The organism is Streptosporangiales bacterium, from assembly GCA_009379825.1.
In the GTDB taxonomy this organism is placed as follows: Bacteria; Actinomycetota; Actinomycetes; order Streptosporangiales; family WHST01; genus WHST01.
Map to the genome: position 1 here is coordinate 1 of WHTA01000020.1, position 57,538 is coordinate 57,538.

The following is a 57,538-nucleotide window of genomic DNA, read 5'->3' on the forward strand; positions in this document are numbered from 1 at the left end:
ACGAAGACTCATACCTACCCACCGGCTCCATGGGCGGTACCGCCGAGGAGGCCCTCGACACAGCCTGCGGTCTCTACCTCGCCGACCCGACCGCCTGGACCTGAGCCCCCGACGAACTTCCGGAGATGCCCACTAGCCGGCCGGGTCGGTCACCAGTCGGCAGACACGAGCACCGAGTCGAGGTACAGGAAGTTCCGCACCGGGGTGTGGGTACGTACGGAGATGTAGAAGTTCAGCAGGCTCTCCAGCGCGTCGTAGCGCTCGTCGTACGCCGGCACGGGCACGTCGCGCATGTCGTAGACGCGGTCGTTGACCTGCAGCTCGACGTTCGACCGGGTGGCGGTGTCGATCTGCCAGCGCAGGTAGTGCCAGTTCACCTTGGTCGGCACCTCGTTGTAGCACAGCTCCTGCGGCTCGCCGAACGGCTGCCAGTCCTCCGGGCGGGGCGCGGTGAAGTCGGCCAGCCGGTCGAGCTTGATCTTGCCTTCCAGGTGCTCCCGCGGGGTCGGCTCGGGGACCGTGGGGTACATCCACTGCCGGCGGAAGTTGTTGTCCATGTCGGTGTTCAGGTACCGCGCGACGCAGTGGTAGCGCACGCCGTCGCACAGGTCGCTGCCCAGCGTCAGGGCGCCGAACTGCCGCTCGGACGGGTGCGTGTTGCCGTCCCAGCTCTCGGCGAACGCAGCGGTGCCCGCGGCGTTCGCCGGTGACGCGGCCTCGGCCTTGTAGGTGAAGTACGTCTCGAACTGCACCCTGCCGCGGCCGGCCATCGTCAGCCGGCGGATCGCCACGCTGGTGTGGCCCTTCTCCGGCCGGGTGGCCAGCTTCAGCGCGTAGGTGCCGGACATCGCACCGTGCGTGCCGACGTCGAAGAACGTGCACGAGCTCAGCTGCGGCGGCCGGAAGTCGCTCATGTGCACGTCGACCTTGTCCAGGTCGCCGTGGTTGTCATGGTTGCCGATCAGCTCGACCCAGCCGTGCGTACCGGTGTTGAAGTCGTCGTGCACGAGCAGCCTCGGCAACGGATTGAACCGCGACAACGCGGGATTGGCGCCGACCAACGCCTCCCGGAACCCCACCTGCGCCGACATCCCGTCACCACGCCTTCACTAGCCAATGAACGTTACCGTGAACGTTCACGAAGCCTACCGGACCGGGCTGCGCCAGCCAAGACATGCACCGGCCGAACCCGAAGGGGCGTCCGGCGATGACTCTGACACCGAGGTATCGTGGGTGCCGGCGGGGTGCCACGACTGGGGAGCGATGGCGGAGAAGGTCGACATCCGGACGATGCTCACGGCCGTCTACCTGCCGTGCCTCGTCTACGCGATCGGCCAGGGTGCCGTGATACCCGTGATCGCGCTCACCGCGCGCGACCTCGGTGCGTCGGTGGCCGTGGCCGGGTTCGTGGCCGCGCTCGTCGGGGTCGGCCAGATCGTCGGCGACATCCCTGCCGGTGCGCTCGCGTCCAGGGTCGGCGAGCGGAACGCGATGATCGTCGCGACCGCCGTGGCGGCGCTCGGCCTGACCGGCTGCCTGCTTGCGCCATCGGTCTGGTTGCTGGCGATCGGCATCTTCGGCATCGGGCTGGCCACCTCGGTGTGGCAGCTGGCACGGCTGTCGTTCGTCGCCGAGGTGGTGCCGTACCAGTACCGCGGCCGCGCGCTGTCCACGCTCGGCGGGGTGCAGCGGGTCGGCATGTTCCTCGGCCCGTTCGTCGGCGCCGGTGCCATGCACGTGCTCGGCGGCAAGGGCGCGTACTGGGTGTACCTCGCCGCGGCGCTCGCGGCCGGCGGCCTGCTGCTGCTCGTCACGGACGTCACCAAGCACCAGGTGCCTACCGAGCCGGTGCCTACGCTGAGCGTGCTCAAGCAGCACTGGCCGATCCTGCGCACGCTCGGCTTCACTGCCCTGCTGTTCGGCGCGGTGCGGTCGTCGCGGCAGGTGGTGATCCCGCTGTGGGCGGACAGCATCGGACTGAGCCCGACCACCACGAGCCTCGTCTACGGCATCTCAGGCGCCGTCGACATGCTGCTGTTCTACCCCGCGGGCAAGGTGATGGACAGGTACGGCCGGATGTGGGTGGCGGTGCCTTCGATGGTGCTGCTCGGTGTCGCACACCTGTTGCTGCCGCTGACGCACCAGGCGAGCACGCTGCTCCTGGTCGGGATCGTGATGGGGATCGGCAACGGCATCGGCTCCGGCCTGGTGATGACGATGGGCGCGGACGCCGCGCCGGCCACCGGACGCGCCACGTTCCTCGGTGCGTGGCGGCTCGCGCCGGACGTCGGCATGGCCACCGGCCCGCTGACGGTCAGCGCCGTCAGCGCGGCGATCGCGCTCGGCCCTGCCGTACTCACCATGGGCGGGATCGCGCTGGCCGCGGTGGTGGCGCTGCACCGCTGGGTGCCCCGCACCACCGGTGAGGCGCCCGCGCCGGCTGAACCCGGCTGACGCGTCAGGAGTCGGCGGACCGGTCGTCGCGGGAGCGGACGTAGTCGCGCACCTTGTCGACCACCCGACCCCCGAGGTCGACGGCGCCGCCGCCGATGTCCTTCAGCGTCTTCACCAACGCGTCCTCGGACTGGTCCCAAGAATCCTTGTACGACCCGGCGGCGCGCTTGATCTCCTCGGCGAACGAGGCCTCCTCGTCGTCCTCGCGACGGGGGTAGTCGCCGCCCCTGATCGCCTCGTACTCGCGCGAGCCGACCCACTTGCCCAGCTCCACCGCACGTTCGGAGGCGAACGGGTGCGTCCGCGTCAACATGTTCATCAGCCGCGCGACGCCGTCGCGGGCGTCGCCGGTGCTCGCGTACTCCTCGCCCTGCCGGACGAACGAGCCGAAGTCCATGTCGCCGATCTGGATGCCGCCGGCCATCTTCATGTGCGCACGGGTCGCGGCGCCGACGTCCTGCACGACCAGCAGGCCGGCGCGGTCGCACGACAGCTCCGACTTGCGCGACCACTCCTTCAGCGCGTTGACGATCCCGGCGAGCACCAGGCCGGTCAGCGGGATCCTGGTGCCGATGCCGGAGATCCGCATCAGGGTGAACAGCACGGAGTTGTACAGCGCGTGCCCGGACAGCACGTGCCCCATCTCGTGCCCGAGGACGAACAGCAGCTCCTCGTCGTCGAACAGCTCGACCAGCTCGCTGTTGAGGACGAGGAACGGGTGGTCGACGCCGAGGGTGTGCGCGTTCACCGTGGCGTCGGCGGTGACGTAGAGCTCGGGTATCTCCGGCAGGTCGAGCCGCTTCGCCGCCTCCAGCCGCAGCTCGTGCAGCCGGGGCAGCTGGTTCTCGTCCACCCGCACCGCGGACGCCAGGAAGAGCAGCCGCAGCCGGCGTTCGCTGAACATGCCGACGAGCGCCTTCAGCAGGGTGTCCGCGTACGGCACCTTGCGCAGCGCGGTGAGCGCCGAGCGGTCCGCCGGGTGCTCGTAGGCGCGGGAGCTGATGCCGGGGAAGTCGACCAGGTGCCGAGGCACCACGTCGCCGCCGTGGGTTCCGTTCGACGTGCTCACGAGGCCCTCCCGGAGTTCATCGGAGGTTCGACCCTACCCACACCGCGGCGTCCGTGGGGCGGTCGACCGCCCCACGGCCCCGGTTGGCTAGTGGTCGACCTCGCCGCGGATGAACTGCTCGACCAGGCCGCGCGCCACGTCGTCGTGGTACTGCACGGGCGGCGACTTCATCAGGTACGAGGACGCGGAGAGCACCGGGCCGGCGACGCCGCGGTCCTTGGCCATCTTCGCCGCTCGGATCGCGTCGATGATGATGCCGGCCGAGTTCGGCGAGTCCCACACCTCGAGCTTGTACTCCAGGTTCAGCGGCACGTCACCGAACGCCTTGCCCTCCAGCCGCACGTACGCCCACTTGCGGTCGTCGAGCCACTCGACGTAGTCGGACGGGCCGATGTGCACATTGCGGCCGCCGAGGTCGCGGTCGACCTGCGAGGTCACGGACTGGGTCTTGGAGATCTTCTTCGACTCCAGCCGGTCGCGCTCCAACATGTTCTTGAAGTCCATGTTGCCGCCGACGTTCAGCTGCATGGTGCGCTGCACCTCGACGCCGCGGTCCTCGAACAGCCTGGTCAGCACGCGGTGGGTGATGGTCGCGCCCACCTGGCTCTTGATGTCGTCGCCGATGATCGGCAGCCCCGCGTCCTCGAACTTCTTCGCCCATACCGGGTCGGAAGCAATGAATACCGGCAATGCGTTGACGAACGCCACGCCGGCGTCGATGGCGCACTGGGCGTAGAACTTGCCCGCGTTCTCCGAACCCACCGGGAGGTACGAGACGAGGACGTCCACCTGCGCGTCCTTCAACGCCTGGACGACGTCCACCGGCTCCGCGTCGGCCTCCGTGATGGTCTCTCGGTAGTACCGTCCGAGACCGTCGTGCGTGTGCCCACGCTGTACGGTGACGCCGGTCGGCGGCACGTCGCACAGCTTGATCGTGTTGTTCTCGCTCGCGGTGATGGCATGCGCGAGGTCCTGGCCGACCTTCTTCGCGTCCACGTCGAACGCGGCGACGAACTCGAGGTCGCCGACGTGGTAGGACCCGAACCGCACATGCATCAGCCCCGGGACGGTCGCCGTGGGGTCGGCATCCTTGTAGTACTGGACGCCCTGCACCAACGAGGCGGCGCAGTTACCGACACCGACAATAGCTACCCGAACCGTGCCCATCTGGTCGTGCTCCTGTCTCTCGATCAACGGTTACGCGGACGTCGCCGGCCGGTTGGCCGGCCCGAACGTCCGCCGAGCTCTTCGCGCTCGGTTTCGATGAGGTCGGTGAGCCAGCGCACCTCGCGTTCGACCGCCTCCAGGCCGTGCTCCTGCAGGGCGAGCGTGTAGCGGTCGAGCCGTTCCCTGCGGCGGGCCATCGACTCGCGCAGTTCGGCCATCCGCTCCTGCATCCGGGTGCGCCGGCCTTCGAGGATGCGCAGCCGCACGTCCGCCGGGGTCTGGCCGAAGAGGGCGAAGTGGACGCCGAACGACTCGTCCTCCCAGCTCGTGGGCCCGGACTCGTCCCGCATCTCGGTGAGCCGTTCCTTGCCGGCCGCGGTCAGCTCGTAGACGATGCGCGCCCTGCGGCCGGCAAGCACGCCGGGATCGGGTTCGTCGTCACTGGCCTCGATCCAGCCCCGCTCGACGAGCCTGCGCAGGCAGGGGTACAGCGAGCCGTAGGAGATCGCGCGGAGGTGACCGAGCACGGCGGCCAGTCGCTTACGGAGCTCGTAGCCGTGCAGAGGTGCGTCGGCGAGCAGGCCGAGCACCGCCAGCTCGAGTACCTCGGCGCGCCTGACCACGGTCCCTCACTCTCGACGCGATGTATCGAGTCGATACATCGAGATGATTTGAAGCTACCTCGGTTACCACCCGCATGCAAGGTCACGACAGGTCGCCTATCGCGCCGATGCCACGTACCCTTGGGTGCCATGTGGTCCAAGCGCTCAGTAGTCGACTACTCGCTCCAGCGGCGAGCGACGCTGACGGCGCTCTTCCAGGGCAACACGTTCGGCGACGACGTCTGTGACGCGCATCCCTACCTGCTCAGGGCCGCCAAGTTCCACGGCGAGCCGACCGAGGAGAAATGTCCGGTCTGCCGGAAAGAACGACTGACCCACGTGACGTACGTCTACGGCGACGAGCTCGGGCAATACGCTGGACGCGTCAGGCAGAGCCGCGAGCTGCCTGCGATGGCCCAACAGTACGGCGAGTTCCGGGTCTATGTCGTGGAGGTGTGCCAGGGCTGCGGTTGGAACCATCTGACGCGTTCATACGTGTTGGGTACGGGTAAACCACCCGCGCCGAGGAAACGTCGTACAGCCGAACGATAGACACGAACGGGCAGCCAGACCGTGGCCGCGAGCAGCCGCCATGAACCGGTCAGTCAGACTGGTGCCAGTCCGTACCCGCGGTCGTGCACCGCGAGCCCCCGCCCCGATGGACGAGATGAATGGCATACCAACCGACTACGCGTAGACAGAACGGCGAGCCCCTGCGCCGCTCCAGGTCAACCGCAGCCGGCTCGCGCAGGCGGCGGAAGAAGCCGCAGCGACGTTGGTGGCGGACCCTCCTGAAGGTGTCGCTCGGTTGCTTCCTCTTCTTCCTCCTCCTCGGCATCGGCATCTTCGTCGTCGCTTACCAGGCGACCGATATCCCGGACGCCAACAAGGTCGCGACCTCGCAGTCCTCGGTGATCCAGTACTCCAACGGCAAGGAGATGGGCCGGATCGCGTCGGAGAACCGCGAGAACGTCAAGCTGGAGCAGGTGCCGAAGCACGTCCGCTACGCCGTGCTCGCCGCGGAGAACCGCGACTTCGAGTCCGAACCTGGCTTTTCGATCTCCGGTTACATGCGCGCCGCCTGGGCGTTGATCCGCGGTGAACAGCTCCAGGGTGGCTCCACCATCACGCAGCAACTGGTCAAGAAGACCTACCTGACCGACGACAGGACGTTCACCAGGAAGTTCAAGGAACTGATCCTCGCCATCAAGATCGAGCGCAAGCTCTCCAAGGACGAGATCCTCGAGCGCTACCTGAACACCGTCTACTACGGCCGGGGCGCGTACGGCATCCAGACCGCCTCCAAGGCGTACTTCGACAAGGATGTGAGATCGGTCACGGTCCGCGAGGCCGCGGTCCTCGCGTCGGTCATCAGGAACCCGTCGCTGTACGACCCGAACCAGAACCCGGAGAACCTGAAGAACAGGTACTCCTACGTGCTCAACGGCATGGAGAGCAAGGGCTGGCTCGACTCGGCGGCGAAGTATCCCGCCAAGCCACCCAAAGTGGCGCAATCAACCACCAGGAACCAGTACAAGGGCCAGAACGGCTACCTCATCCAGATGGTGAAGGAGGAGCTGGAGCGACGCGGCATCAGTGAGGACGAGCTGCTGACCGGTGGCTATCGCGTGCGCACCACGTTCCAACCGAAACGGATGAAACAGGCCGTCAAGGCGGTACGGCAGCAGTTCCCGAACTACCTCAAGAAGGACGGCGTCGACGTCGGCATGGCCTCGGTCGACCCACGCACCGGCCGGGTCGTGGCCATCTACGGCGGACCCAACTACCTCAAGGAACAGCTGAACCACGCCACGACGGGTGGTCTCACCCAGCCGGGGTCGTCGTTCAAGCCGATCGTGCTGGCGTCGGCGCTCAAGCAGGGCATCGGCCTGCGCACCACGTACGACGGCAACTCGCCGCAGACCATCAACGGGCACGAGTTCAGCAACTCCGGCGGCTCCAGCTACGGCCCCGTCGACATACCCAAGGCGACCCAGAAGTCGATCAACACCGCGTACCTCCAGATGGGCCAGGAAGTCGGTCTGGAGAATGTGGCGGAGAACGCCAAGCAGCTCGGCTACGAGACCAGCGAGTGGTGCCAGCCCGGCCAGCACGGCACCCACATGAAGACCGTGACGTCGATGCCGCTCGGACCGATGGACATCTGTCCGCTCGCGCAGGCCGGGGCTATCGCGACCTTCGCCAACCAGGGCACGTTCATCGAGCCCACCACCATCGAGTCGGTGCGGAAGCCGAACGGCGAGCCGATCGACCTCGGCAAGCCGAGGGAGCGGAAGGTCTTCTCCAAGGGCGTCGCGGCGGACACGCTGCACGCGATGTCGCGGGTCGCGCAGTCCGGCGGCACGGCGCCGGGCGCCGCGCTCCCCGACCGGCCGATGGCCGGCAAGACCGGTACCTCCACGCAGAACCGGTCGGCGTGGTTCGTCGGCACCGTCCCGCAGCTCACCACTACCGTGGCGACCTATCGCGCGGAGGGCGGCACCATCCCCGGCGTACAGGGCGAGGTGCAAGGCGGCACCGTGCCGGCGAGCATCTGGCAGGACTACATGGCCAGGGCTACCAAGAACATGCCGCCGAGGGAGCTGCCCGAACCCGCGTACGTCGGCAACGTGGAGCGACGGGAGACGGTCGCGCCGACGCCGGACGAGACGGAGACCAGCGAGCCGAGCGAGACGCAGACCGGCGAGCCGAGCACGTCCGAACCGAGCCAGCCGACCGAGGAGCCGACCCAGCCGAGCTCCCCACCCCCGACGACCGAGGAACCGACGGAGACGCAGTGTCCACCGCTCGACCCGTCGTGCAACAACGGGCAAGGCGGCGGCAATACGGAGGAATCCGCCCGAGAACCCGACGGCTGAGCTGCCGCGACTCCTCCGCTATGGGCATCCGGGCCGCAGTCGGCCTGGTGCCAACCGGTAGCCTCGGTCACACGCCACGTAAGACGGCGCGCCAGCGCCGGGAGGACACACAGGCGGGGAGCTGGTGGCTGACAATTCTGCGCAGTCGGATGCCGCGGACGACGACGCCTCGGCGGTCACCGGGTCTCCAGCCGAGGCCGACGGCAACCAGACGGGCCGGGTGACGCTCGCCGCTCACCAGTCGGCGCCGAGCCGCGAGGACCCGGTCGTGCACGCGGCCAGCAACATCGTCGGCGGACCGCTCGGCCGGCGGGCCGCGATCGGCGGCTCGTGGTGGACGCCGCTGATGATCGTGCTGGCGCTCACCACGTTCGCCCTGATCCTCGCCTACCTGCAGAAGTACCCGTGCAGCTCCGGTGGCTGGAACAAGGAGAACTTCCACTACACGCACGTCTGCTACACCGACATCTACCCGCTCTACTTCGGTGAGCGGCTCTCCGACGGGCTCGTGCCGTTCTTCGAGTACCCGGTGGAGTACCCGGTGGTCATCGGCGGCGTGATGCAGGTCATCGCCACCCTGGTCCGTCCGCTCAGCGACGACCCTGGCACCCGCGGCTACCTGTTCTACCTGCTGAACGTGCTACTCATGGCCGGGGCCGCGATCGGCACCGCCTGGGCGCTTGTACGCACCCTCGGCCGCCACCGACCGTACGACGCGGTGCTGTTCGCCGCGGCGCCCGGGCTGGTGGTCGCCGCGTTCATCAACTGGGACCTGCTCGCGGTCTTCCTGACGGCCGCCACCATGCTCGCCTGGGCGCGCCAGCGACCCGGCTGGGCGGGGGTGCTGCTCGGCCTCGCCGTCGCCACAAAGTTCTACCCGTTCATCCTGCTCGGGCCGCTGTTCGTGCTGTGCCTGCGCGCCGGCAAGCTGCGGGCGTTCTTCAGCACGCTGGTCGCGGCGGTGGGCACCTGGCTGGCGCTGAACGTGCCGATAGCGCTGGCCGCACCCGCCGGCTGGGGCAGGTTCTACGAGTTCAGCCAGACCCGGCCGGCGGACTGGGGCTCCACCTGGTACCTCGTGCAGAACCTGATGCCTGGGTTCTTCGGCTCGGCGCCGGCCGACGGCGAGCCACCGCCGCTGCTCAACCCGGTCGGCACGATCAGCTTCGGCCTGCTCTGTACGGGCATCGCGCTGCTGATCCTGCTCGCGCCTGAACGGCCCCGCTGGCCACAGGTCGCGTTCCTCACCCTCGCCGCGTTCCTCGTCACGAACAAGGTGTGGTCGCCGCAGTACGTGCTCTGGCTGCTGCCGTTCCTGGTGCTCGCCCGCCCCAGGTGGCGTTCGTTCCTCGTCTGGCAGGCCGCGGAGATCCTCTACTTCCTCGGCATCTGGTGGTACCTCTACGACCTGGCGGAACCGGACAAGGGACTGCCGCCCGCCCTCTACTTCATCACGCTGCTCGCCCGCCTGGGCGCCGTCGCCGGGCTGTGCGGGCTGATCGTCCGCGACATCTTGCGTCCAGAGCACGACACCGTGCGCTGGTGGGGTGACGACGACCCCGTGGGCGGCGTGCTCGACGGCGCCCCCGACCACTTCGACCTACGCCCGCTCGTCGGGTCTTCCTCGACTCGCGCCGCGCCGTCGTGATGCGCCGCGCCGCCGCCGTCGAGTGGCCGGCGCTGGGTGCGTGGGGGGCCTCCAGGCTGCTCGTGCTCGGCGTCACGGTCGTCGCCTTCGGCGGGCTGGCGGCTGCGCTCAACTCGCTCGACCGGTGGCAGCAGTGGGACGCCGCGCTGCTCGCGGAGATCGCCGAGTACGGCTACGACGGCAACCCGAACGACAACCCCGACCCGGGGTTGCGCGGCTTCCTGCCCGGCCTGCCGCTGTTGATGCGGCTGCTGCACGTCGTCGTCCCGCACTGGACGCTGGTCGGCCTGCTCATCTCGCTCGTCGCATCCGCGGTGGCGGCGATCGCCATGGTCCGCCTCGGCGAGGCGGAAGGCCCGCCGACCACCGGCGTACGGGCCACCGCCTTCCTGTTCTTCTCACCGTTCGCAGTGTTCCTCGTGGCCGGCTACACCGAGGCCACCTTCCTGGCGTTCGCCGTGCCGGCGTGGCTGAACGCGCGACGCGGCCGCTGGATCTGGGCGGGCGTGCTCGGCGCACTCGCCGCGTCGGTACGGATCACCGGCCTGTTCCTCGCGCTCGCGATGATCGTCATGTTCGCGATGCAGGTGGCCGAGATCCACAACCGGCGCAGGTCCAGGCGCCGGCGCGGCCGGCACACCGCACGCCGCGCAAACGCGCGCGGCTATGCACTGCTGCCCGACCAGCCTGGCGGGCCGGAACGGATGGACACCAGGCGCCACCGCCCGGTGCACGTACTCGCGCTGCTGCTGCCGTTCCTGCCGCTGCTGCTGTACGCGACGTACCTGTGGCAGACGACCGGCGACTGGTTCGCCTGGCTCACCGCGCAAGAGCGTGGCTGGGGCCGGCAGTTCACCTGGCCGTGGGAGGCGTTCCTCACGACCTGGGACGGCGCGGTCTCCGGACCGTTCGTCGCGGCATTCCGCGCGGAGCTGCTCGCCGCGGCGCTCGGCATCGCACTGTGCGTGTGGCTGCTGGTGAAGAAGCGCTTCGACGAGCTGGTGTACGTCGGGCTGCAGATGGGTGCGCTGATCACCAGCACGTACTACCTGTCGATCACCAGGTCGACGCTGCTGTGGTGGCCGCTGTGGCTGCTGCTCGCTCGGGTGATCAGGCGGCGGCTGTGGTTCTGGTTGTTCCTGGCCGCGAACACCCCGATGATGGGCTGGTTCACCGCCCGCTTCCTCAACGGCGACTGGGCCGGCTGACGCCGGTCAGGCCGGCACCAGGCGCAGCGTCCGCGCCGCCAGCTCGTCGACGCGTACCCGGTCGAAGTCCCTGACGGCACTGCGGACGTGCACGTGGGTGGTGCCCACCAGCTCGGCGGGGATGCCGGCCCGGCCGTGCAGTGCGCCGAACACACTGCCCGCGGTCGCGCCGTTGGAGTCGGTGTCGCGGCCGCCGGCGATGGTGCCGCCGACCGCCGCGAGGAACGTGTCGCCCCACAGCAGGCCGACGGCGATGAGCGCCGCGTTGTTGATGGTGTGCACCCAGGGGTACTGCCCGAGCTCCCGGTCGACCCAGTCGAGTGCGTCGGTGTGGGTCGCGCCCGACCCGTGCAGGTCCTGCACACCGCGCAGCGCCTCCGCCAGCCTGGACCGCGACGGCAGCACCTGCTGTGCCACCCGTAGCGCCTCGGCCGCGGAGTCGACGCACAGGGCCGCGGCGGTCAGCGCCGCCGTCCACATCTCCCCGTAGGCGCCGTTCGCGACGTGCGAGAGCCGAGCGTCCACGAGGGCGAGTCGCGCGGCCTCCGCCGGGTCGCCGGGGGAGACGTAGCCGTAGGCGTCACCGCGGATGAGCGCGCCGATCCACTCCCGGTACGGGTTGTCGTGCGTCGCGGTCCGCGGCGGCCGCAGGCCGTGCACGAGGTTGCGGTACGCCGCACGCTCGGCCGTGTACGTCTGGGTGAACGGCACGCGGTCCAGCCACTCGGCCGCGACCTGTTCCGTGGTCAGGTCGCGGCCGTACCGTTCGAGCAGGTGCAGGGCGAGGATCGTCCAGTCGATGTCGTCGTCGCGCGGCACGTCGGTGAAGCGGCCGGCGCAGGCGACCGGTGCCGACGGGTGCAGCGCGGGCACGCCTTCCGGCAGCGGGTCGAGCAGCGGCAGGTAGCCGGTCTGCGGCCACTGGCCGGCGGCGCGCAGGTACGTCGCCAGCTGCGCTCTGGTGAGCCCCTCGACCGGCTTGCCGAGGGTGTTCCCCACGGTGCGGCCGAGCCAGGCGCCGCCGATGCGGTCGGCCAGCTGGTCCGTGGGCACGTCGAGCCTGGCGAGCCCGGTGCGATCGGCAAGCAGCGACGCGGCGTCCGCCGGCTCGTCGTAGCCCCAGCCGGGGTCGCGGTCGAGCGCGGCGAGCTCGTCGCGGATCGCGGCGAGCCGGTCGAGGTCGCCGGCCGCCGCCGCCTGCCGTGCCCTGTCTCCAGCGTCCCAACCTGGTAGCCGGCCAGCCTGCGCTGCTCGGCCTCGTCGGGGACCAGGTCGGGGGGATCCAGTACGTCGTGCACGGCGACTCCTAACCCTTGACGGCACCGGAAAGGAAGCCCTGGGTCACCCGCCACTGCAGGGCGAGGAACAGCACGATGATCGGGAGGATGGTGATCAACGTACCCGCGGCGAGCGGCCCGACGTCGGTCGACCGGCCGCCGAGGAACAGGTAGAGACCGGTGGTCAGCGGCTGGTAGTCGCCGCCGGGGAGGTAGAGCAGGGGCACGAGGAAGTTGTTCCAGTTCTGCAGGAAGGTGAAGACGGCCAGCGCACCCATGCCCGAGGTCACAAGCGGCAGCATCACGCGGACGAAGATCTGCGACTCCGAGGCACCGTCGATCCTCGCCGCCTGCTCGATCTCGACCGGCAGGTCGGCGAAGAAGGCCCGCATGAAGAAGGTGCCGAACGACAGTCCCGTGCTCGCCAGCACCAGGTTAACGCCGACCAGGTTGTCGAGCAGTCTCATCGACCGCAGCTGGAAGTACAGCGGAATCATGTACGTGAAGAACGGGACGAGCAGGCCGACGACCACCAGGTAGAAGAGCAACGTCCGGCCGCGGAAGGGCAACCGCGCGAACGTGTAACCACCCATCGTCGACAGGACCACGACCAGCAGCGTGCTCGGGACGGACAGCAGGAAACTGTTCAGGACGTACTCGTCGAAGTTGCCGACCGTCCATGCAGTGACGATGTTCTCCAGCGAGAACGAGGTGAAGAACCCGAACGGGTTGACCTTCACGTCCGCCGAGGTCTTCAGCGCCGTCGACACCGTGAGCACGAGCGGGAACAGCATCAGCAGGGAGAGCGCGACGAGCAGCGTGTGCTTCCCCGCGACCGTGCCGAACCTGCCGTCGGCGGGTTTGCGCCGGCTCATGCCGTGGTCCCCTGCAGCGAGAGCCTGCGTTGCAGCCGGTTCAGCCCGACCGCGAACGGGATCGCCATCACCGTGATGACCAGTGCCAGTGTGGTGCCGTAGCTGATCCGGTTCAGCTGGAACGCATTGCTGTACGCATACGTGCCGAGCACCTCGGTCGCACCCGCGGGGCCACCGCCGGTCATCACGAAGACGATGTCGAACACCGAGAAGCCGCCGATCAGCGTGATCGTAGTGACCATCAGGAACACCGGCATGATCTGCGGCAGGATGACGTGGCGCAGCCGCTGCAACGAGTTCGCCCCGTCCAGCAGGGCGGCGTCGACGAGGTCCATGTCGACGTTCTTCAACGCCGCGAGGAAGACCACGAAGACGAAGCCGACCGTAGCCCAGACGGCCGTCGCGAGCACCGCGTACAGGGCGGTGTCCGGGTTGCCGAGCCAACCAGTGGTCAGCGAGCCCAGCCCCACCGACTCCAGCACCTTGTTCAGCCAGCCGCGGGCCGGGTCGTAGATCCAGCCCCACACCACACCGATCGCAACTTGCGGGAGGACGTACGGCAGGAAGAACGCGGTGCGGTAGAACGCCTTGGCCCGTTGCACACTCCACACCAGCAGCGCGAGGCCGAGCCCGATGACCAGTGGCGCGGCGGTGCCGATCAGGATCCAGACGACGTTGTTCCAGAACGCCGCCCACACCGCCCGGTCCTGGGCCAGCTCGGCGAAGTTGCCCAGCCCCACCCACGGCGGGTTCAGGTCGATGCCGTTGAAGTCGACGAAGACGTAGTAGATGGCGTTGGCCATCGGGAAGAGCAGGAAGACGGCCACCATCAGGATCAACGGTGCGACGAGCAGGACGCCAAGCCGGGCCTGCGCCCTGGCGGTGAAGTCCGGGACGTTCGTCCGGCGCCTCGGCTGTTCCTTCCGCGCCGGCGGCGCCGGCGGCGCATCGACCGTCATGCCGGGCGGCTCACTTCCTGGCTGCCGCTTGCAGGTCCGCGGCCACCTGCTTCGGCGTCGACTGGCCGGTGAAGGCCGCCGCCTGCATCCCGTCGTACATGGTCTCGTTGAACTTGTCGCTGCTCATCACGTCGATGTTGTAGCCGAGGTCGCCGCCGTCGGAGAGCGCGGAGACGTCGTCGAGCACCTGGGCGAACAGCGGCGAGACGTCGAGGTCGTCGGTGTCGATGGGCGTCGGTGGGATCGTATGCAGGTGCTTCACCGTCCACCGGGCATGCTCGGGCGAGGCGAGGAAGTCGAGGAACTCGATCGCCGCCTTCTTCTTCGTGCTGGCGGCCGAGACGAACGGACCGGAGCCGAGACCACCGGCGAACGAGCCTGGCCCGTCCGAACCGGGGAACGGCACGTAGCCGACCTCGAAGTCGGTGTTGTCGTCGATCTCACCGACCATCCAGCTGCCGGTGGGCAGCATCGCGGCTTCCCCGGAGAAGAACGACGAGTTCGCGCTGTCGTAGTTCACCGACGTCGGCGACTTGCTGAGGTAGCCGGAGTCGTGGAAGGCCTTCCAGACCTGCAGTGCCCGCACCACCTCGGGTGAGTCCCACGACCGCTTGCCGCTGAACAGCTCCTGCATGCCGTCGGAACCGAGCTCGCTGGACAGCGCCATGCTCAGGTAGTGGCCGCCCTGCCAGCCTTCCTTGTCGCTGACGGCCATCGGAGTCTTGCCGGACTTCTTGATCGTCGCCGCGGCCGAGCGGAGGTCGGCGAGGTTCTCCGGCGGCTCGAGGCCGAGCTTGTCGAAGACGTCCTTGTTGTAGAACAGCCCGAGGGTCTCCATCTCGCCCGGAATGCCGTAAACCCTGCCGTCCTGGGTGACCCGTTCCTTGGCGAAGTCGTAGACCTGCCAGTCGTGCTTCTCGTACGCACTGGTGAGGTCGTGGACCAGACCGGCCTCGGCGAGCGCGCCGCCGAAGCCGGGACCCGAGCCCCAGTTGAAGACGTCCGGGCCCTTGCCGGAGCGCAGCTGGGTCTGCAGGACGGTGCGCATGTTGTCCGACGGCATGGTCTTCAGGTCGACCTCGATGCCGGACTCCTGCTCGAAGTCCTTGATGTGCTTCTCCAGCGCGCGCAGCGCCTTGGCGTCCTCGGGCGACTCGATCAACCACGTGACCGACTTCTGATCGCCCTGGCCTGCCTCGTCACCGCCGGACAGCGTGCCTCCGGTGCACGCTGTCCGGCGGTGCGCAGGCGAGGACGGCGGCCGACAGTCTCAACGGTGAGAAGCGCATGGCGGGGCCCTTCACTACGTCGCGGTTCCTCGCGGGGGCGTGCGTGGAACGGCGATATGTTTTCACCGCGAAAATATATCTGTCAAGGCACTGTGCTCGATGCGCGCGGAAACTCCTGCTGCACGGCGATCACCGCGGCGCCGCGCGCCCACTCGGTGAAGTCCATCGGGCGGATCACCGGGTCCAGACCGCACGCGGCGACGTACGCCGTACGCCCGGCACGCATTGCCTCCTGGCCCAGCTTGGCCAGCCGCACCCCCTCACCGGAGAGGATGATCCGGTCCACGCCGGTCAGGCAGGTGACGGCGGCGGTGGCCCGGCCGAGCGCGTACGCGGCCTCGTCCACGACGCGCACCGCAAGCGGGTCCCCGGCTTCGGCCTGCTGCAACAGCTCGTCGTACGTCACCTCGTGCCCGCTCCCCTGGGCCACCGCGGCGGTCATCGCCGCGGACGTGACGTAGGCGGTCAGGCAGCCGCGGTGGCCGGCGGCGCAGAGGGGGCCGTGCGGGTCGATCGGGAAGTGGCTGACCGGCGTGACCAGGGTGGGGACGACCTCGTCGTTGATCACCAGCCCGTAGCCGACGCCGGCGCCGACGGTGAGCAGTGCGAAGTCGGCCCAGGTGCGGCCGTGGCCGAACCACTGCTGTGCCTTGGTCAGGCCGACGACGTCGTTGGCCAGGTAGACGGGCACGTCGATGTCGCGCGCCAGCAACCCACGGAACGGCACCTCGTGCCAGTGCAGGAACGGCGAGTCGGCCACGGTCTCGCCCTTGTCGACGCTGCCGCCCACCGTGACGCCGACCGCGTTCACCGGGCGGCTGGCGCGGGCACGCAGCCGTCCGACGAGGGCGAGGACGGCGGCTACCACGTCCGGCACGTCGAACGACGGCACCGCGACCACCTCACCGTCGAGGATCTGTGCGCGCAGGTCGGTGACCACGGCGTAGATCGACTCGGTGGTCAGCTTGACCCCGACGAACCGGTAGTCGTCGGGCACCACGTCGAGCGGCAGCGACGACCGGCCACGGCCGGACAGCCGTACGGCCGCCTCCTCCACCAGGACCCCCGCCTCGACCAGCGGTTTCACGATGCGGGTCATGGTGGCGGGCGACAGCCCCAGCTTCTTGCCCAGCTGCGCCCGCGACTGGGGGCCATGGACCAGCACCTCCACCGCGACATTGCGCGCGAGGGTAGGCAGCTCGGTCGACATGGCACCTCCTGACGCGGGGCGAGCCCATTCTCCGGGCCCGGTTGCCCGCGTGTGGCATTGTAGGTGCCGATATTTTCTCAGCGGAACTATTTGGCCGAGGTCGGCAGGGTGACGACGAACGACAGCGACACACCGTTGGTGCTCCGGGCCGGCGGCACCTGCGCCGTGGTGGACGTACGCGGCGCGATCCCCCGCGTACTGCACTGGGGCGCTGCCGGCGGCACGGGCGACGAAGCGTTCCTCGCCACGCTGGCGACGTCGCAGGAGGGCACCGACCAGCTGACGGGGGCGAGCCGCATCCCCGCCGTGCTGCCCGAGCAGTCGGCCGGCTGGTTCGGCACGCCCGGCCTGGACGGGCACCGCGACGGCACCGCGTTCAGCATCCGCTTCCGGCGCTCCCGCTGGCACCTCGACGCCGACGGGCCGGGCCAGTCGCTGTTGGTCGAGGGCACCGACGAGGCGGCGCAGCTCGCGGTGAGCACGACGATCGAGCTCTCCGCCGCGGGGGTACTGCGGCTGCGCGCCGCGTTCACCAACACCGCTCCCGCCGGCGACTACACGGTCAACGCCGTGCGGCTGGCGCTGCCGGTGCCGGCCGAGGCGCAGGAGCTGCTCGACTTCGCCGGCCGGCACCTGCGCGAGCGCTCCCCGCAGCGACACCCGTTCCGGGTCGGCACCCACCTGCGCGAGGGCCGGCGCGGCCGCACCGGCTCCGACGCCAGCCCACTACTCGCCGCCGGGGAGGCTGGCTTCGGCTTCCGACACGGCCAGGTGTGGGCGGTGCACACCGCCTGGAGCGGGAACCACGCGACCTTCGCCGAGCTCGGCCTGTCCGGCGTCAAGGTGCTCGGCGGCGGCGAGCTGCTACTGCCGGGCGAGGTGGCGCTCGGTCCCGGCGAGACGTACACCACCCCGTGGCTCTACGGCGCGTACGGCGAGGGGCTGGACGCCGTGGCCGCGGCGTTCCACACGCACCTCAGGACCCGTACGACGCACCCCTCCTCGCCGCGGCCGGTGGTACTGAACACCTGGGAGGCCGTGTACTTCCAGCACGACCTCGACACGCTGGTCGGTCTGGCCGAGCTCAGCGCGAAGGTCGGCGTCGAGCGGTTCGTCCTGGACGACGGCTGGTTCCTCGGCCGCAGGGACGACAGCGCGGGGCTCGGCGACTGGCGCGTCGACCCGGCTGTGTGGGCGCAGGGGCTCGGTCCCCTGGTCGAGGCGGTACGCGGCCTGGGCATGCAGTTCGGACTCTGGTTCGAACCCGAGATGGTGAACGAGGAATCCGACGTCGCGCGGGCCCACCCGGAGTGGATCCTCGCGCCAGGCGAACGCCTGCCGCTGCCCGGCCGGAACCAGCAGGTGCTCAACCTGACCATCCCCGAGGCGTTCGACCACGTGCTGGCGTCGATGAGCGCGGTGATCACCGAACACTCCGTGGACTACGTGAAGTGGGACCACAACCGTGACCTACTCGAGGCGGGTGACCGTATGACGGGTGAACCCCGCGTCCATGCGCAGACACGCGCCGTCTACGCGCTCATGGACGAGCTCGTGCGCCGCCACCCAGGACTCGAGATCGAGTCGTGCTCCTCCGGTGGCGGCCGCGTCGACCTGGAGGTGCTGCAGCGCACCGATCGGGTGTGGGCAAGCGACTGCATCGACGCGCTGGAGCGGCAGCGGATCCAGCGGTGGACCGGCCTGCTGCTGCCGCCCGAGCTGGTCGGCTCGCACGTGGGCGCGCCGACGGCGCACACGACCGGCCGTACCCACACGCTGGCGTTCCGGGCGGCCACCGCGCTGTTCGGCCACTTCGGCATCGAGTGGGACCTGCGCGCGGCGTCGCCGGAGGAGCTGGACGAGCTCGCGGCATGGGTGGCGCTGTACAAGAAGGAACGCGCGCTGCTGCACAACGGCACGACGGTCAACTGCGACTACCCCGACGAGACGTACCTCGGTCACGGCGTCGTCGCCCGGGACCGGCGGCGGGCGCTGTTCGCCCTGGTCGCCATGGACACCATGCCGGCGGCCCAGCCTGGCCGGGTGCGGTTGCCCGGCCTCGATTCCGGTCTGGCGTACCGGATCGAACCCGTACAGCTGTCCGCCGGCGCTCTGGTCCGCACCCGCGGCGGCCCCCCGGACTGGTGGGCGGAACCGATGACCGTCTCCGGCGCCACGCTCGCGACCGTGGGGCTGCCTGGACCGATGCTCTACCCCGAGCAGGCGCTCCTGTTCCGCCTCGTCGCGGAGCAGCCGGAGTAGGGGAGCAACGCGATGGTTCTCGACGACGCAGTCGCCCCCACGTCCGACGGCACCGTGCGCTGGGGCATCCTCGCCACCGGCGGCATCGCCAGGATCTTCACCCGCGACCTGCTCGTGCACGGGCACCGGGTCACGGCCGTGGGCTCGCGGTCCTACGCGACCGCGCGGGCCTTCGCCGACGAGTTCGGCATCGAGCGGGCGCACGGCTCGTACGACGAGCTCGTCGCGGACCCGCAGGTCGACGTCGTCTACGTCGCGACGCCGCACAACCTGCACCTCGCCAACGCCACCGCCGCGCTCGAGCAGGCGAAGCACGTGCTCGTGGAGAAGTCGTTCACCGTCAACGCCGCCGAGGCACGGCAGCTGGCCGCGCTCGCGCGCAGCAAGCGGCTGCTCGTGCTCGAGGCCATGTGGACCCGGTTCCTGCCGCACATGCACTTCGTCAGGGACGTCGTCGGCAGCGGCCGGATCGGCGAGGTGCGTACCCTGCACGCGGACCACGCACAACAGCTGCCGGCGGATCCGGCGCACCGGCTCAACGACCCCGACCTCGCCGGCGGCGCGCTGCTCGAGCTCGGCGTCTACCCGCTGTCGTTCGCGCACGACCTGGCCGGCCCGCCCACCGAGGTCCTGGCCCGCGGCACGTTGCGGACCACGGGCGTGGACGCGTCGGTGGCGACCGTACTGACGCACGCGAACGGCGTGGTCTCCACGTCGTTCTCGTCGAGCGAGGTGCGCGGCCCGAACAACGCCACCGTGGTGGGCACCAAGGGCAGGATCGAGATCGCGCCGTTCTGGTACACGCCGACGCGGGTCACCGTCTACGACAACCACGACGAGGTCACGGCCACCTTCGACGAGCCGTTCAGCGGACGCGGCATGCAGTACCAGGCCGCAGAGGTCGAGCGGCTACTCGCCACGGGCGAGACGGAGAGCCCCCTGCTCGCCCTGGACGACTCGATCGCCGTACTCACCACGATGGACGCGGCGCGCCGCGCCCTCGGCGTCCACTACGGCGCCGACCACCTCGACCCGCTCCCGTAGCTAGCGCGCTTTCGGACGAGGGGGCCGACCACTGGGACCGACCGACTCTCGCCGCTGCCCCTCCCGAGTCGAAGCCGTCGACGAAGCCCCACGCCACACGAGGACGGTGGTCGACGTACCCACAGCGAACGACCTGACGCCGGCCGACCACCGTTACCCGTTGCTGCCGTACCCCCGCAGAAGCCGTCCACCCGCGCCGGCTCGCTCCCCCGCCGGCACCAGACTCTGGGGCCCTGCCGCAGCGGCGGGACCCCAAGGTTTGTCGCACCCCCGTCATGCCGGCGCCGGCGGAGGCGGCGGCGCCGCAGTCGGAGCCGCAGTCGGAGGTGGCGGCGCCGCAGTCGGAGCCGCAGGCGGAGGTGGCGGCGCCGCAGTCGGAGCCGCAGGCGGAGGTGGCGGCGCCGCAGTCGGAGCCGCAGTCGGAGCCGCGGGCGAACTCGCCGATGCTGCGTGCCGGTATCCGGTGCAGAGCCGAACCGTAGACGCCCGAGGCCGCGCCGCCGCTGCTGGCCGGCAGGTAGATCGTCCGCGCTACCGCGGGCACCTGGCGAGCGGTGGTCGCCACCAACGCGGCCGACTCCAGGGGCGTACCGGTGGCCTGATACGACCACCACCGCCTCAGCGTCGGCTGCAGCCGCGCGGCGAAGAACTCCCGGCCGCGCACCGGCGGCACGAAGACCCTCGCGTGGCTGCCCGCCGCGGCCAGACAGCGCCGCAGCTCGCCCGCGACCGCCGTGGCCTGGTCATTGTCGCCGACCAGCACCACGTACGCCTGCGGCGAGCCGCGCAAGGCCCTGGAGTCGCTGCCAAACATCGCGGCGACGTTAGGTACGACCGCTGAAATCCCGCTGAAATCGCGATCGAACGGCGTTGAACGCGTCGTCGCGCCGGCTCGGTGCCAGGAATCCCGCCGCCGCCACGAGCATGGCGACCGCCACCGCCCAACCGGTGAACGCGAACACGAACACGACCGCCACGGCGACGAACGCGACCGCCGCCGCGATCCGTACCGGGCCGTCGAGCACGCGGACGGCTGCCGCCGTGCAACCGAGGTAGACGGCGAGGAACAGGGCGGTCGGCAGCGTCACGAAGTCCGCGGTCCCGACCAGCCGGAACGCGACGGCAGCGAACAACACGACACCCGTGACGACGATGCCGAGCTGCAGCAGACGCGTGTCGACAGGTCCACGACGCCGGTCACGAGTCAGCTCGGTGGCGAGCGCGGCGGCGCCGGTCAGGTACGCATTGGTGGCCGCGAGCGTCAAGGCGACGGCGGCCACCGTGGCGAGGCCCCGCCCGACGGCGCCGACCGCGGCCTGCAGCAGGTCGGCAAGTGGCACCGTGCTGCCGGCCGCCGGTCCGAGCACACCGATCGCGGTCACCGCGAGCGCGAGGTAGACGGTCGCCGTCACGGCGAACGCTGCGCCGATGACACACGGCAGCTGCCGACGGGGGTCGCGCAGATGCGACGTCAACGGCGCGATCGCCTCCCACCCGACGAACGACAGCATCAGGACGGCACTCGCGCTGCCGATCGACGTCCAGCCGTGCGGCAGGAACGGCGTCCAGTTGGCGGCGCGCGCCGACGGCGTACCGCCGACGACCGCCACCGCGACCAGCGCCACGAGCACCGCGACCAGGACGAGCTGCACCGTCGTACTGGCACGTGCGCCGCCGAGCGTCAGGCCCACGACGGCGGCGAGCAACACGACCGCAGCGACGACGGTCGTAAGGCGTCCGCCGCCGACGAGGTCCGCGACGTACGCACCGCCGATCAGGCACACCACGGGTGCGCCGAGCACCACGCCGGCGAGGAACGACCACCCGGTCGCGCGCCCGGCGCGGGTACCCAGGCCGGCCCGGACGTATCCCACCACGCCGCCGCTGCCGCCGAAGCGGACGCCGAGCGCCGCGAAGACCCACGCCAGGAGGGCGGACACCACGAGCATGCCGGCCCAGGCGAGCACCGACGCGGGACCGGCGAGGTGTGCGGCCAAGCCGGGCAGCAGGAGCAGGCTCGGCCCGAGCAGTGCGCCGACGTACATCGCGGCGCCGCGGGTGTTCGACAGACCAGTGTTCGTCACGCGGACAGCATCGCTCGAATCCCCCGGCATCGGCGTGCAAACATTGCTTATAGAAGACCCAGCTACGCAATTCTGCGTCACGATCATCGAGAACGGACGAACATCATGCCAACTGCTCAGTTCGACCACGTCGACCGCAAGATCCTGCAGCGGTTGCAGGTCGACGGTCGCATCGCCAACGTCGAGCTCGCCGACTCCATCGCGCTGTCCCCGTCGTCGTGCCTACGCCGCACCAAGGCGCTGGAGTCCGCCGGCGTGATCAGCGGGTACCGCGCCGAGCTCGACCGACAGCGGTTGGGCCTCGGCCTGACCGTGTTCGTGTCGCTCAAGGTGGAGCAGCACTCGCGCGAGACGTCCCGCCGGATCGAGGAGGCGCTCACGTCCATCCCCGCGGTCGTCGCGTGCCACGTCGTGTCGGGCGGGGCGGACTTCCTGGTCGAGGCGGTGGTGCCCGACCTGGGCTCGTACGAACAACTGCTGCTCGACCAGATCCTCGCGATCGAGCCGGTGACCGACGCGCGCAGCACGTTCGCGATCCGGACGGTGCTGAGCCGCGGCCCGCTGCCGGTGGCCTGAACCGCCGACCGGGTCAGCCGGCGAGCTGCTCCCGCAGGTAGGCGATGTCGTCCTCCTGGCCCTCGGCCGGGGTCTCCACGAGCGCCGGGGCGTCCGCCGCCTTGATCACCGCAGCGATCGCCTGCGGGTCGATCTCGCCGGACGCGATGTTCGCGTGCCGGTCGGCGCCGGAACCGAACGTGTCGCGGCTGTTGTTCGCGTGCACCAGGTCGATGCGGCCGGTGATCGCCCGCACCCGGTCGACGATGCCGTCGAGGTCCTCCCCCGCCGCGTGCGCGTGGCAGGTGTCCAGGCAGAAGCCGACGTCGAAACCGTCCAGGGCCTCCCACAGCCGGGCGAGCGAGTCGAACGTACGCGCCATGGCGTTGTCGCCGCCGGCGGTGTTCTCGATCAGGATGGGCAGCTCGAACTCGCCGCGCTCGAAGACCTTGCGCCAGTTCTCGTACCCGACGGCCGGGTCGTCGTTCTTCAGCACGTGGCCGCCGTGCACGATCAGCCCCTTCGCGCCCAGCTTCGCGGCCGCCGCGGCGTGCTGGGTGAGCAGCTTGCGGCTGGGGATGCGGATGCGGTTGTTCGTGGTGGCGACGTTCACCAGGTACGGCGAGTGGATGTACAGGTCGATGCCCGCCGGCGCGAGCTCCTCGATCCCTTCGGGGACCTTCGGCCCCTTGTAGCCCTGCGGGTCACCGAGGAAGGTCTGCGCGATCTCCGCCCCGCGGGCCTTCACCTGGGTGAGTGCTTCGGTCTGGTCGACATGCGCTCCGATACGTGGCACGCAGCTGAGCCTACGTGCCGGCGCCGACACCACGGCCGCCACCCGCGGTTGCCCGTAGCATGCTGCGGGTACGCCACGGCACGGATGGAGGACCGGTCACGTGATCATGACGGAGGAGAGCGCGCTCACCAACCCCGACAACGTGCTACTGGTGTCGGACACCGTCTCGCGCCCGACCGAGGCGATGAAGGCCGCGATGACCGCAGCCACCATCGCCGACGAGCAGTACCACGCGGACCCCACGGTCACGGAGCTCGAGCGGCGCTGCGCGCAGCTGCTCGGCCAGCCGGCGGCGCTGTTCCTGCCCACCGGCACGATGTGCAACGTGATCGCGTCGCTCCTGCACGTGCGGCGCGGCGGCGACGAGGTGCTCGCGCACCGGCTGTGCCATCTGTTCAACGCCGAGGCCGGCGGTCTCGCCCGGCTGGCCGGCGGCATCTCGACACCGCTCGACAGCACGCCGGACGTGCCCGAGGGCACCTTCACCGTCGAGACGCTGCAAGTGGCGATCCGTCCGGCCAGCCGCTACGGCCCGCGCACCCGGATGGTCTCGTTCGAGCAGACGGTGAACCAGGCCGGTGGCCGGGTGTGGCCGCTCGAGTAGCTGCAGGCCGTTACCGCGGCCGCGCGGGAGCAGGGCCTGCGGACGCACCTGGACGGCGCCAGGCTGTGGAACGCCGCCGTCGCCACCGGCACGGAACCGGCGTCGTACGGCGCGCTGTTCGACACCGTCTGGGTGGACTTCTCCAAGGGGCTCGGCTGCCCTGCAGGCGCGGTGCTTGCCGGCAGCGAGGAGCTGATGGCGGAGGCGTGGCGGCGGTGCGTCCAGGCAGGGCGCGGGCATGCTCGCCGCCGCGGCGCTCTACGCGCTCGACCACCACGTCGACCGGCTGGCCGACGACCACCGGCGGGCCGCCAGGCTCGCCGCGGAGCTCACCGCGCTGCCCGGCATCGAGCCCGTCGCGCGCCGGCAGGAGACGAACATCGTGCTGCTCGACCTGCCCGACGCGTACGGCATCGCGAAGGAGGTGGCCGAGGCCGGCGTCGTCCTGGACGTCCGCGGCGCCACCCGGGTGCGCTGCGTGACCCACCTCGACGTCGATGACGACGGCATCGACCGGGCGGTCACCGCGGTCGCGGCGGCGGGCTGACCGTCAGGCCGACTCCCGGCACGGCGCCACTGCGACCGGAGTCGCCACTCGCCGGGGACGTGCCCGGCCGTAGCCGAGCACCACGGCGAGGCCGCAGGCGAGCATGCCGAGCACGGCGAGCACGGCGAGCAGCCCGACCGGCTCGCCGAACATGCCGAGCGCCCACAGCGCGGTGGTCGGCGGTGTGAGGTAGAGCAGTACGTTCAGCCGCACCACGCCCGCGCGCCTGGCCGTCAGCCAGTACGTGCCGTAGCCGCCGAAGCCGGACAGCACCACCGTCCAGGCCACCGCGACCCAGAACAGCGGGCTGGCCGGCGGCAGCAACGTCCCGGTGCCTGCGGCCACGGCGACGAACACCGCGGCACTGGCGGCGGTCTGCACGAGCAGGCCGTCGACCACGCCGGTGGTCGCGCCCCACCGGCGCTCGACCATCGTCGCGGCGACCAGGGCGGCCATCCCCGCGAACGGCAGCGCGTACGCCCACGGCGGTGTGCCCTGCGGGACGGCGAGGTCGCCTGCGACGACCAGCGTCACCCCGCCGAGCCCGATGGCGAGGCCGAGCCACTGCCACCTGTCCACCCGCTCGCCGAGCAACGGACCGCTCAGCACCCCGGTCACCAGCGGCTGCAGGGCGGCGATCAGCGCCGCCGTCCCCGGCGGCACGCCCAGCTGGATGCCGTACACCACGCCGGCCAGGTAGCCGGCCTGGCCGAGCAGGCCGACGACGGCCTGCACCCGTACCGCGCGGCGGGTCAGCCGCGGCGACGCCGCGGGCCGGCGAGCAACACCGCGGAGACGACGAACCGCCAGGTCAGCGCGGTCGTGATGACGGCGACCCGGCTGCTCAGCTCGGCCCCGACGAAGCCGGAGCTCCACAGCACGACGAAGCCGACGGCCAGCGCCGCGTCCACTCCACGGCCACCGGCGACCGCACGAAACACGCTCATGCCTGGCAGGTAACCATACCGGTCAGTATACTGTCAGTGTAGTCTTCCGATGAAAAGGAGCGCCGATGAGCACACTGCCCGCCGCCCACCTCACCCCCGCAGGCGAGCGCATCCTGGCGGTCGCCAGCGAGCTCTTCTACACCCGCGGCATCGGCGCGGTCGGGGTGGAGCTGGTCGCGGCCGAGGCCGGGGTCACGAAGAAGACCCTGTACGACCGGTTCGGCTCGAAGGCAGCGCTGGTCAGCGCGTACCTACGGGTGCGCGACGAGCGCTGGCGCGCCTTCCTCACCGGGTACGTGGACGAGCACGGCGCCGGCGACCCCGCGCGGCGGCTGCTGGCCGCGTTCGACGGGCTGGGCGCGTGGATGCGGCAGGAGAACCACACCCCGCGCGGCTGCGGCTTCGTGAACGCGTCCGCCGAGCTCACCGACCCGCACCACCCGGGAAGGGAGGCGGTGCTTGCCCAGAAGCACTGGGTGCAGGAGTACCTCGCAGAGCTGGCCACGGCCACAGGAGTCGCCGCCCCTGGCCCGCTGGCCGCACAGCTACTGTTGCTGTTCGAAGGTGCCTGCGTGGCGCACGGCCTCGGCACCGACCCCGACCCGACGACCACCGCCCGTACCGCCGCCGCCACCCTGCTCGCCGCCGCACGGGGCTCTGGGTGACCAGGCTGTGGACAGCTGCCTGGGCTGTCCGTCGGCGCTGGTAGGCTGGCGTACGCCACGTCGGTGAACGTGGCGCTTCGGCTACGAGGCATCGTCGATCTTCCCCTGAGCTGCCGTCGGCGTGGTGCTGCGTGGCCGAACGACGTACGACCTCCTGCCACGGAAGGACCGTGGCCGCCGAGTCCGAAGGAGGCACCAGTTGTCCGCACGTCACTACGAGGTGATGGTCATCCTCGACCCGGATGTCGAGGAGCGCACCGTTGCCCCGTCGCTCGACCAGTTCCTGACCGTCGTGAAGAACAGCGGCGGCAGCGTGGAGAAGGTCGACGTCTGGGGTAGGCGCAAGCTCGCCTACGAGATCAAGAAGAAGTCCGAGGGCATCTACGCGGTGCTCGACCTGACCGCGGAACCAGAGGCGGTCAAGGAGCTCGACCGGCAGCTCGGCCTGCAGGAGTCCGTGCTCCGCACGAAGGTGATCCGACCGGAGCTCCGCTGAGCAGGAGGTAGCCCGATGGCAGCAGGCGACACCCCGATCACGATCGTCGGCAACCTGGTCGACGACCCCAATCTTCGCTTCACCCAGTCCGGCCAGGCGGTCGCCAACTTCCGCGTCGCGTCCACGCCGCGGTACCGCGACAACCAAACCGGCGAGTGGAAGGACGGCGAAGCGCTCTTCCTCACCTGCAACATCTGGCGGCAGGCGGCGGAGAACGTCGCCGAGTCCCTGCAGCGAGGCATGCGCGTGATCGTCAACGGCCGGCTCAGGCAGCGGTCGTTCGAGACCCAGCAGGGCGAGAAGCGCACCGTGTACGAGGTCGAGGTCGACGAGGTCGGCCCGTCGCTGCGGTACGCGTCGGCCAAGGTCACCAAGACCAGCCGCTCAGGCGGCGGGTTCGGCGGTGACAGCGGTGGCCAGCCGGGCGGCGGCGCTCCGGCCGACGACCCCTGGGCGACCCCGGCACCGGCCGGTGGCGGCGCACCGGGCGGCTCGTACGACGAGCCGCCGTTCTGACGCCGCATCGATCGAGCACCACCAAGTAGTTCTGTCCACACCACGGCCAATCCCGCCGCGAGGCGGACTCGAAGAAGGAGTTCCATGATGGCCAAGAACATCGTGCGCAAGCCGCGCAAGAAAGTCTGTATGTTCTGCCAAGACAAGCTCACGTACGTCGACTACAAGGACACCGCGCTGCTGCGCAAGTTCATCTCGGACCGCGGCAAGATCCGCGCCAGGCGCGTCTCCGGCAACTGCCGGCAGCACCAGCGCGACGTCGCGACGGCAGTGAAGAACGCCCGCGAGGTCGCACTGCTGCCGTACACCATGCAGGCACGCTGAGTCGAGGGGAAGAGAAGATGATGAAGCTCGTCCTCGTGCAAGAGGTCTCCGGACTCGGTGAGCCGGGAGACGTGGTCGACGTCAAGGATGGCTACGGGCGCAACTACCTGGTGCCCCGCGGGTACGCCATGGTGGCGACCAAGGGCCAGGAGAAGCAGATCGCGCAGATCAAGCGGGCCCGCTCGGCGCGCGAGATCCGCGACCTCGACCAGGCCAAGGAGATCGCCGACAAGCTCGGCAGCATGATCGTCAAGGTCGGCGCCCGCGCCGGCGACGGCGGCCGGCTGTTCGGATCGATCACCGCGGCCGACGTCGCAACCGCGGTGAAGGAGTCCGGCGGCCCCGAGCTCGACCGCAGGCGCATCGAACTACGCGCACCGGTGAAGACCGTCGGCAAGCACTCCGTGTCGATCCGGCTGCACCCGGAGGTCAGCGCCACCATCGACATCGACGTGGTGCCGAACAACTAACGCACGACACTTCCAGCGAACGGGCCCCTGCACCATGCAGGGGCCCGTTTCGCAGGTCCGCAGCCACCCCGTTTGGGGCGTGCACTTCGGTTAGGCTGCTGCGCGGATGTGGAACGGCGTTCGCAGCCGCGGCAGGGGCCGGATTCCACCAACGTCAGCCCGTGGGTCTTCGTGCTCCTCGGCGGCGTCGGGGTGGCCGTGATCGTCCTCGCGGCGGCAATGCGCCGCGGCGCTAGTAGCTGGGTGCGCATGACCTTGACCGTCGTCGGCTGCCTGTTCGCCTTCGGGCTGTGGCCGATGCTTCTCGTCATTCCGGCCATCGTCTTGCAGTTCAAGGCGCCGAGCAACGCTTGGTTCACCGCGCTCGCCGGCAACGCGGCCGAAGCACGCACCGGACCGGCCCAACACGCTCAGCACCCAGGGCAGCACAACCGACCACCAGAGGGCTGGCACCAGCCAGACGAGCGGTACTGGCAGGGTCGGTGAGCGCCGGCTACGGGTTGGCGTAGCTGCGGCGTGGTGCGATCAGCACGGCGGCCCGTCGTTGTTCGGCCATGACGCGGTCGTAGGTGTCCCAGTCGTCGTGGGTTCCGCCTGCGGCTCGGAAGACGTCGCGCAACAGGGCTCGCAGCGCCGAGTCGTCGACGTCCGGATGTCGGTCGTCCGGGCCGATGATCTCCGCGTCCCCCTCGACGGTGGCCCACTGTCAGCCGGCCCGGGCCACGATCGTCGCGCGCGGGGCGGCGCGCAGGTGCTGCAGCTTGCGGGACCCGCCGATTGCCACCAGCCCGACGACCTGCACACCGGTGACGGGATGCGGCAGCACGCCGGCGTTGACCACGGACGCCTGCACGCTGCCGTCAGCGCGCGAGGTGCTCAACGCAGAGCCCGTGATCCTTGGGGATCAGCTCAGCGAACGCAGAGATATCAGTCATGAAGGACTACCTTCCACGGCTACACCGCCGCCGTCCAGTCCTTACTGCCGAAAGACCAGGTCGGTCGCCGCCGATCGACCGCTGTGAGCACTGCCCGGCCGTTCGTACGTTCGAGGGCATGCCGAGCCCACACCCGCCCGAGATCAGCGTGCAGCTCTACCGCGCGGCCACCGAGCTGGCCGCCGCGAGCCCGCCGTGGCTGCAGCAGCTCGTCGAGATCGGTACCGAGGCCGGCCTCGCCGTGTTCGCGCTGTTCTTCCTCGCCGCCTGGTGGCGTTCCCGCCGACTGCCCGACGGCAGCCAGGCGTTGGCGCTGCTCGCTCCGGTGGCCACCGTCGTCGCGTACCTGGCCAGCGAGGCGGTCAAGCTGGGCGTACGTGCGGACCGGCCGTGCCGGACGGTGCCCGACGTGCAACCGATCGCCGCCTGCCCGGGCGTCGGGGACTGGTCGCTGCCCAGCAACCACGCCGCCATCGCAGGCGCCGCGGTCGTCACCGTCGCCGTGGCCTGGCGGGTGCTCACGGTCGCGGTGCTGGCCCGCCCGGCCGGCCGTGCGGTCACCCTGCTGCGTGGCTACCGACTCACCCGGCCGCTCGTCGCCAGTGGCCGGACGCGATGAGCCAGGCGATCCTGGACGCCGTGCACGGCGTCGTCACCTCGCCGTGGATCTACCTGATCCTGGTCGCGCTCGCCTGGGTGGACGGCTTCCTGCCCGCGTTCCCCAGCGAGAGCGTGGTGATCACCGCGGGCGTCTTCGCCGCCGCCGGCAACCCGAACCTGTACGCGGCCATCGCGGTGGCGGCCGCCGGAGCGTTCGCCGGCGACCACACCGCGTACCTCATCGGCCGGCTGGCCGGCGCACGGCTGCTGGCACGGGCCCGACCGGGCACCCGGCGCAGGCGTGCACTCGACCGGGCGGCAGGCGCGCTCGCCGTACGCGGCGGGCTCGTGCTCGTCGTCGCGCGCTACATCCCCGGCGGCCGGACGGCCGTGACGCTCACCATGGGCACCGTTGCGTACCCGCTGCCTCGGTTCACCCTGTTCGCCGCGCTCGCAGCCGGCACCTGGGGGACGTACGGCGGGCTGATCGGCTACCTCAGTGGTCTCGCGAGGCCGACCCGGTGCGCGGGCTGCTGTTCGGCCTCGGCCTCGCCGCCGGCATCACCGTCGTGGCGGAGGCCGTCAGGTACGTTCGCCGACGTAGAGCACGTTGCCGTCCGGGTCGCGGAAGTCGAACATCGGCGGCACGCCCGCCCAGCGCAGTAGCTCGTCGACGGCCACGCCGCGACTGGACAGGTGGGCGTGCAGCGCTGCCGCATCGTCGGTCGTGAAGCGGATCCCGGTGTCCACGCCAGCCTCGTGTGCGGGGGTCAGCGCGACGCTGACGGCCGACCCTGGCGGGCGCACCTCGATCCAGCGCCCGCCGAGCTGCTCGACCGGCGCGTCTATGAGCGTCTCGAACCCGAGCGTCTCGGCGTAGAACGCCAGCGCCCGGTCCTGGTCACTGACCGGGATGCCCACCGTGCGCACCCCGTCGATACGTGCGGTCATGATCGTTCCTCCGGTTCCGTGTCGCCCTCGAGCGCGGCCTTGAGCACGGTCAGGCGGTCGCGCCAGAAGGCCTTGGTCTGCTGCGCGGTCTCCGCGTCGGGCAACCGCTCGTGCTCCACGGCGAGCTGGCTCTTGGCTGCTCCCTTGGCCTCGAACGTGATGGCGACCCTGGTGCCGTCGTCGGGTCGCTCGAAGCGGGCCGACCGGCATGCGTGCGAGGTGCGTTCGCGCAGCACGACTCCGGGCAGCCAGCGCTCCCGCTCCGCCGGGTCGACGACGGCGGCGTATAGGCATTCGACGGCCACGTTCACCGTCTTGCTGGCGCCGGCGGCGAACGTGCCGCCGGGCCGTACGCCCGGTTCGCGCAGCCCGCGCGCCTGCTCGTACTCGACGATCAGCTTCTGCGCCCACCAACTGCTTAGCCCCTGCTCCTGTTCGAGCCAGTCGGCGATCTCCCGGTACGGGCGGCCAGGCGCACCCCACTCGTCGAGCAGGGCGAACCACTCGTCGTAGGTCCGGCCGGCCGCCCGGCGTTCGCGCTTGGTCGCATTCATGGTGTTCTCCTCTCTTCGCAACCTGGTAGAAGCTGCGGTGCCGGTTTCGACATCCCTGGCGGAGAATCGTGGAAAATTCTGGAGGTACCGATGAAGTACCTGGTTCTGATCTACACCAACCCGCAGGCGCGGCAGCTCTGGGAGCAGCTGCCCGAGGCCGAGCGGGCCGCGGGGCTGCGGGCGTATGCCGCGCTGAACGAGGAGCTCGCCGCGTCGGGAGAGATGATCGTGTCGGAGTCCCTCGCCGACTCGTCGCTCGCCAAGCACCTGACCGTTCGCGGCGGGGAGGCGATGACCACCGACGGGCCGTACGCGGAGGTGAAGGAACAGCTGGCCGGCTTCTACCTGGTCGAGTGCGGCGACATCGACCGGGCCTGCGAGATCGCGGCGCGCATTCCGGAAGCCGAGGCCGGGGTGGTCGAGGTACGGCCGGTGCGTACCTTCGGCGGGGTGGAGATGTGACGGCGGCGGTCGAAGTCGAGGGCCTGCTACGAGCGCTCGCGCCGCAGGTCGTCGGGCGGCTCGTCCGGCGGTACGGCGACTTCGACAGCTGCGAGGACGCCGTACAGGAGGCCCTGCTCTCGGCCGCGCAGCAATGGCCGGTCGACGGTGTGCCCGACAACCCGCGGGGCTGGCTGGTCACGGTCGCGTCCCGCCGGCTGGTCGAGGCGGTGCGCAGCGACACCGCGCGCCGGCGGCGGGAGGCGACCGCCGCGCAGCTCGAACCACCGCACGGCGACGTGGCGCCGGCCGAGGACGACGCGCTGACGCTGCTGTTGCTCTGCTGCCATCCGTCGCTCACGCTCCCGTCGCAGGTGGCGCTGACGCTGCGGGCCGTAGGCGGCCTGACCACGGCGGAGATCGCGCGCGCGTTGCTGGTGCCAGAGTCGACCGTCGGCCCGCGCATCAGCCGGGCGAAGCAACGGATCAGGGCCAGCGGGGCGGAGTTCCGGCTGCCGCCGCCGGCGGAACGGTCGCAGCGGGTCGCCGCGGTGCTGAAGGTGCTGTACCTGATCTTCAACGAGGGTTACGCCGCGAGCTCCGGCCCGGCACTGCTGCGGGTCGAGCTCACGGCCGAGGCGATCCGGCTCACCAGGAAGCTCCAGGCACTACTGCCGGACGACGGCGAGGTGGCCGGTCTGCTCGCCCTCATGCTGCTCACCGACGCGCGGCGGCCGGCCCGCACCCGTCCCGACGGTGCGCTCGTACCGCTCGCCGAGCAGGACCGCAGCCGGTGGGACCGGCCGGCCATCGACGAAGGGGCCGCGCTCGTCACGCGCACGCTCGCGGCCGGGCCCGTCGGCCCGTACCAGCTGCAGGCTGCCATCGCCGCCGTGCACGCCGACGCCGAACGAGCCGAGAACACCGACTGGCCGCAGATCCTCGGGCTGTACGACCTGCTCCGCGCCGCCGCGCCCGGGCCGATGGTCACCCTGAACCGCATCGTCGCCGTGGCGATGGTCCACGGCGCGGCGGCGGCCCTGGGTGAGCTGACCACCGCCTCGACCGACGACGCGCTCGCCGGGCACTACCGGGTGGATGCGGTGCGCGCATACCTGCTCGAGCTGGTCGGCGACCGCGACGCCGCGAGGGACGCCTACCTCACCGCCGCCCGCCGCACGCTGAGCGTCCCTGAGCAGCGGTACCTCAGGTCGCGCGCGGCGGCGCTGTCCGCCGTGCCCGGTCAGTCCTCGACCGGCACCAGCCCCGCCTCGTAGGCGACGATCGCCGCCTGCACCCGGTTCTTCGCCTCCAGCCTGGTGAGGATGCTGCTCACGTACGCCTTCACGGTGCCCTCGACGAGGTAGAGCCGGCGTCCGATCTCGGCGTTCGACAGGCCCGCGCCGATCAGGCCGAGCACGTCCCGCTCCCTGTTGGTCAACGACGCCACCTGTTGTTTGGCCGCGGCACTGCGCGACATCCGGCCGCCGGAGCCGCCGGTGGCCAGCTCGGCGATCACCCGCTTCGCCACCCGCGGCGAGAGGTACGCGGCGCCACCGGCCACCGCGTGCACGGCGGTGAGCAGCTCCCGCGGGTCACCGGACTTGAGCAGGAAACCGCTCGCCCCGTCACCCAGCGCCCTGGCGATGTACTCGTCCTCGGAGAACGTGGTGAGCACGACGACCGCCACGTCGGGTACGGACGCCTTGATCTCCGCGCCCGCGGCGAGCCCGTCCACCTCGGGCATCCTGATGTCGAGCAGCGCGACGTCCGGCCGGTGCCGCTGCGCCAGGTCGATGGCCGCGCGACCGTCGTCGGCCTCGGCCACCACCTCGAGCTCCGCGTCCGTCTCGAGGATCGCGCGCACACCTGCGCGCACCATGCCCTCGTCGTCGGCGAGCAGTACCCGGATCATCGCGTTCTCCCTTCCTTCACGGGCGGACCACGACGATGCGGTGCTTGTCCGCCAACCGCCCGTCGACGAAGCACAGCCGGTACACGTCGGAGGGCAGGTTGAACATGTTGCGCTCGACCCGGTAGTACTCGCAGCGTGCCCGTTGCGGCTTGGCCGGCTCGGCCACCCGCGCCCGCTCGGTGTACTCCCGGCTGGGCAACGACCCGGCCATCGCGGGTCCGCTCCTGCCCGACCCGTAGCTCCCGGTACGTCTGCGGCGACATCGTCGACGCGTACGCCTTGTACGCGTACTGGGTGGCCATCACGACGACGAGCAACCCGCCGATCGCGCCGGGGATCACCAGCGACGCCACCAGACTGCGGCGGACCCGGCGGCTCGCGTGCGCCAGTCGCCGAGCCGACTCCGTGATGCCGGCGTCGGCCGCAGCGGGCTCGGTCGGTTGCGCCTGCGCGCCGCCGTCGGCCGTATGCGGCAGGCTCGCGACCAGCTCGAAGCCGCCGCCGGTGGCGTGCGTGCGCAGCGTGCCGCCCACCAGCCGCACCCGTTCGTCCAGCCCGACCAGACCGCGTCCGCCCGACGGCGCCGGCCGAGCGTCGGGCGACTGGTCGTTGCGTACCCGCACGACGGTCTCCGCGGTGGTGCGCCGTACCTGGACGGTGACCGCGGTGCCGGGTGCGTGCTTCGCGGCGTTCGTCAGCGCCTCCTGCACCACCCGGTACGCGGCCCGGTCGACCATGGCCGGCGGGGGCGGCCCTTCGGTCGCCTCGTCCACGTCGAGACGTGCCTCCATCCCGGACGCGTTGGCGCGCTGCACGAGGGCCGTGATGCTCTCGCGTACCGGTCCGGTCGGGGCGTGCTCGGTGTCTTCGCGCAGCACGCCGATGATGTCGCGCAGGTGCTCGGTCGCGTCCGCGGCACCGGCCCTGAGCTCGCGCACGGCGGCGCGGTGCTCGTCGGTCAGCCCTGGTGCCAGCTCGAGTGCGCCTGCGCGGACGCCGAGCAGGCTCAGCTCGTGCCCGAGCGAGTCGTGCATGTCGGACGCGATCCGTGCGCGCTCACGCAGCCGCGCCTCCGCTGAGACGATCTCCTGCTCGCGTTCGAGTTGGTCGGCGCGCTGCCAGCCGGCCCGTACGAGGTCCTGGTACTGCCGCCAGCTGCGTCCGACCAGCCACGGGAAGACCATGGTGAGCAGCAGGATCACCATGCCGCTCACCCACTCGTTGAGCGGGATGCCGAGCAGCGGCGTGGCGACGCTGCCGACCGTGACCACCGCGGCGAAGACCACGAGCGCGGGGCGAGCCGTGGGCATCCGCCGACCGGCGAGGAGGGCGAGGACCGGCGCCATGAAGATGACGTTGGCGTCGAGCAACGCGCCGAGGAGGACTGCGGCGAGCGACGCGAGCGGGTACAGGCGCGCGCCTGCGATGAGGGCGGTGACGACGAGCACCCGGAGGGGGAACGTCCACCACGGCGTCCCGATGGCGCCGACCACGACCGGCACGCTGCACGCCAGGCTCAGCACACCGTCGACGAGGATCGTCCTGCGGTCACGCCACAGCCACCGCGGCCGCGCGATCCGTGCCCATGCGGGCAACCCCCTGCTCACCGAGGCACGGTACCCCGGTGGATTGTGCAGCCGGTACTGCCGAAGGTAAGCATCGACCGGCCCTGTGGCGCGTCGGGCGCCGGTATGGTGAGAGCCTCCGCCGGAAAGGGGCTGCTATGACCGACCCAGGATCCGAACCGGCAGACGACGGCCGCGGACGGGAGCGCAACACCACCCCACGCACGCGTGAAGCCACGGACGAACGCGACGAACAGGACGAGACCGCAGTGCAACGCACCCAACAGGCCGACGACCAGTTGACCAGCCAACGCGCCGCCGCAGCCGCCCACCGCCAACAACGCCGCGACGACCGCGAGCCAGGCACAGACGCCCCCGCCCGCTAACCTCGCCCGGCCGGGGGACCCTGCACCGCCAGCTCGCCCAGGGTGCGTGCCCGACCCGGTCGTGCGCGCGCCCGGACCCCGGCAACTCGGCCCCGGCCACGCGTGTCCGGCCCGAGCATGTACCCAAGCCGCGGCGGGTAGGAACGTGTGTCCGCTCGTCGGCTCGCCTGGAAGCGCGGCCTGGGCCCGGCCATGGCCGCCAAAGCTCGGGCCCGCCGGGCGTCACGTCGGCAAGCGCCCGGTGGTGAATGCTTACCCGGCCTCGTGGCTGGTGGCCGGCCGTGGGTGCATGGGATCCCGCGGCCGTTGCCGGCGGCCGCGCCGTAGTGCTCGTGTGGCTGACGTCAGCTCGGGCCGGGGGTGTGTCCCGGTCCGTTGGGGCCTGGCCGTTCGGTCTTGTCGCGGTCGTTGGTGCGTCGGTCCGCATTGGGGCCACGCCGGCCGGTCTGGCTGTATCCGACGGAGTGCCGGCCGTCGCGGAACTGGTCGGCGAACTTCCCCGGCTTGCCGCCGGTCGGTTGCTGTGTCGGAGCGGCCGGTCGCTCGGTCGGGGCCTGCTCGCCGCCACGGTGTGTCGGCTGGGGAGCGACGAAGGCACCGGGCTGGGGCGGCTGCTGCGGCGCGCCCGTCGGCACCGGGCCGGCCGGCTCCTCGGACTGCTCACGACCAGGCGGCGTGGGCTGCGGTTGACCGGGCGTGCCTTGCTGAACCTGCCCCTGCACCAAGTGGGGGTCGCGCTGCGGCTGGTTCGGCGGCTGCCCCTGCGCCCGATCCTGGTCGTGCTGCGGCCACACCGGCTGCTGCTCCTGGGTCTGTCCCGGTTGTTGCTGCTGTTCCAGCGACGTCAGCAGGTGCTCGGCCTGGCCGGCGGCCTGCAGGTACTGTTGCCGCTCGGTCTCGGCGCCGGTCACCTGCTGCTTGGCGGCTTCCAGCTGCTGGCCGATCTCACCCGCGTTGCGTGCGTGGACGTCGCGGCTCTGCGCGGCCACCATCGCCGCCTGCTGCGCCTGCTGCGCGGCCTGCTGTGCAGCGGCGGCTTGCTGTTCGGCCCACGGGGCACCTTGTTGGAACTCCTGCTGGTGACGTTGGGCTTCCTGCTGGTAGTAGCCGGCCCAGGCAGTGGCGTTGTGCCGGATCTGCTCCTGCTGCTGTGCCTCGTTGCCGGCCTGCGCCTGGATGCCGGTCAGGTACTCGACGTCCTGCTGCGCCTTGTCGCGCCGCTGGGTGGCGTCCTCGGCCCCACGCATTGCGAGGTCGCGCCACTGCGCGGCCTCCACCATCGTCGCCTGCCGCGGGTCGACCTGTTGCCCCTGGGCCTGCTGCGGTTTGCCAGCGGCCGGCGTCTGTTGCTGCTCAGGTTCCTGCGCGGGTGTCGGCGGGGCACCCAACGTTGCCCGGCCACCAACCTCCTGCTGCGCCTGAGCGGGAGCTCGCTCGTCGTTCTCCCCGACCGGCCGTTGTTGCTGTGAATCGACGGACGGGGCGTCCGGCCGACCGCCGGGCAGCCGGGCCAGGCGCTCGTCCAGCTCCGCGGAACCCACCGGCTCCTCGCGGCCAGCTTCCCGCGATCCCAACCCGGCAGGTTCGTTCGTTCGCTTACCCCCGTCCTGCTCGCGCGCGGCCTGTCCGGCCTCTTGCGACCACCACTTGCCGTCCGCGTCCCGCCCCCTTGCCCGGACAGCGGCCGCGGCCCCCAGGTAACCCTGCGGCCGCAGGGCCCAGACGAGAGCAGCAGCGAAGCCCGCAGTGCCTGGGTTCAGGATCGGCTGGTCAGTCATACCTGCCGCAGCCATGCTCGCCGCGGTGCTCACCACCAGGCCCGTCACGCCCACGACGCGGAACTTCGGCACCTCGGTACGCGCCTCCGCGCTAACGGCCTGGCGGAATTGCTTGTCCTTGAGGAGCAGGGCGAAGACACCCGGTGTCTTGCCCTCGTTCGTGCGCCCCGGCAGGAACCTACTTCGCGCACCTGCCCAGGTGCGCTGAACGGCACCACCGGCACGCGTCTGGCCGAGCCACTCCACACCGGTGCGGACCTGTCGTGCCAAGGCCGCACGGCGGGTCTCGGCCCGGCGGGCACGGTGCCGACCACCGCGGCTACGGTTCGGCTCGTTCTCCTGCTGCTGGTCGGGTGGAGTGCCGGCGCGCCCTTCCACCTCCGCAGCCTGGCTGCGCGACGGAGCACGACGTCGACCAGGCAGCCGACGCAGCCGGCTGAGCCACCCCTCGCCTCGCCGCACGCCTTGGTCGACCGTGGCGCCTTCCCGACTCGGCTGCTGCTCGGCTCGGCCGTCCGCCCGCCGTCTCGTCTGCTCGCGGTCGGCGGCGTGCCTGGAACGACGGTGCCTGCGCGTCTCCTGGTCGACGCTGCGGCCCGCGTCGACGCGCCCCTCCGTGCTGACGGTGAAGGAGAACTTCCGACCGAAGAGCTCCGCCTCGAATGCCACGCGGGCGGCTCCGCCCACGCGCGGAGTACGCTCCGGATCGCGCTGCCTGCGCTTGTGCATCGGCCCGCTCATAGCGCGTAGTTCAGCGGATCGATGAACGCGCAGCCGGCGGAGATCATCGCCGGCAGCACGATGGCCACGGACCTCGCCACGTCTTCAGGGCTGAGCCCGACCGGGGTCTCGCCAGGCGGCAGCCCCTCGTCGGCACCCTCGGCCAGCGCGGTGCAGGCGTCCCACAGGGACGCGCACGTCAGGCCGTACGACCGGATCATGTACGGCTCGGGTTCTATCGACAACAAGATTTCCCCCTCGACCCCGAGACCGTAGAGATCAGGACGCTGCGGTGTGTTCCCGTAGGCGTCGCCCAACGGGAAGAGCTGTACGGCACGGAACAGGTCGCGCAGCGGGCCCTGCACGGGATCGAACTCCACGAGCAGCCCGCGCGCCAGCATGCCGGCGACCAGGTCCTCGGCGTTCGGCAGACCCTCGGCGGACCGCAGGTGTTCGACCAGCGTCGTCTTCGTGACCTGGTGCCGCACGTGCTGCTGGAAGCCGTCGGCAGCGGCATGCCAGGCGAGGAACTCCTCCATGGTCAGGTCGACGTAGCGGGTGCCGAGATGCAGTTGGTAGTACTGGTCGGGACGGTCCGCGGGATCGCCCTCCCAGAAGTCCCAACCCATCGGGACGCCGACCGGAACGATGACCGGAGTACGGCCCGGCGACGCCGAACGTCCACCGTCGGTCGGGAACTCGACCGGGCCGGGGACGGTCGGCAGGTCGTAGTTCAGCGGGTCGAGGAACGCTGCCTTCGTGCTGACCAGCATCGGCAGGCACTCCGCGACGTTACGTGCGACCTCGTCCGCCGTCAGGTGCAACGGCTCCTCGTCGGGCGGGCGGTCAGCGTCGACGCCGGACGCGTACCCGGCGCAGGCATCCCACAGGGTCGGGTAGGTGAGGGCGAACGACCACAGCTGGTACACGTCAGGACCGACCGCGCAGAACCTGCTCGACCCGTACCCGATCCCGAACAGCTCGCGCTCGTGCACGGTGCTGCCCAGGCCGAGGGCGCGTGGATACAGCCGGTGCCTGCTGAGCAGCTGCTCGAGGTCGCCGGCCTCGGGGTCGAACTCGAGCAGCAGGCCGCGGTGGATCAGCTCGTCGATGAGCGGCGACGCGTCGGGGAACCGGCCGGTCGGCTCGTGGCCGAAGTCGCGGAGGTACTCGACCAGCCAGTCGCGGTCGACCTTCAGGTTGATCTGCGCTTCCGGGTCGGCGAAGCCGGCTGACCATACGGTGTACAGCTCGGCCGTCAGCTCCTCCGGCTCACCGCCGAGATGGATCTCGCAGTAGTTCGGCGGGCGCGCGGGAGGACCGTCCTCCGGATACACAGGTCCCATGTCGAGACCAACCGGGACAATCACCATTGACCTGCCCGCCGTTCCTCCTCGTTCGTAACGAAACAACTGTACGGGAGATTCGCGGGTAAATGGTCGCCGTCATCCACAGGTTGAGGCGAGGAAGATCACGCACCGTGCACCGGCCGGCGTCTCGAAACCCACACCACCGCCGTCAGCAGAGCCCCTCACGCCGCTTGACAAGACATAGAAGCATCCAAGCTGCGAGCCACCCTCAATGATGCTGGCCTCAGCCAAGCTGGAGATCGCCAACCGCACGGAACTGGCCGCGCTCGTTACGTCCGCCCCACCACGGCATTAGCCGCTGCTACCGAGCGCTGCGGTTCGGGTCCTGCTGCTGCGGGCGACTTTCGGTTGCCCTGTCCTGTGCCGGCGTACCGCTGCCCGGGCGTTGGCCGCTGCGCTCGGGGTGCCGGTTGACCGGCTGCTGCTGCTGCGGTCGGGAGGCACTGACCGCCCGTGGACCGCCGCCCTGGACCTGGCTCTGCCATTGTGGCGGCTGCGCAAAGGAGCCGGGCTGCTGCGGCGCCTGGCCCCCGGGCTGTTGTGGTGGCCCCCCATGCGGCGCCGGCGCAAACCCCTGCGGCTGCTGTGGTGCCGCACCCTGCGGCGCGGGACCGCGCCCCGGCTGCTGCGGCACCGCCTGCTGTGGCGGCATCCCCGGCCGCTGGCCCTGCGGCGCCATCTGGGGTTGCTGCGGCACCGCCTGCTGCGGCACCTGACCCGGCTGCTGCGGAGGCATCTGCGGCTGCTGCGGCACCGCCTGCTGTGGCGGCATCCCCGGCCGCTGGCCCTGCGGCGCCATCTGCGGTTGCTGCGGCACCTGACCCGGCTGCAGCGCCTGCCCACGACCCACCACAGGCGCCTGCTGCGGCATCGGCGGCACCGGCGCCCGCCCCACCGCAGGCTGCTGCTGCGGCATCTGCACGCCGGCGGCCTGGCCGAGCTGCTGTACGCGGGCGTTGATGTCCGCCGCCGGTGGGATCTGCTGCGGTGACTGCGCGGGCCGCCCATGTCTGATTGGCGGCTGGTTCCTGTCGCGGCGGCCGTCGCGGCGGCGGCCCGGCTCCTGGGCCTGCCGTGTCTCACGCCGTGCCTTGATCCGTTCCGCTACGTTCTTGACGGCCTGGACCACGTGCCGCACCCCGGGCAGTGCGGCCAGACGTGCCATGCGGCCACGTTGGGCCGGCGTCGCCTGCCGGCCGACGTCGACCGGCCGGCTCGGTCCGGGTTGCTGCCGGGCGTTCGGCACCTGGTTGGCGATCCGGCCCTCGGCACGCACCGCACGCCACTGCTGGAACTGGCCGTTCAGCCGTCGACCTTCCTGGATCATGTTCTTGGGCCGGAACATGCCCACCGGGTGACGCATGGCGTAGTTGAAGGCCCACTTCAGGGTGCCGATCGGCGCCTTGACACCGAGCCACCACAGACCCTTCACCGCCGCCTTGATGCCGCGGCCGACCTTGCGCATCTTCCCCGGCTTGGCCTGCTTGTCCGGGTTCTTCTGCGCACGGTGTCGGCCGCGCTGTTGCGCCACCGGTGGCTGGCCGGCGCGCCCGGCCGCGTGCGGTGGGCCCGCTCGGCCGCGGCCCGCGGCGTTACGGTGTCCGGTAGGCGACAGGCCCGCCTGCATGCGTAGGTGTGGTGGCACGTACATTACGGCTGGCTCACCGGGTCGATGTACGCGCAGCCGGCGGAGATGAGGGCGGGCAACGCCCCCGCTACGGCCCGGGCTACGTTCTCAGCCGTCACGGCTTCCGGTTCCTCCTCCTGCGCAGCCGCGTCCTGCAAGCTCCCTGCGAGTGTGGCACAGGCATCCCACGCCGTGGGGGTGGTGAGTGCGTACGACCACACTGTGTACGTGATGGCGTCCACCTCCACCAGCGGCTCGTCCTCGACACCGAGACGGAACAGCTCCGGCTGCTCCTGGGTGTTCCCCAGCCCATCGCCCAGCGGGTAGAGACGCACGGCGCTGAGCAACGGCTCCACCGGCCCTTCGCTCGGTTCGAACTCGACCAGCAGGCCACGGTCGAGCAGCCGCGTCACCACGTACGCCGCGTCGGTCATGCCCTGCACGGCGAGGTCACGCACCAGGGTCTCCCTGGTCACCTCGTGCCTGGCATGCCGGCCCAGGTCGTTGAACGCCGCCAGCCACGCGGTGAACTCCGCCCGCGACAGGTCGGCGTACTCGTACGCCAGATGCGCCTGGTAGTACTGCTCGTCCCGCTGCTCCGGGTCGTCGTACCAGTAGTCCCAGCCCAACGACATCCCGACGGGGACGAGCACCGGCGGCCGTCCGTCGGGCGCCCGACGCGGCAACGGCACCGGCTCTGGCGGAGGCACCGGCGGGTCGTAGTTCACCACGTCGAGGAACGCCGCCCGCGTGCTCACCAACAGCGGCAGGTTCTCCGCCACCTGGTCCGCCACCTCACCTGCGGTCAGGTTGAGCGGCTCATCGTACGGCGGCAGGTCGAGGTCCACCGTCTCCGCGAACTGCCTGCAGGCATGCCACAGCGACGGCAGGGCGATGCCGAACGACCAGACGTGGTACACGTTCGACGGCACCTCGGCGAACCGGCTCGAGCCGTAGCCGATGCCGTACATGTACGGCAGTTGCGCGGTGCTGCCGAGCCCGAGCGCGCGCGGGAACAGCCGGTGCGTGCCGAACACCGCCGCGAGCCGGTCGCCCGCACCGGGCTCGAACTCGAGGAGCAGACCGCGTTCCACCAGCCGGCCAATGACCGCGGCGGGGTCGGCGACCTGCGCCGGATGCTGGTGTACGGCCTCCTCCAGCCGCGCGCGGTCGACCTTGAGGTCCAGATGGGCGTCCGGATCGGCGAACGCGCACGCCCACACCGTGTACTCGGCGACGTCGAGTTCCTCGGGACTGCCACCGAGATGCACCTGGTAGTACAGGAGAGTCGGGTCCGCGGTATCTTGTTGTACGTACACCGGGCCCATGTCCAAGCCCACCGGCACGATCACCATCGACGCCCCACCGATTCGCTGTCGTCCAACCACCGAGCACACCCTACGGGAATCGCCGCTGGTCGTGGGGTAACCGACGGGGCCCGTCAGAAGCGTGAACGGGGCGGCTCGGCGCGCTCCGCACCCGGGCGTCCGGTGCCGCGACCGGGCTGGCTCGGTGCGCTCGGCGCAGCCCTCCTGCTGGTGCCGCGCGGACCGGCGACGGTGGCGCGGGCGCCTCCCCGCCGCGGCGCCGGGTTGTCGGTACGCTCCTCCGCCGGCCAGCCGTCCGACCGCAGGCCGGCCGCCACCGGACGGGTGCTCGGCGCACTCCGCGGTGGCTGGCCACCTCCCCTGGCGACGTCCGCGCGCAGTTGGGCGACGTCGTCCCTGAGCTTCTCGTAGCCCGCGCTCAGCTGCTGGATCTGCTTGTCCTGCGCTACGTCCGCGCGGAGGCTGCGCTCGTGCTTGCTCTCCTGCCGATCCTCCCACCGCTTGTCGCCGCGCTCGCGCAGCTTCGTGACGGTGGCAGAGAGCGCACCCCTGGTGGTGGCCGTCGTCACCCACACCGCGACACCTGCGGCGACCGCGAGTCCGACACCGCCCGCCTGGAACCCGGAGAGCACGGCGGCCCCGACCGCTGCAGTGCGGCCCATGGAGACGGCGTCGAGCAGCAGGTACTTGCTGATCTCGTACCCGTACAACCGTTGCACCGGCTTCGGCTCTTTGCTTTCTCCTCGCCGGACACGATCCTTGACCCGCGCCCAGTTCCGTCGCGCGAACTGCCCGACGGTTCGACGGTCACCGCGATGCCTGCCCCGACCGCGGGCGCCACGCAAGACGTCCCAGCGGCCGCGCGGCACCTGCGCCGTCGGCTGGTGTTCGTTGGCACGTACGGCGGCCTGCTCCTGTCGGTGGCGTGCGTGCTGCGCCCAGCGGTCGGCCTCGGCCGGCGACAGGTCGTGACCGGGCTGGCGGTAGCCGTAGACGAAGTACCGCGGGTCGCCGTCGAACCGCCCGCTGATGTGGGTGATCCGCCACTGCGGCGAGCCATGCTGGTCCCTGCCCTGCCACAGAGCGCCCAGTTGCCAACCCTGGTCGGGCAACGGCACGGCGGGTTCGACCGCAAGCCCGTCGGGTACGTGGTAGCCGGCGAGCAGTCGCTGGGGGACGCCGGACATGGTCTGGCTGAGGTACCGGAAGCGAGGCGTCCCCTCGTGGTCCCGCCAGCTGACGACCAACCGCCAGTTGCCCGGCGGCTGCTGCGCCGACTCGGGGATCGACCACCAGCGGTCGGTGGCTTCCTGCTCCCCGGCTCGGGCACGGTGACGGGGGCGGCGCGACCACACCCTCATCCGCGGACCCGCGGGCCGGTGGACCGGCGGCGACGGTGCCGAGGAAGTCGGTCGACGAGAACCCGCATTGCACCCCCGGTCCGATCCGTGCGGCCGCGTCGTACGTCGAACGCGCCGAGCTGACCAAATCGAAGGTAGTAAAGCCGCATGTGGCGACGGTGAACCTCACCTGACGCCTCGGTTAACCCGCTCCCTAGTCGGGACCGCGGGTTGGCGGCTGGCGGTTCGGACCGCGCTGGTCGTCCGCCGGCCGCTTCGGGTCGCCGTCACCGCGTCTGCCACTCGCGCCACGGCCCTGGTTCTGGTCGGCCGGTGGGTCGGGTGAGCCACGGTGTTCAGCGGTGCCGTGACCGGTACCGGCCTGTACCGCCCGCTCGAGCCCTTCGATCTGCTCACCGAGCCCGCCGACCACCGCGCGCAGGTCCTTGATCTGACCGGTCTGGAAGTCGTCCACCCGGTCCTGCTTCTCACCGATCCGCCTGAGCTCGGCGATGTGCTCATTCTGGATCAGGCCCACCTTGCGACCCCACTCGACCAGGCCCTCCAGCCGATCGTGGGTGTTCAGCAAGCCACGTTGGTTGTCGTACAGCGTCTGCTGGTTCTCCCCCAGGGTCTTCGCCTGACCCTCGAGCGCGCCCTGCACCTTGGCGTTCGCCTTCTCCTGCTGGCGCATCCCGTAGAGGCCCACGGCCGAGATGAACGGTGTCATCAGGACCGCTGGCAACACCAGGCCCCAGTTGCCGGACACCGCGTACGTTGCCGCTGCGACGCCCTGCAACGGGCCGGACGTGATCATGATGTGGTCGAGGTAGGTCTTCCACATCGGGCGCGACTTGACGTCGCCCTCGGCACGGTTGCGTTCCTTGGTCAGCGGCTTGATCCTGCCCAGCCGCCGACCGGGCGCCCGCGACGGCCGTTGTCGCGTCCGCCGCTCCCGGTACCGCGCGGCGGACTTCGGCGTGACCTGTTGCGCCGGATCGCCCTGGTGCCGAGGTACGGCGGTCTCCTGACCACGTTCGGCACGCCGGGCGAGGATCTGCCGCGCCCGTACCGTGGTGAGCGTGGCCAGTCCGGCCAGCGCGGCGCCCACGAACGGGTTGGCCGTCAGGACGCTGGAACCGGCCGCAATGACGCCGCCGACCACGGTGCCGCCGGCAGCGCCGGCGGCGAGCGCCACCAGCCAGTTCCGCAGCGGCCGGTGGATGCTGGTTTTCGGGTGCCGGCCCGGACCACGTTCGTCCGGCTCGGCGCCCGGGGCGCCGCCCTCTTGCGTCCGCGGCGCCGCCGGGGTCGGCGGGGTACCCAGTGCACGCCCGGGCGGCTGCTGCTGGACGCCCGGCATCGGCTGCGTCGGCGGGTCACCCCGCTGCTGCTGCGAAGTAGGCGGCGGCTGGGGAGCACCGGATGGCTGCTGCGCTGCCGGTGGCTGCGGAGGACCGGGTGTCTGCACTCCCGGTGGCTGCTGCTGCGGAGCATCGGGTTGCTGTTGTGCGACGCCGGGCGGCAGCTGCGGAGCAGGAGGCGGTGGCGGGGGGGCCGGTGGCTGTTGCTGCGCCGCCGGGGGCGGCTGCGGGGCACCGGAGGGCTGACCGGCCGGTGGCTGCTGTGGAACGGGCGGCTGCTGTTGTGCGGCCTGTTGTTGCGAGGCACCGGGCCCCGACGGTGTCGCCGGCGCCTGGGGCGGTGGAGCACTTGCGGCCGCCTCTGCGCGTACTCGTTCGCGCAGCCACGCCCGATAGTTCTCCTGCGCCTGGCCTTCCGACTGCCGGGACTCCTCGAACGACACCTCGGGGCCTGGCGGTCGATAGCCGAACAGGAACTGGTTGGGATCGCCCTGTTGTGGACCGGTCAGGATGCTGACGCTGTCGACCGGCCGCCCATGTTCGTCCCAGTCCTGCCACAGGGCCGCGAGTTGCCAACCCCGATCCGGCGCTCCGGGCAGACCCAGCGGGGCCCAGTCGGGTACGGGGACGCCGCGCAACGCGTTCTGTGGATCGCCTACCATCGGCCGCGTCAGCGCGGTGACGGTCGGCTCCGGAGCACCGTGCCGGTCGCGGCCGTACCACAGGACGGCCAGCTGGAAGTCACCCTGAGGCCCCTCGGCCGTCAGCTGGACGTCACCTTCGGGGCCGCGAATGCCGGTGCGGCGTCGTCGACTCCACCTCATAGCTCATAGTTCAGCGGGTCGAGGAAACAACAGCCGCTGACGACCAACACCGGCAAGGCGGCTGCGACCTGAGCGGCGACGGCCTCTGCGGTGAGGCCGATCGGCTCCTCACCGGGTTCGAGATCCTCGTCCAGGCCCTGCGCCAGCTCCGCGCACGCGTCCCACAGGGACCTGCAGGTGAGCGCGTACGACCAGACGGCGTAGACATCCGCGTTCACCGTTACCAACGTCTGTCCGCCGATGCCCAGCTCGTAACCGGTCGGGTCCTCGGGGGAGTTGCCCATGCCCTGCACGAGCGGGAACAGCTGGTGGTCGCGGAAGACGTTCTCCGCGGACCCGTTCTCCGGGTCGTACTCGACGAACAGTCCGCGCTCGACCAAGCCGGCGACGACCGTGTCCGGGTCGTCGACGCCAGCGGCGTTCTCCTTGACCAGCTGGGCCAGGGTGGACCGGCTCATCTCGTGGTTCGCGTGCCGCTGCACGTCGACGAACGCGGCACCCCACACGGTCACCTCGTCGCGAGTGAGATCCGCGGCCACGGTGCCGAGGTGAATCTGCCAGAACTCCGACGGCCGCTCGGCCGGGTCACCGGGGCCGAAGTCCTGCCCCATGTTCAACCCGGCGGGTACGATCACGGTCGCCATCTCTTGTCCTTTCCCCGGTCCGGCCCGCCGATCCACACTGCTGCTCGACGGGCGGGACTTACCCCAGCTCGTAATTCAACGGATCGAGGAAGGCGGCGCCAGTGCTCACCAGCATGGGGATGGCGCTACCCACCTCGCGCACGAGTGTCTCCGCGTCGACGTCGATCGGAGTCTCGCCAGGCTCGACGTTCGTCGCGGCCTCGGCCATGTCCACGCACGCGTCCCACAGCGACGCGAAGGTCAACGAGTACGACCAGAGCTGATACGCGTTCGACGACACGGAAGCGATCGGCTGACCGGCGAACCCGATGCGGTACTGGGTCGGCTCGTCCGGCGTGCTGCCGAGCCCCTGCCCCTGCGGGAACAGCCGCAGCCCGCGGAACAGCTCCTCCAGCGGTCCCTCGAGCGGGTCGTACTCCACCAGCAGACCGCGCTCGACCAGACCGGTGACGACGGACGCCGGGTCGGCAAGCGGACCCCCGAGCCCGTTGTCCGTACGTAGGAACTCTTCCAGCGACTTGCGGTTCACCTGCAGCTCGGCGTGCCTGGGCGGATCGGTGAACGCGCCGGCCCAGGCGACGAACTCGTCGGTGGTCAGGTTCTGCGGGTCACCGCCGAAGTGCACCTCGTAGTGCAACGGCTCGCGGTCGGGCTCACCGTCGGGACCGAACTCCGGCCCCATGACGAACCCCACCGGCACGATCACCGTCGGCATACCACAGCCTCCGCATCACGGGCGTTCGCTGAACCGGCTGAACTCGCTTCGCCGCTAAAGTCGGCTCACTCTACGTCTTGTCGGCGCTACGTTACGTCTTGGGCTCACACTACCCGAGCTGGCTGACCGGCGGTTATGACAACCACATGCAGTTGCGCCCTACCCGGATACGTCAACGCGCACCTCGGCCACCCTGCCGGGATGTGGACCGGTCCCCACTTCGACCGCTGCCAGACCGCGTGCTCTGCCGGGGCTCCGGCCGAGCGCGGTCGTTGGTACGTGCCACCGGCCGGTCGTGCGCTGCGGCGCGGTGGCCGGCGCGTGCACTGCGCGCGTTCACGGCAACCACGTGCTGAGGCGTCGAGGAGCTCTGCAGACCGGCGACCACCGCCGACGACGACCGGCCGGAGCTCAGCGCCACGGCACTGCGTCCCGCCGACCCTCGGCCGTAGAGGTCACTGGTGGTTTGGCGATCCGCAGCCATGGTGGTTGTCCCCCTAGCGTCGGCGGTCCCGGTCAGGTACTAACGCGAGGATATCGGTTTCCCGGCCCGCACGGGATACTTGAAAGTAACTTGTCGGATTGCCCACAACACGTGTCCACCGGTCTACGCGGCTACCGGGTCGAGGAACGCGCACTCGGCACTGACCAACAGCGGGATGTTCACCGCGAGCTCACGCATGACGCTCTCCGCGTCGAGCTCCTCCATGTCCCCGCCAGGAGTGACGTACTGGTTCATCTCCTTGGCGAACTGCTGGCACGACTGCCACAGGTTCAGGTAGTACAACGAGTTCGACCACAGCGCATAGACGTCACCGTTCACGCCGATACGCGGCTCGCTGCCGACGGCGATGCGGTACATCAACGGGTCGTCGCCGCTGTTGCCCATGCCCACGCCGAGTGGGAACAGCCGGTGCTTGCGCGCGATCGTCTCCACGTCGCCCTCGACCGGATCGAACTCGATCAGCAGGCCGCGCTCGATCAGCTCATCGACGATCTTGCCCGGACGGCTGATCACGCCCTTGGTCGCCTTGCGCACGGTGTCGAGCAGCAGCTCGCGCGTACCTTCCAACTTGGCCTGGCGCTCCGGCTCCACCATCGCGGACGCCCACACCTTGACCTCGTCGGCGTTGAGTTGCTCGGCGTACCCGCCGACGCTCACGTGCCAGAACTCCGGACTGCTGCTGTGTTGGCCGTCGACCCGGAAGTACTCGCCCAGCATCATGCCCACGGGCACGATCACCTTCGGCATCGGCCTAACTCCCTCGCTCGTCGTCCACGGACACCTTCGTCTGTACGCGTGGCGGCCTACTTGGTCGCCGTCGGAAGGTACACGACGCCATCCTTGTCGGCACCGGGGTCCTGGTCCTTGCTCTCGATCGCGTTCGCCCATTTTCTGTTGGTGTCGTTGAGACTCAGCTCCGCGGGGGTGAGCACCATCTCGAACGGCATGCCGGCCTGCCCGCCGACCTTCACCAGGAACTTCCCTCGCCCCGGCGGCGCCGTCTCCCGACCGGTCTCCTGGTCGAGCGACGGCGGGGTGGACCACGAGACGATGAGCTGCTGCTCGCGCCGGGTCATCGGCACGATCTGGTTCAGCAACTGCATCTCGCGCCGCGGCAAGCCACCGCAGATGATCAGGCCGGCGCGCTCGACGAAGCCCTTCGCCTTGGCGACGTCCTCCTGGTCACGCAACGACTCGAGGTCGCTCATGGTGTGCGTCGTCATCGACTGGCCGACGCCGTACGTGCGGTTGAGTCGGGTCAGCTCGTCGATCCGGTCGACCAGACCGACACCGGCACGCAGGATTCGCCACAACTCGTCCAGCACCAGGTAGAAGTGGCGTGGCCGCTCACCCTTCGACACCGCCAACGCGTCGGCCGCCTCGACGGTGGCGAACGCCTCCGCCCAGCAGGCCAACAGCACCGAACCCTCGAGCAGCTGGTCCGATGCCGGGATGCTCGACAGGTCGACCGATGCCGGCCGGTCGAGCGGAAACCTGTTGCTCGTCTGCGCGTTGAAGGTCTTGCCGAGCGGACCGTGCACCAGCGAGAGCAGCGAACGCATCAACGGCTCGACGGAATGCGCGTACTTGGCGTCGTCCTCCGTCGACAACGTCATCAGCCGCAGCTCTTCCGGACCCTCCTGGATCAGCCGGCCGAGGTCTTCCAGGATCGGCGCGTCACCGTCCGAATGCTTGTGCTCGAGCAACTGTACGGCGGCATCGATGAAGTTCTCCTCATCACCGCTCACGCTGCCTCGCCTGGCGATGGCGATGAGCGCGGCCACCATGTTCGAGCGCCGCCCGCGCGCGTTCGCCGACAGCTCCTCGCGAGCCCGGCCGGTCAGGCTCTGCGACACCGTGCCCATCTCGCCGAGGTCGAGCGGGTTCAGCGTGCCCTGGCCGCGCCCGAGCCGCACGACGGAGCCACCGAGCGCCTCGATGATGTCGCTGTACTCACCCTTGGTGTCGCCGGGCACGATCCCTACCGTGCCGCGGAAGTTCAACCCGACGAGCAGGCGGCGTTGCACCGTCGACTTGCCCAGACCGGGCAGCGCCAGCGTGAACATCGACGGGTTCGCGATGAGCGAGGCGCGCTCGAACCAGGCGATGGGGTCCATGCACAACGTCGAGCCGGTGATCAGGTCGCGGCCGAGCGGCACGCCGATCATCGGTGTGCCTGCGCCGGCGATGAAGGGCCAGAGGCCGCACACCTGGCGGGTGGTAGCACGGTACTCCTGCGGCAGGTCGAGGTAGCTCATCTTCCCGCCACCGCGACCGTTGAGGCCCTTACGGGTGAGCTTGGTCGTCTCTTGTACGGCCAGCCCCTCACCAGTGGGCTCGGTCTCGGGAATGTCCCGCTCGTCCTTGCGCTTGCGACGCCCCATCGGTCTCCACCCCTGCGATCAGTCGTTCGGCAGCTTCAGCGCCACGTGCTCGGGCAGGATCACGCCGAGCGGCAGGGCCGCAAGGAACGCCGTGTCCTGGGAGCCGTACGCCCGCCGCAGTGCAATGCGCGACGGCGCGGAGAGGTTCTCCATCGCCGTGTCGGCCAACGCCAACCGGTCCGAGTCGTCTTCGCCGCCGTCATCGGCGACCGTGGCGGTCGCCACTATCCCGAACCGGGTGAGGCCGGCACCTTCCGCCTCCTCCTGCGCCGCACGCTGGGCCGACCGCAGCTCGGCACGCTTGCGGCTCTTGTCGCTACGCGCGGCGTCCACGCCCGCACCGGCGGCCCGGCTGTCGCTCTCCACCAGGCCGGCCGCCTCCGCCGGCGAGTGCGGGCGGTAGTAGATCGACACCCGCTTCCTGTTGATGGCCGGGTGCGGCCGCAACAGGTCGGAGAGCACGCTGGAGAAGACCTCACCGCGCGGGGCTTCACCCATCACCCAGCTGATCGAGCGGGCACCGTCGTGCCGGTAGTCGCGCCACGAGGCGTGGTGCATCGTCGGCCCGACCTTGTCCCAGGTGAGGCCGCTGCCCCCGTTGCCGCGGGCCTTGTCGATCAGCGGTGCGATCGCCGGCTCGAACGCCATCCGTACCGTCTCGGCCAGCTCCATCTGGGTCAGCGGACGTGCGACGCCGGCGCCGGTCGCCGCCAACCACTCGGTCAGCTGCGGCAGTCGCTGCGCCATCAGCACGCCCATCTCTTCAGGCGCCCTGGTCCGCTTGCCGAGGTTCGACGCCGCGTCGTAGCAGTACGCCACGAACGTACGAACCGTAGGCGACCCCGTCGGGTAGATCTGCTCGACCGAACCCATCACGCTGTTCGCGAACGGCGACGACGCGTGGTTGGTCCGCTGCGTCTCGATCTCCCTGCGGAGCCGCTCACCGGAGTCAGGCGCGGTCTCGACCACAACCTGGTAGCCGAGCAGCGAGGGCTCGTTGCCCATCCGGCGCATGTAGTCGCCCCAGTTCGCCACCCAGGTGTCGGTGTCCTGCTTGTCGACCAGGCTGCCGCCCTGGGCGTTGCACTGCACCACGGTGGTGTAGTGGTTGGCCTTCCGGAAGTGCAGCATCACGAACGGGCGCCCGAGGCCGTCCTGGCCCTCGTAGGCGTCGGTGTCCGAGGCGAGTCCGGGAAGTAGGAACTTGCCGCCGGGCACCCTGGAGAACGGGCCCGACTGGTAGATGTTCTGTCCGCGTGCCACTCCGACCATCCAACTCACTCGAGCGTTCAATCGTTCACCGAGGTGCCGGCCATAACGGTCCCGGATCGCCGTCGGTGCCAAGAGGACGAAGCCGATCGCCAACAGGATCCCGGCCGCCGTCATGTTCTGCGGCCCGACGACGGCGACGATGGCGAGGAGTAAGAAGAGACCCAGGGTGGGGCCGAGTCCCAGCTTGCCGAGGCCGGGCTTGTACGGACGCCGCCAGTTGCCGTACGTCCGCTCCTTGACCTCGGAGACCGTATCGGTGGACATCGCTAGAGCTCACCTCCCTGCCCGCTGCCGGACGGGCCGAGTTCCTCGCCGCCCGAGCTCATCTCCCGGTCCATCTCGTACTTCATCTGCTCACCAGCCTGCTGTGCGGTCCCCGCGATCGCTCCGACGGCCAGAGCAGCCCCTCCGGTCGCGGCTCCGGCAGCCGCCGTACCACCGGCCGCCGCCGTACCGCCACCGCCACCGCCGGCCGCGCCACCGACACCTCTACCGCCACTGCCGGTGGTCGGCGCGGTGGAGCCCATCTTCCCGCCACTCTCCGCCGGTGAGGCGCCTTGCGGTCCACCGCGTAGGCCGCCTTCCGCCTGGTAGCTCTGCCGGACATCACCGCCGCCTTGGCCACCGGTCGGCTGCGACCCCGACGGCTCGGCCTGATCACTCGGCCCGCTGTCCGGCATGCCGCCACCGCCGACCGCGGAACCGGCGAGCGCGACGCCGACAGGTGTCAGCAGCCGCAGCAGCGCCGGGAGCACGAATACCGCGCCGCCGATCAGCACCAAGCCGGACAGCGATGCCTTGATGTCCAGGTCTTCCCCGCCAATATCCTCGCTCTGGTTCATGAACAGTTTGAAGGCAACGGCGTAAATCGTTGCCGCGGCCGGCTTCATACAGATGAACGCCAGCATCCAGGCGATGTACTTGTTCAGCCACTTCCGCCCGGTCTCGGTGGTAGCCGCGGCCGCGGGCAAGATGATGGTGCCAGCGAGAACCACGAGGACCGCGCCTCGGAACATCATCAGGATCAACTGGATGATCATGGAGATGATCATCAGGCCACCGAAGAGGAGGAAGAGTAGTACCGACTCGGCAACCGTGACGACGTCCTTCCAGGCATCGCCATCGGCCATTCTCTCCCAGAGACTTTGGTCGCCGCTGGAGTACTTGGCCTCGTTCAGGATCCACTCGGTGTACCTGTCACCGATCCACAGCAACACATGCACGACCTGGATCACGAGCACGCTCGCGATCACCAGCGTAAGGAGTCCGCGCAGCACCTCTTTCAGGTTCTCGTGGTAGCCGCGGGAGAAGTTCCACATCATCCGGCCGCCGGCCACCGCGATCCCAATAGTGGCAACGATGAACGACAACCAGATCAGGTTGTCACTGGTCCAGCTCGCCACGTTGTCGAACGCGCCAGGCGCGTTGCCGTCACCCAGCGGGTTACCGGCACCGACACCAGGAGTGTCGACCCTGAGGAACCCCGAGTAGAGTTCCTGGATCAGGGACGCCATGGTCTCGGCCACCAGGACTGCGATCGCCCTGAAGATCGTGCCGACCGGATCCTGGAAGAATTGGACGACCACCTCGAGGACATCTGCTATGTCACCCAGTGGGCCCATTGGTCAATCCACCCCTCTGAGCTCGATAAACCCATCTATCGAGTTGATCCCCTGCCAACCGCCGCCATCACTGACGTGCTCGGCGGTGGCGACGGCCTTCCAACTGCCGTCGGCCCAGGTCAGCGTCGCTTGCCCCTTGGCGTACCCAGATCGACTGTCCCCCACTGCGACCTCGACGATGGCGTCGGACTTGCTGTAGGCAAGTATCCGGAAACCGGCGATCTGCGCCGGCGAGCGAACCGAGCCCTCCCCCGCGACCATGGCGCGGACCTCGTCCTTGAAGGCTCCCTCGGCGTACTGCTTGTCGACCACGCTGGTGTCCGGGGCCGCCAACCAGGTACGGAAGCCGATGTTCATCGTGGCCATCACCGCACCCATCGGGGTCCGCGCATAGCAACGGGTGACACCATTCTCGTCGTCCACCTCCAGTGGTCCAGCGGACTCAGATGCGGGAAGGGCCATGCCCTTCCAAAGCGTCCAGTTGATGTCGTCCGGCGCGGACTCGGGGAGCTTCTGCCTCTTGTCCTTGAGGTCACAGTCGTCAGTCTCCGTGCTCGACTCGCTCGGCATCTGTGTGGGCTGCGTAGTAGTGGTCGCCTGCGGAGTCGGCGACTGCGCTACCTCGCCGCCGCCATCGTCACTGAGCACGACGAAGACAGCACCGACGATGAGCAGCCCGACCAGCATCAGCGACGCCACCAGCGAGAACTGCTTGGGTGTGCGTTCGGTGCGGCCGGTCGACCGCTTTCTCGGACTCATGTGACCAAGACCTTCGCCAAGTAACTAGCACAAGTCACCAGAATGCAGCCGGCTGCGACCGACCCGAGCGCACGCACGATGCGTCTGCTCCCGTGCCCGACGATGTACACCCAGCAGAACAGCCCGCCGACCATCACGAAGGAGATACCTCCCGCCCAGGCGAGGATGTTGAGGATCCACTGCACGATGTTCCATGCCACGCAGTCGAAGTTGGCCTCGTCGGAGGTAGGGCTGCTCCCGGCGCTCTGGCAGTCGGGGCCACCGATCAGCACCGATGCAAGCGGCAACACCACCAGCCCCGCCAGGCGGACTGCCTGGGAGCTGGCCACACGCGTCACCCATGTCAGCGCGGATGTTCGGAACACCCAATCCTCCAACCCGATCGACGTTCGTCGACTGAGTTACGTGTTGGCAGCATCTGCTGGGCCGTGCGTCTCGCGAGCTGACGGACGGCCGGTCGAGAGCTGGCCGACTACTCCTCGTCGGAGATGTCTGTGCCGGTCAAGGTGCCCGCGATCGCGGCGCCCACGGTGATCAGCAAACAGCCCGCTGAGACGCCGGCGAGCGCACGGACTGCCCGAGACGATCCGTGCCCACCGAAGTACGCGTAACAGAACACGCCCCCGACGACCACGAATGCGATTCCGGCGCCCCACGCGAGGACCTGTGTCAGCCAGCTGAACAGCGTGCCGACCTTGTCCCCTACCTCGTCAGGCAGCGGGTCCGCGGACAGCAGCCTGATGACAAGCGGAAGGACCATCTTCATGCCGAACTCCTCCCAGAGTTCCAATTCGCATCCTGTGTACTGTTCTCGGCTGGGCCGGCAGTCTCTTCTGCCGCGGACAACCGGCTCAGCTCGGTGAGATGTTCTCGTAGCCCGGTAAGTTCCTTCGGCGGCCGTTCCGGTTGTTCACCGAACCGCCACTCCTCCACCCACGGGATGTGCCAGACCCTCGGCACCGACCCGGCAAGCGTCCTGGCCTGGTTCCGCAACGGCGGCGGGAGCTTACCCGGTGCGTCCGCCATGAGCACCAGCCCGGCCAGATCGAAGCCGGGCGGGGTGAGTCGCCAGAACCACTCCCTGATGGCGTCCTGTGCGGCACGCAGCCCGTGCTGGTCGGTGCGCGCAACGAGCAACAGCGGTCGCGCCTTGACCCCGGCGGGGACCACCGGCCAGTGCTGCGAGACGTCGTAGCCACCGGCCGCCATGCCCGACACCAGCCGAGTCACGCCCGCCCCGCCGTGCACGCCGACCGCCCACCATGCGACGTCGACGGCCAGCCGCCGCGGGCACCGCCACCAGCCGAGGCGACGGGTGGGAGTTGGGATCCCGCCGGCTTCCGCGTCGAGGTGCGGTCGCTGCCACGGCGGGGTAACCGGCGTAGCAGGAACCGCTGCTGATTCACCCTCGTCCGGTGCCGCACGGGGAGGCACCCACGGATTGGCATCCGCGCTCATCGCCATCCCTCCCGGTATGACCACCTGAGTTCTCGCACCCACGGCAGACGGGTGGTCACGATCCGGCATCTGCCGTACCGACAGCATCGTACTTGCGACGCCCCCCACACGGGGCTGGTCACGCTATCCTTTCGGCTGGACCCACCGAGTAGTCACCTGGTAGTGCGGTTCTCCACCCGGTGGAGAATCAGCCGTGCCGGTAGACGGCCGCTCCCGACAACCGGTTCCAGCAAACATCGGGGTGGTCGTAGCCGGTTCCGGCCGATCCGCTGTGGCCACCACGTACCTGCGAGGAGAGCATTGCCCGCCGACCAGATCGACCCAAGCTCGGTGCCCGACTGGCCGCATCCCGTGGTCAGCGTCGGAGCGGACGGCATTCACGTGGACGGGCAGCCGATCGTCATGCCGCCGGGCGTCGACCTCGCCAGCGGAGATGCGAGGCAGCTCGCGCTGCAGGCGGTGGCGTCGAGATATGCCGAGCTCAACCGGCCGATCAAGGTCCGCGCCCGGGAGGCCGACGGCACCGCGTGGGACTTGGTCCTGGCGCCCGACGGCAGCGTCGTCCCGATCGGGGACTCGCCGGTGGAGTTCCCCGGCGGGAAACCGACGCGCAAGAAGAAGCGCGGCGGCCCACCGCGCGGCCAGGAGAACGACTCCGGCGGCCCGAAGGACAAGAAGCGCGGCCTGGTCGCAGTTGCGGTCTTCGCCGCCGTCGTGCTGCTGCTCGGCGTGGGTGTTTTCGCCCTGCGCAGCGGCGACGGTGGCCCGGTCAGGCCAAAACGGACACCGCCGACCACACCGCCGGCCGCGAACCTCCCGGTCGACCCGCCACCGAGGTACGGCGCACGGGCCAGCTGGGCGATCGAGGCGCCGCGCAACGACGAGGAGATCACCGGGTTGCCCGGCGACCTGGTGGCGATGATCAGCGACCAGAAGGTCCTCGAGGTGCGCGACGTGCATACGGGGGTCATGCAGTGGCAGCAGGACCTCCCCGGCGGCGCGAACGGGAAGCTGCACGTCACGGAGATCGACGGCGACCCGGTGTTGGCGGTGGACGGGTCCGGCGGCCTGTTCTACTGGGAGCTCGACGACAAGGAGCACAGGTCCAAGAAGCTCCTCTACCCGGAGACCGGCGACGTCGACGTCTCGTTCGTGGGCAAGTCGCCCCTGCTGTTGTTGCCCAACCAGACGGCCGGCTACTTCTGGAAGGGCAAAGCCAGGATCGTCGACGTCCCGCTGGGCGCCACCGCGATCGCGGCGCAGGGCGCGTACCTGCTCGCCGTCGACAAGGCGGGCCGGATGTGGCAGCTGCGCGACAGCGACGACGTGCTGCCCGAACCGACCAACCTTCCGGTACCGGTGAAGGGCGCGGAGCTCCTGCGCGCGGCGGTGCTCTCCAACGGCATGTTCCTGACCGCCTGGCTGAACGGCGGCAAACACTTGGTCGTGCTGTACGAGGCACCCGGCGGGGACGAACGCGGCCGCAGAGAGATGGTCGATGAACGGTTGGAGAAATCCAGCTCGATCGGACCGGAGGAAAGCGACCCGCTCCTCCAGGCGACCGACGACGCCAGCGTTGCCGCGGTGGGCAACATGGTCGTGTTCCCGAAGCTGCCGGTCGCGTACACGATCGACGACCTGGAAGTCATGATGATGAGCCAGGGCCGCCTCTACGCCCGCGTCGACGGTGGGTATCAGGAGCTGACCCCGTACCACCGCGCCGAGGTCGACGCCCGGGAGAGCGTGCCGCTCCTCGTCATCGACGACGTCGCGCTGCTGGCTACCGACAAACTCGACCGGACGTTGCTCTACGCCCTTCACCGGTCGGACGGGCGCTCGCCCTCCCCGTCTGAGGACTCCGAACCAGAACCGAACGACAGCGGTACTTCCAGCACACCGGAATCGACCCCATGACGACATCGGTTCGCGGCATCGCTGCTGCCGTCCTGGTAACGGCATTCGTCACGGGGACCACAGGCTGCGGGATCTTCGGTGACGGCCAGGAGGGCAACACCCCTCATCCCAGCATACGCAAGTCGGGTCCTACCGAGTCGGTCTCGAACCGGCCGGACAAGGAACCGGGCGCATACAGCACCCCGGACCCCGACGACGTCGACTTCACCGAGCCGAAGGCGGTGTGCGACGCCTTCACCGACTCGCTGTTCAGCGGCGACCCGGTGCACGAAGGACAGACGCAGCCGATCGCGCGCGCCGCCGAGTACGTGACGCCGGACTACGAGAAACCGTTTCTCAGCAATGCCCCGCGACTCGCGCACTGGGAGGACTGGGACGACGCCGGCGCCACCCAGCTGCGCCGGATACGTCTACCCAGCGTAGTGGACGACGCCCCCAAAGATAAGCAAACGCGCAAATATCGGGCAGCCGCCAGGCGGGTCATCCCGTCCGATTCCGAAGGAAACCCCGTCGGGCAGACCATCACGTTCCGGGTTTACTGCACACTCGATGATGTCGACGGGAACTGGTTGGTCTACGACCACAGTCAAGAAGAGATCGACGTGCCTTAACGGGAGGAA

The 57,538-nt window shown here is 70.1% G+C and carries 52 protein-coding genes and 4 pseudogenes; 23 read left to right on the forward strand and 33 right to left on the reverse strand.

Annotated elements, in window-relative coordinates; translation table 11 throughout:
* Positions 1-149 precede the first annotated feature (149 nt).
* Positions 150-1,091, reverse strand: coding sequence for a hypothetical protein (locus GEV07_12470; protein MQA03489.1), 942 nt, complete (start codon positions 1,089-1,091; stop codon positions 150-152).
* A gap of 172 nt (positions 1,092-1,263) precedes the next feature.
* On the opposite strand from GEV07_12470, the gene GEV07_12475 reads away from it, so the two are divergent.
* Positions 1,264-2,454 (forward strand): MFS transporter, encoded by a 1,191-nt coding sequence (locus GEV07_12475; GenBank protein ID MQA03490.1) that lies wholly within the window; start codon positions 1,264-1,266, stop codon positions 2,452-2,454.
* Positions 2,455-2,458: 4 nt separating this feature from the next.
* Here GEV07_12475 and GEV07_12480 read toward each other — a convergent pair whose 3' ends face one another.
* From GEV07_12480 to GEV07_12490, 3 genes are all read right to left on the reverse strand, one after another.
* Positions 2,459-3,490: a M48 family metalloprotease gene (locus GEV07_12480; GenBank protein ID MQA03491.1), complete on the reverse strand. Its 1,032-nt coding sequence runs from the start codon at positions 3,488-3,490 to the stop codon at positions 2,459-2,461.
* Positions 3,491-3,610: 120 nt separating this feature from the next.
* Positions 3,611-4,690 (reverse strand): inositol-3-phosphate synthase, encoded by a 1,080-nt coding sequence (locus tag GEV07_12485; protein ID MQA03492.1) that lies wholly within the window; start codon positions 4,688-4,690, stop codon positions 3,611-3,613.
* A gap of 23 nt (positions 4,691-4,713) precedes the next feature.
* Positions 4,714-5,313, reverse strand: coding sequence for a PadR family transcriptional regulator (locus GEV07_12490; protein MQA03493.1), 600 nt, complete (start codon positions 5,311-5,313; stop codon positions 4,714-4,716).
* A gap of 129 nt (positions 5,314-5,442) precedes the next feature.
* Here GEV07_12490 and GEV07_12495 point away from each other — a divergent pair, with 129 nt between their 5' ends.
* The 4 genes from GEV07_12495 (at position 5,443) to GEV07_12510 (ending at position 11,027) form a co-directional block, all read left to right on the forward strand.
* Complete coding sequence (locus GEV07_12495; protein MQA03494.1) at positions 5,443-5,844, forward strand: hypothetical protein; 402 nt, start codon at positions 5,443-5,445, stop codon at positions 5,842-5,844.
* Between the two features lie 119 nt (positions 5,845-5,963).
* Positions 5,964-8,171: a penicillin-binding protein gene (locus tag GEV07_12500; GenBank protein ID MQA03495.1), complete on the forward strand. Its 2,208-nt coding sequence runs from the start codon at positions 5,964-5,966 to the stop codon at positions 8,169-8,171.
* A 220-nt stretch (positions 8,172-8,391) separates the two neighbouring features.
* On the forward strand, positions 8,392-9,819 hold the full coding sequence (locus GEV07_12505) for a DUF2029 domain-containing protein (protein MQA03496.1): 1,428 nt from the start codon (positions 8,392-8,394) through the stop codon (positions 9,817-9,819).
* The gene (locus GEV07_12510) at positions 9,816-11,027 is read left to right on the forward strand and encodes a hypothetical protein (GenBank protein ID MQA03497.1); all 1,212 of its coding nucleotides are present in this window, start codon (positions 9,816-9,818) and stop codon (positions 11,025-11,027) included. The genes GEV07_12505 and GEV07_12510 overlap by 4 nt, the downstream gene beginning before the upstream one ends.
* Before the next feature lie 6 nt (positions 11,028-11,033).
* Here the strand turns inward: GEV07_12510 and GEV07_12515 are convergent, their stop codons facing one another.
* The 5 genes from GEV07_12515 to GEV07_12535 all read right to left on the reverse strand — a co-directional run bounded on the left by GEV07_12515 (position 11,034) and on the right by GEV07_12535 (position 16,637).
* Complete coding sequence (locus tag GEV07_12515; GenBank protein ID MQA03498.1) at positions 11,034-12,080, reverse strand: ADP-ribosylglycohydrolase family protein; 1,047 nt, start codon at positions 12,078-12,080, stop codon at positions 11,034-11,036.
* A gap of 253 nt (positions 12,081-12,333) precedes the next feature.
* Positions 12,334-13,179 carry an ABC transporter permease subunit gene (locus GEV07_12520; protein ID MQA03499.1) on the reverse strand — a complete coding sequence of 282 codons (846 nt, stop codon included), beginning with the start codon at positions 13,177-13,179 and terminating at the stop codon, positions 12,334-12,336.
* On the reverse strand, positions 13,176-14,138 hold the full coding sequence (locus GEV07_12525; protein ID MQA03500.1) for an ABC transporter permease subunit: 963 nt from the start codon (positions 14,136-14,138) through the stop codon (positions 13,176-13,178). The genes GEV07_12520 and GEV07_12525 overlap by 4 nt, the downstream gene beginning before the upstream one ends.
* A 10-nt stretch (positions 14,139-14,148) precedes the next feature.
* Positions 14,149-15,351 carry an extracellular solute-binding protein gene (locus GEV07_12530; GenBank protein ID MQA03501.1) on the reverse strand — a complete coding sequence of 401 codons (1,203 nt, stop codon included), beginning with the start codon at positions 15,349-15,351 and terminating at the stop codon, positions 14,149-14,151.
* 158 nt (positions 15,352-15,509) lie between these two features.
* Entirely contained in the window at positions 15,510-16,637 is a 1,128-nt protein-coding gene (locus tag GEV07_12535; protein ID MQA03502.1) for an ROK family protein, read from the reverse strand.
* 108 nt (positions 16,638-16,745) lie between these two features.
* Between GEV07_12535 and GEV07_12540 the strand changes: the two genes are divergently transcribed.
* From GEV07_12540 to GEV07_12550, 3 genes and pseudogenes are all read left to right on the forward strand, one after another.
* Positions 16,746-18,899: an alpha-galactosidase gene (locus GEV07_12540; GenBank protein ID MQA03503.1), complete on the forward strand. Its 2,154-nt coding sequence runs from the start codon at positions 16,746-16,748 to the stop codon at positions 18,897-18,899.
* A 12-nt stretch (positions 18,900-18,911) separates the two neighbouring features.
* Positions 18,912-19,943, forward strand: coding sequence for a gfo/Idh/MocA family oxidoreductase (locus GEV07_12545; protein ID MQA03504.1), 1,032 nt, complete (start codon positions 18,912-18,914; stop codon positions 19,941-19,943).
* A gap of 277 nt (positions 19,944-20,220) precedes the next feature.
* Positions 20,221-20,385: pseudogene (locus tag GEV07_12550) on the forward strand (gluconolactonase).
* A gap of 382 nt (positions 20,386-20,767) precedes the next feature.
* Here the strand turns inward: GEV07_12550 and GEV07_12555 are convergent.
* Positions 20,768-22,057: an amino acid permease gene (locus tag GEV07_12555; GenBank protein MQA03505.1), complete on the reverse strand. Its 1,290-nt coding sequence runs from the start codon at positions 22,055-22,057 to the stop codon at positions 20,768-20,770.
* A 75-nt stretch (positions 22,058-22,132) separates the two neighbouring features.
* Here GEV07_12555 and GEV07_12560 point away from each other — a divergent pair, with 75 nt between their 5' ends.
* Positions 22,133-22,603 (forward strand): winged helix-turn-helix transcriptional regulator, encoded by a 471-nt coding sequence (locus GEV07_12560; GenBank protein MQA03506.1) that lies wholly within the window; start codon positions 22,133-22,135, stop codon positions 22,601-22,603.
* A gap of 13 nt (positions 22,604-22,616) precedes the next feature.
* Here the strand turns inward: GEV07_12560 and GEV07_12565 are convergent, their stop codons facing one another.
* Positions 22,617-23,378 carry a deoxyribonuclease IV gene (locus GEV07_12565; protein MQA03507.1) on the reverse strand — a complete coding sequence of 254 codons (762 nt, stop codon included), beginning with the start codon at positions 23,376-23,378 and terminating at the stop codon, positions 22,617-22,619.
* 106 nt (positions 23,379-23,484) lie between these two features.
* Here GEV07_12565 and GEV07_12570 point away from each other — a divergent pair.
* Positions 23,485-24,529, forward strand: a pseudogene (locus GEV07_12570) (aminotransferase class I/II-fold pyridoxal phosphate-dependent enzyme).
* A 3-nt stretch (positions 24,530-24,532) separates the two neighbouring features.
* On the opposite strand, the gene GEV07_12575 reads toward GEV07_12570, so the two are convergent.
* Complete coding sequence (locus GEV07_12575) at positions 24,533-25,405, reverse strand: EamA family transporter (GenBank protein ID MQA03508.1); 873 nt, start codon at positions 25,403-25,405, stop codon at positions 24,533-24,535.
* A 136-nt stretch (positions 25,406-25,541) separates the two neighbouring features.
* On the opposite strand from GEV07_12575, the gene GEV07_12580 reads away from it, so the two are divergent.
* The 6 genes from GEV07_12580 to GEV07_12605 all read left to right on the forward strand — a co-directional run bounded on the left by GEV07_12580 (position 25,542) and on the right by GEV07_12605 (position 28,433).
* A complete protein-coding gene (locus GEV07_12580; GenBank protein MQA03509.1) occupies positions 25,542-26,141 on the forward strand; it encodes a TetR family transcriptional regulator in 600 nt (199 codons plus the stop codon).
* A gap of 223 nt (positions 26,142-26,364) precedes the next feature.
* Positions 26,365-26,637: a 30S ribosomal protein S6 gene (gene rpsF, locus GEV07_12585; GenBank protein MQA03510.1), complete on the forward strand. Its 273-nt coding sequence runs from the start codon at positions 26,365-26,367 to the stop codon at positions 26,635-26,637.
* Positions 26,638-26,652: 15 nt separating this feature from the next.
* On the forward strand, positions 26,653-27,153 hold the full coding sequence (ssb, locus tag GEV07_12590; GenBank protein ID MQA03511.1) for a single-stranded DNA-binding protein: 501 nt from the start codon (positions 26,653-26,655) through the stop codon (positions 27,151-27,153).
* An 87-nt stretch (positions 27,154-27,240) separates the two neighbouring features.
* Positions 27,241-27,477, forward strand: coding sequence for a 30S ribosomal protein S18 (gene rpsR, locus GEV07_12595; protein ID MQA03512.1), 237 nt, complete (start codon positions 27,241-27,243; stop codon positions 27,475-27,477).
* A 20-nt stretch (positions 27,478-27,497) separates the two neighbouring features.
* A complete protein-coding gene (gene rplI / locus GEV07_12600; protein ID MQA03513.1) occupies positions 27,498-27,947 on the forward strand; it encodes a 50S ribosomal protein L9 in 450 nt (149 codons plus the stop codon).
* 108 nt (positions 27,948-28,055) lie between these two features.
* Positions 28,056-28,433, forward strand: a complete 378-nt coding sequence (locus tag GEV07_12605; protein ID MQA03514.1) for a hypothetical protein — start codon at positions 28,056-28,058, stop codon at positions 28,431-28,433.
* Between the two features lie 7 nt (positions 28,434-28,440).
* On the opposite strand, the pseudogene GEV07_12610 reads toward GEV07_12605, so the two are convergent.
* A pseudogene (locus tag GEV07_12610) lies at positions 28,441-28,882 on the reverse strand (pyridoxamine 5'-phosphate oxidase).
* A 118-nt stretch (positions 28,883-29,000) separates the two neighbouring features.
* On the opposite strand from GEV07_12610, the gene GEV07_12615 reads away from it, so the two are divergent.
* Together GEV07_12615 and GEV07_12620 are read left to right on the forward strand one after the other, a co-directional pair.
* The gene (locus GEV07_12615; protein MQA03515.1) at positions 29,001-29,501 is read left to right on the forward strand and encodes a hypothetical protein; all 501 of its coding nucleotides are present in this window, start codon (positions 29,001-29,003) and stop codon (positions 29,499-29,501) included.
* Positions 29,498-30,084, forward strand: a pseudogene (locus GEV07_12620) (DedA family protein). The gene GEV07_12615 and the pseudogene GEV07_12620 overlap by 4 nt, the downstream one beginning before the upstream one ends.
* Here the strand turns inward: GEV07_12620 and GEV07_12625 are convergent.
* Together GEV07_12625 and GEV07_12630 are read right to left on the reverse strand one after the other, a co-directional pair.
* A complete protein-coding gene (locus GEV07_12625) occupies positions 30,065-30,433 on the reverse strand; it encodes a glyoxalase (protein MQA03516.1) in 369 nt (122 codons plus the stop codon). The pseudogene GEV07_12620 and the gene GEV07_12625 overlap by 20 nt on opposite strands.
* Positions 30,430-30,987 carry a hypothetical protein gene (locus GEV07_12630; protein ID MQA03517.1) on the reverse strand — a complete coding sequence of 186 codons (558 nt, stop codon included), beginning with the start codon at positions 30,985-30,987 and terminating at the stop codon, positions 30,430-30,432. The genes GEV07_12625 and GEV07_12630 overlap by 4 nt, the downstream gene beginning before the upstream one ends.
* Before the next feature lie 90 nt (positions 30,988-31,077).
* Between GEV07_12630 and GEV07_12635 the strand changes: the two genes are divergently transcribed.
* Together GEV07_12635 and GEV07_12640 are read left to right on the forward strand one after the other, a co-directional pair.
* Positions 31,078-31,449: a YciI family protein gene (locus tag GEV07_12635; protein ID MQA03518.1), complete on the forward strand. Its 372-nt coding sequence runs from the start codon at positions 31,078-31,080 to the stop codon at positions 31,447-31,449.
* A complete protein-coding gene (locus tag GEV07_12640) occupies positions 31,446-32,705 on the forward strand; it encodes an RNA polymerase sigma factor (protein MQA03519.1) in 1,260 nt (419 codons plus the stop codon). Before GEV07_12635 ends, GEV07_12640 begins: the two co-directional genes overlap by 4 nt.
* Here the strand turns inward: GEV07_12640 and GEV07_12645 are convergent.
* Together GEV07_12645 and GEV07_12650 are read right to left on the reverse strand one after the other, a co-directional pair.
* Positions 32,672-33,343: a response regulator gene (locus tag GEV07_12645; GenBank protein ID MQA03520.1), complete on the reverse strand. Its 672-nt coding sequence runs from the start codon at positions 33,341-33,343 to the stop codon at positions 32,672-32,674. The two genes, GEV07_12640 and GEV07_12645, sit on opposite strands and share 34 nt — an antisense overlap.
* The gene (locus GEV07_12650) at positions 33,340-34,950 is read right to left on the reverse strand and encodes a sensor histidine kinase (GenBank protein ID MQA03521.1); all 1,611 of its coding nucleotides are present in this window, start codon (positions 34,948-34,950) and stop codon (positions 33,340-33,342) included. The genes GEV07_12645 and GEV07_12650 overlap by 4 nt, the downstream gene beginning before the upstream one ends.
* Before the next feature lie 116 nt (positions 34,951-35,066).
* Between GEV07_12650 and GEV07_12655 the strand changes: the two genes are divergently transcribed.
* A complete protein-coding gene (locus GEV07_12655; protein MQA03522.1) occupies positions 35,067-35,294 on the forward strand; it encodes a hypothetical protein in 228 nt (75 codons plus the stop codon).
* 344 nt (positions 35,295-35,638) lie between these two features.
* Here GEV07_12655 and GEV07_12660 read toward each other — a convergent pair whose 3' ends face one another.
* The 16 genes from GEV07_12660 to GEV07_12735 form a co-directional block, all read right to left on the reverse strand.
* Entirely contained in the window at positions 35,639-37,741 is a 2,103-nt protein-coding gene (locus GEV07_12660) for a hypothetical protein (protein MQA03523.1), read from the reverse strand.
* Between the two features lie 68 nt (positions 37,742-37,809).
* A complete protein-coding gene (locus GEV07_12665; protein MQA03524.1) occupies positions 37,810-39,138 on the reverse strand; it encodes a hypothetical protein in 1,329 nt (442 codons plus the stop codon).
* A 325-nt stretch (positions 39,139-39,463) separates the two neighbouring features.
* Entirely contained in the window at positions 39,464-40,693 is a 1,230-nt protein-coding gene (locus tag GEV07_12670) for a hypothetical protein (protein ID MQA03525.1), read from the reverse strand.
* A gap of 119 nt (positions 40,694-40,812) precedes the next feature.
* Positions 40,813-42,177: a hypothetical protein gene (locus tag GEV07_12675; protein MQA03526.1), complete on the reverse strand. Its 1,365-nt coding sequence runs from the start codon at positions 42,175-42,177 to the stop codon at positions 40,813-40,815.
* A gap of 53 nt (positions 42,178-42,230) precedes the next feature.
* Positions 42,231-43,478: a hypothetical protein gene (locus GEV07_12680; GenBank protein MQA03527.1), complete on the reverse strand. Its 1,248-nt coding sequence runs from the start codon at positions 43,476-43,478 to the stop codon at positions 42,231-42,233.
* A 193-nt stretch (positions 43,479-43,671) separates the two neighbouring features.
* Positions 43,672-44,820, reverse strand: coding sequence for a hypothetical protein (locus GEV07_12685; protein ID MQA03528.1), 1,149 nt, complete (start codon positions 44,818-44,820; stop codon positions 43,672-43,674).
* Positions 44,821-45,641: 821 nt separating this feature from the next.
* A complete protein-coding gene (locus GEV07_12690) occupies positions 45,642-46,289 on the reverse strand; it encodes a hypothetical protein (protein ID MQA03529.1) in 648 nt (215 codons plus the stop codon).
* A gap of 58 nt (positions 46,290-46,347) precedes the next feature.
* Positions 46,348-47,004, reverse strand: coding sequence for a hypothetical protein (locus GEV07_12695; GenBank protein MQA03530.1), 657 nt, complete (start codon positions 47,002-47,004; stop codon positions 46,348-46,350).
* 607 nt (positions 47,005-47,611) lie between these two features.
* Positions 47,612-48,256, reverse strand: a complete 645-nt coding sequence (locus GEV07_12700; GenBank protein MQA03531.1) for a hypothetical protein — start codon at positions 48,254-48,256, stop codon at positions 47,612-47,614.
* A gap of 56 nt (positions 48,257-48,312) precedes the next feature.
* On the reverse strand, positions 48,313-49,893 hold the full coding sequence (locus GEV07_12705; GenBank protein ID MQA03532.1) for an ATP/GTP-binding protein: 1,581 nt from the start codon (positions 49,891-49,893) through the stop codon (positions 48,313-48,315).
* A gap of 18 nt (positions 49,894-49,911) precedes the next feature.
* A complete protein-coding gene (locus GEV07_12710; protein MQA03533.1) occupies positions 49,912-51,429 on the reverse strand; it encodes a hypothetical protein in 1,518 nt (505 codons plus the stop codon).
* A 2-nt stretch (positions 51,430-51,431) separates the two neighbouring features.
* Positions 51,432-52,568 carry a hypothetical protein gene (locus GEV07_12715; GenBank protein MQA03534.1) on the reverse strand — a complete coding sequence of 379 codons (1,137 nt, stop codon included), beginning with the start codon at positions 52,566-52,568 and terminating at the stop codon, positions 51,432-51,434.
* A gap of 222 nt (positions 52,569-52,790) precedes the next feature.
* Complete coding sequence (locus GEV07_12720) at positions 52,791-53,486, reverse strand: hypothetical protein (protein MQA03535.1); 696 nt, start codon at positions 53,484-53,486, stop codon at positions 52,791-52,793.
* 56 nt (positions 53,487-53,542) lie between these two features.
* Complete coding sequence (locus GEV07_12725; protein MQA03536.1) at positions 53,543-53,875, reverse strand: hypothetical protein; 333 nt, start codon at positions 53,873-53,875, stop codon at positions 53,543-53,545.
* Between the two features lie 143 nt (positions 53,876-54,018).
* Positions 54,019-54,312 (reverse strand): hypothetical protein, encoded by a 294-nt coding sequence (locus GEV07_12730; protein ID MQA03537.1) that lies wholly within the window; start codon positions 54,310-54,312, stop codon positions 54,019-54,021.
* Positions 54,309-55,004: a hypothetical protein gene (locus GEV07_12735; protein MQA03538.1), complete on the reverse strand. Its 696-nt coding sequence runs from the start codon at positions 55,002-55,004 to the stop codon at positions 54,309-54,311. Before GEV07_12735 ends, GEV07_12730 begins: the two co-directional genes overlap by 4 nt.
* Before the next feature lie 300 nt (positions 55,005-55,304).
* Here GEV07_12735 and GEV07_12740 point away from each other — a divergent pair, with 300 nt between their 5' ends.
* Both GEV07_12740 and GEV07_12745 read left to right on the forward strand, forming a co-directional pair.
* Positions 55,305-56,918, forward strand: coding sequence for a hypothetical protein (locus GEV07_12740; GenBank protein MQA03539.1), 1,614 nt, complete (start codon positions 55,305-55,307; stop codon positions 56,916-56,918).
* Positions 56,915-57,529, forward strand: coding sequence for a hypothetical protein (locus GEV07_12745; GenBank protein ID MQA03540.1), 615 nt, complete (start codon positions 56,915-56,917; stop codon positions 57,527-57,529). Before GEV07_12740 ends, GEV07_12745 begins: the two co-directional genes overlap by 4 nt.
* The last annotated feature ends 9 nt before the right edge of the window (positions 57,530-57,538 follow it).

Excerpts from the sequence above, each read along its gene's own strand:
- GEV07_12535 (MQA03502.1), bottom strand. The coding sequence starts at position 16,637 with ATGTCGACCGAGCTGCCTACCCTCGCGCGCAATGTCGCGGTGGAGGTG.
- rpsF (MQA03510.1), top strand. The coding sequence starts at position 26,365 with ATGGTCATCCTCGACCCGGATGTCGAGGAGCGCACCGTTGCCCCGTCG.
- GEV07_12630 (MQA03517.1), bottom strand. The coding sequence starts at position 30,987 with ATGAATGCGACCAAGCGCGAACGCCGGGCGGCCGGCCGGACCTACGAC.
- GEV07_12695 (MQA03530.1), bottom strand. The coding sequence starts at position 47,004 with ATGCCGACGGTGATCGTGCCGGTGGGGTTCGTCATGGGGCCGGAGTTC.
- GEV07_12700 (MQA03531.1), bottom strand. The coding sequence starts at position 48,256 with ATGCCGAAGGTGATCGTGCCCGTGGGCATGATGCTGGGCGAGTACTTC.
- rpsR (MQA03512.1), top strand. The coding sequence starts at position 27,241 with ATGGCCAAGAACATCGTGCGCAAGCCGCGCAAGAAAGTCTGTATGTTC.
- GEV07_12545 (MQA03504.1), top strand. The coding sequence starts at position 18,912 with ATGGTTCTCGACGACGCAGTCGCCCCCACGTCCGACGGCACCGTGCGC.
- GEV07_12525 (MQA03500.1), bottom strand. The coding sequence starts at position 14,138 with ATGACGGTCGATGCGCCGCCGGCGCCGCCGGCGCGGAAGGAACAGCCG.
- GEV07_12470 (MQA03489.1), bottom strand. The coding sequence starts at position 1,091 with ATGTCGGCGCAGGTGGGGTTCCGGGAGGCGTTGGTCGGCGCCAATCCC.
- GEV07_12680 (MQA03527.1), bottom strand. The coding sequence starts at position 43,478 with ATGAGGGTGTGGTCGCGCCGCCCCCGTCACCGTGCCCGAGCCGGGGAG.
- GEV07_12495 (MQA03494.1), top strand. The coding sequence starts at position 5,443 with ATGTGGTCCAAGCGCTCAGTAGTCGACTACTCGCTCCAGCGGCGAGCG.
- GEV07_12710 (MQA03533.1), bottom strand. The coding sequence starts at position 51,429 with ATGTCCACCGATACGGTCTCCGAGGTCAAGGAGCGGACGTACGGCAAC.
- GEV07_12730 (MQA03537.1), bottom strand. The coding sequence starts at position 54,312 with ATGAAGATGGTCCTTCCGCTTGTCATCAGGCTGCTGTCCGCGGACCCG.
- GEV07_12635 (MQA03518.1), top strand. The coding sequence starts at position 31,078 with ATGAAGTACCTGGTTCTGATCTACACCAACCCGCAGGCGCGGCAGCTC.
- GEV07_12685 (MQA03528.1), bottom strand. The coding sequence starts at position 44,820 with ATGCCGGGCGTCCAGCAGCAGCCGCCCGGGCGTGCACTGGGTACCCCG.
- GEV07_12485 (MQA03492.1), bottom strand. The coding sequence starts at position 4,690 with ATGGGCACGGTTCGGGTAGCTATTGTCGGTGTCGGTAACTGCGCCGCC.
- GEV07_12560 (MQA03506.1), top strand. The coding sequence starts at position 22,133 with ATGCCAACTGCTCAGTTCGACCACGTCGACCGCAAGATCCTGCAGCGG.
- ssb (MQA03511.1), top strand. The coding sequence starts at position 26,653 with ATGGCAGCAGGCGACACCCCGATCACGATCGTCGGCAACCTGGTCGAC.
- GEV07_12555 (MQA03505.1), bottom strand. The coding sequence starts at position 22,057 with ATGCCGGGGGATTCGAGCGATGCTGTCCGCGTGACGAACACTGGTCTG.
- GEV07_12625 (MQA03516.1), bottom strand. The coding sequence starts at position 30,433 with ATGACCGCACGTATCGACGGGGTGCGCACGGTGGGCATCCCGGTCAGT.
- GEV07_12655 (MQA03522.1), top strand. The coding sequence starts at position 35,067 with ATGACCGACCCAGGATCCGAACCGGCAGACGACGGCCGCGGACGGGAG.
- GEV07_12615 (MQA03515.1), top strand. The coding sequence starts at position 29,001 with ATGCCGAGCCCACACCCGCCCGAGATCAGCGTGCAGCTCTACCGCGCG.
- GEV07_12745 (MQA03540.1), top strand. The coding sequence starts at position 56,915 with ATGACGACATCGGTTCGCGGCATCGCTGCTGCCGTCCTGGTAACGGCA.
- GEV07_12580 (MQA03509.1), top strand. The coding sequence starts at position 25,542 with ATGAGCACACTGCCCGCCGCCCACCTCACCCCCGCAGGCGAGCGCATC.
- rplI (MQA03513.1), top strand. The coding sequence starts at position 27,498 with ATGAAGCTCGTCCTCGTGCAAGAGGTCTCCGGACTCGGTGAGCCGGGA.
- GEV07_12645 (MQA03520.1), bottom strand. The coding sequence starts at position 33,343 with ATGATCCGGGTACTGCTCGCCGACGACGAGGGCATGGTGCGCGCAGGT.
- GEV07_12475 (MQA03490.1), top strand. The coding sequence starts at position 1,264 with ATGGCGGAGAAGGTCGACATCCGGACGATGCTCACGGCCGTCTACCTG.
- GEV07_12690 (MQA03529.1), bottom strand. The coding sequence starts at position 46,289 with ATGGCGACCGTGATCGTACCCGCCGGGTTGAACATGGGGCAGGACTTC.
- GEV07_12665 (MQA03524.1), bottom strand. The coding sequence starts at position 39,138 with ATGGGACCTGTGTATCCGGAGGACGGTCCTCCCGCGCGCCCGCCGAAC.
- GEV07_12735 (MQA03538.1), bottom strand. The coding sequence starts at position 55,004 with ATGAGCGCGGATGCCAATCCGTGGGTGCCTCCCCGTGCGGCACCGGAC.
- GEV07_12705 (MQA03532.1), bottom strand. The coding sequence starts at position 49,893 with ATGGGGCGTCGCAAGCGCAAGGACGAGCGGGACATTCCCGAGACCGAG.
- GEV07_12500 (MQA03495.1), top strand. The coding sequence starts at position 5,964 with ATGGCATACCAACCGACTACGCGTAGACAGAACGGCGAGCCCCTGCGC.
- GEV07_12520 (MQA03499.1), bottom strand. The coding sequence starts at position 13,179 with ATGAGCCGGCGCAAACCCGCCGACGGCAGGTTCGGCACGGTCGCGGGG.